At 71.9% G+C, this 45,408-nt stretch carries 46 protein-coding genes and 1 pseudogene; 27 read left to right on the forward strand and 20 right to left on the reverse strand.

What is annotated here, in order from left to right; all coding sequences use genetic code 11:
* From MKK60_RS08235 to rfbA, 3 genes and pseudogenes are all read left to right on the forward strand, one after another.
* A pseudogene (locus tag MKK60_RS08235) lies at positions 1–172 on the forward strand (dTDP-glucose 4,6-dehydratase); the annotation flags it as partial.
* The gene (rfbD, locus tag MKK60_RS08240) at positions 173–1,072 is read left to right on the forward strand and encodes a dTDP-4-dehydrorhamnose reductase (RefSeq protein WP_243985004.1); all 900 of its coding nucleotides are present in this window, start codon (positions 173–175) and stop codon (positions 1,070–1,072) included.
* Entirely contained in the window at positions 1,069–1,947 is an 879-nt protein-coding gene (rfbA, locus tag MKK60_RS08245) for a glucose-1-phosphate thymidylyltransferase RfbA (protein WP_147844431.1), read from the forward strand. Before rfbD ends, rfbA begins: the two co-directional genes overlap by 4 nt.
* Positions 1,948–1,977: 30 nt before the next feature.
* On the opposite strand, the gene MKK60_RS08250 is transcribed toward rfbA, so the two are convergent.
* Positions 1,978–2,250, reverse strand: a complete 273-nt coding sequence (locus tag MKK60_RS08250; protein WP_243985007.1) for a hypothetical protein — start codon at positions 2,248–2,250, stop codon at positions 1,978–1,980.
* Between the two features lie 183 nt (positions 2,251–2,433).
* Between MKK60_RS08250 and MKK60_RS08255 the strand changes: the two genes are divergently transcribed.
* From MKK60_RS08255 to MKK60_RS08270, 4 genes are all read left to right on the forward strand, one after another.
* Positions 2,434–3,525, forward strand: coding sequence for an OpgC family protein (locus MKK60_RS08255; protein ID WP_147729421.1), 1,092 nt, complete (start codon positions 2,434–2,436; stop codon positions 3,523–3,525).
* Positions 3,526–3,536: 11 nt separating this feature from the next.
* Complete coding sequence (locus tag MKK60_RS08260; protein ID WP_243933955.1) at positions 3,537–4,436, forward strand: SGNH/GDSL hydrolase family protein; 900 nt, start codon at positions 3,537–3,539, stop codon at positions 4,434–4,436.
* 95 nt (positions 4,437–4,531) lie between these two features.
* Positions 4,532–5,878, forward strand: a complete 1,347-nt coding sequence (locus MKK60_RS08265; protein WP_147729723.1) for a lipopolysaccharide biosynthesis protein — start codon at positions 4,532–4,534, stop codon at positions 5,876–5,878.
* A complete protein-coding gene (locus tag MKK60_RS08270; RefSeq protein WP_243985009.1) occupies positions 5,875–6,999 on the forward strand; it encodes a GNAT family N-acetyltransferase in 1,125 nt (374 codons plus the stop codon). Before MKK60_RS08265 ends, MKK60_RS08270 begins: the two co-directional genes overlap by 4 nt.
* Positions 7,000–7,062: 63 nt before the next feature.
* Here MKK60_RS08270 and MKK60_RS08275 read toward each other — a convergent pair whose 3' ends face one another.
* The 4 genes from MKK60_RS08275 to MKK60_RS08290 form a co-directional block, all read right to left on the reverse strand.
* A complete protein-coding gene (locus MKK60_RS08275) occupies positions 7,063–7,500 on the reverse strand; it encodes a hypothetical protein (RefSeq protein ID WP_243985011.1) in 438 nt (145 codons plus the stop codon).
* Positions 7,501–7,567: 67 nt separating this feature from the next.
* Positions 7,568–7,888 (reverse strand): c-type cytochrome, encoded by a 321-nt coding sequence (locus MKK60_RS08280; protein ID WP_147728826.1) that lies wholly within the window; start codon positions 7,886–7,888, stop codon positions 7,568–7,570.
* Between the two features lie 131 nt (positions 7,889–8,019).
* Positions 8,020–9,315, reverse strand: a complete 1,296-nt coding sequence (locus MKK60_RS08285) for a PQQ-dependent sugar dehydrogenase (protein ID WP_243985013.1) — start codon at positions 9,313–9,315, stop codon at positions 8,020–8,022.
* Between the two features lie 148 nt (positions 9,316–9,463).
* Positions 9,464–10,966 carry an NAD(P)/FAD-dependent oxidoreductase gene (locus MKK60_RS08290; protein WP_243985016.1) on the reverse strand — a complete coding sequence of 501 codons (1,503 nt, stop codon included), beginning with the start codon at positions 10,964–10,966 and terminating at the stop codon, positions 9,464–9,466.
* Positions 10,967–11,134: 168 nt separating this feature from the next.
* Between MKK60_RS08290 and MKK60_RS08295 the strand changes: the two genes are divergently transcribed.
* On the forward strand, positions 11,135–12,925 hold the full coding sequence (locus MKK60_RS08295; RefSeq protein WP_243985018.1) for a hypothetical protein: 1,791 nt from the start codon (positions 11,135–11,137) through the stop codon (positions 12,923–12,925).
* A 74-nt stretch (positions 12,926–12,999) separates the two neighbouring features.
* Here MKK60_RS08295 and MKK60_RS08300 read toward each other — a convergent pair whose 3' ends face one another.
* The 8 genes from MKK60_RS08300 to secG form a co-directional block, all read right to left on the reverse strand.
* Entirely contained in the window at positions 13,000–13,386 is a 387-nt protein-coding gene (locus MKK60_RS08300) for a hypothetical protein (protein ID WP_409567380.1), read from the reverse strand.
* Complete coding sequence (locus MKK60_RS08305) at positions 13,383–15,083, reverse strand: S10 family peptidase (protein ID WP_243985020.1); 1,701 nt, start codon at positions 15,081–15,083, stop codon at positions 13,383–13,385. Before MKK60_RS08305 ends, MKK60_RS08300 begins: the two co-directional genes overlap by 4 nt.
* Before the next feature lie 32 nt (positions 15,084–15,115).
* The gene (locus MKK60_RS08310) at positions 15,116–15,568 is read right to left on the reverse strand and encodes a DNA polymerase III subunit chi (RefSeq protein ID WP_147728855.1); all 453 of its coding nucleotides are present in this window, start codon (positions 15,566–15,568) and stop codon (positions 15,116–15,118) included.
* Between the two features lie 53 nt (positions 15,569–15,621).
* Positions 15,622–16,788 (reverse strand): glutathionylspermidine synthase family protein, encoded by a 1,167-nt coding sequence (locus MKK60_RS08315; protein ID WP_243985022.1) that lies wholly within the window; start codon positions 16,786–16,788, stop codon positions 15,622–15,624.
* A gap of 194 nt (positions 16,789–16,982) precedes the next feature.
* On the reverse strand, positions 16,983–17,390 hold the full coding sequence (locus MKK60_RS08320; protein ID WP_243985025.1) for a DUF1190 domain-containing protein: 408 nt from the start codon (positions 17,388–17,390) through the stop codon (positions 16,983–16,985).
* 185 nt (positions 17,391–17,575) lie between these two features.
* A complete protein-coding gene (locus MKK60_RS08325; RefSeq protein WP_243985027.1) occupies positions 17,576–17,974 on the reverse strand; it encodes a DUF350 domain-containing protein in 399 nt (132 codons plus the stop codon).
* A gap of 16 nt (positions 17,975–17,990) precedes the next feature.
* A complete protein-coding gene (locus MKK60_RS08330; protein ID WP_147729175.1) occupies positions 17,991–19,619 on the reverse strand; it encodes a CTP synthase in 1,629 nt (542 codons plus the stop codon).
* Between the two features lie 174 nt (positions 19,620–19,793).
* The gene (secG, locus tag MKK60_RS08335; RefSeq protein ID WP_243985029.1) at positions 19,794–20,231 is read right to left on the reverse strand and encodes a preprotein translocase subunit SecG; all 438 of its coding nucleotides are present in this window, start codon (positions 20,229–20,231) and stop codon (positions 19,794–19,796) included.
* A gap of 260 nt (positions 20,232–20,491) precedes the next feature.
* Here secG and MKK60_RS08340 point away from each other — a divergent pair, with 260 nt between their 5' ends.
* Positions 20,492–20,932 (forward strand): nuclear transport factor 2 family protein, encoded by a 441-nt coding sequence (locus MKK60_RS08340; protein ID WP_243985031.1) that lies wholly within the window; start codon positions 20,492–20,494, stop codon positions 20,930–20,932.
* 15 nt (positions 20,933–20,947) lie between these two features.
* Here the strand turns inward: MKK60_RS08340 and tpiA are convergent, their stop codons facing one another.
* On the reverse strand, positions 20,948–21,709 hold the full coding sequence (tpiA, locus tag MKK60_RS08345) for a triose-phosphate isomerase (RefSeq protein WP_147728023.1): 762 nt from the start codon (positions 21,707–21,709) through the stop codon (positions 20,948–20,950).
* A gap of 320 nt (positions 21,710–22,029) precedes the next feature.
* Here tpiA and MKK60_RS08350 point away from each other — a divergent pair, with 320 nt between their 5' ends.
* The 6 genes from MKK60_RS08350 (at position 22,030) to trpE (ending at position 29,143) form a co-directional block, all read left to right on the forward strand.
* Complete coding sequence (locus tag MKK60_RS08350; protein WP_243985033.1) at positions 22,030–22,848, forward strand: IS5 family transposase; 819 nt, start codon at positions 22,030–22,032, stop codon at positions 22,846–22,848.
* 47 nt (positions 22,849–22,895) lie between these two features.
* Positions 22,896–23,432, forward strand: a complete 537-nt coding sequence (locus tag MKK60_RS08355) for a TadE/TadG family type IV pilus assembly protein (RefSeq protein WP_279604032.1) — start codon at positions 22,896–22,898, stop codon at positions 23,430–23,432.
* On the forward strand, positions 23,432–24,145 hold the full coding sequence (locus MKK60_RS08360) for a TadE/TadG family type IV pilus assembly protein (RefSeq protein ID WP_147728021.1): 714 nt from the start codon (positions 23,432–23,434) through the stop codon (positions 24,143–24,145). The genes MKK60_RS08355 and MKK60_RS08360 overlap by 1 nt, the downstream gene beginning before the upstream one ends.
* Positions 24,130–25,596, forward strand: coding sequence for a TadE/TadG family type IV pilus assembly protein (locus tag MKK60_RS08365; protein WP_243985036.1), 1,467 nt, complete (start codon positions 24,130–24,132; stop codon positions 25,594–25,596). Before MKK60_RS08360 ends, MKK60_RS08365 begins: the two co-directional genes overlap by 16 nt.
* A gap of 125 nt (positions 25,597–25,721) precedes the next feature.
* Positions 25,722–27,620 carry a peptidylprolyl isomerase gene (locus tag MKK60_RS08370; RefSeq protein ID WP_243985038.1) on the forward strand — a complete coding sequence of 633 codons (1,899 nt, stop codon included), beginning with the start codon at positions 25,722–25,724 and terminating at the stop codon, positions 27,618–27,620.
* 5 nt (positions 27,621–27,625) lie between these two features.
* Positions 27,626–29,143 carry an anthranilate synthase component I gene (gene trpE / locus MKK60_RS08375; RefSeq protein ID WP_243985040.1) on the forward strand — a complete coding sequence of 506 codons (1,518 nt, stop codon included), beginning with the start codon at positions 27,626–27,628 and terminating at the stop codon, positions 29,141–29,143.
* Between the two features lie 2 nt (positions 29,144–29,145).
* Here the strand turns inward: trpE and MKK60_RS08380 are convergent, their stop codons facing one another.
* Positions 29,146–29,586 (reverse strand): MarR family winged helix-turn-helix transcriptional regulator, encoded by a 441-nt coding sequence (locus MKK60_RS08380; protein ID WP_243937649.1) that lies wholly within the window; start codon positions 29,584–29,586, stop codon positions 29,146–29,148.
* 69 nt (positions 29,587–29,655) lie between these two features.
* Between MKK60_RS08380 and MKK60_RS08385 the strand changes: the two genes are divergently transcribed.
* The 7 genes from MKK60_RS08385 to MKK60_RS08415 all read left to right on the forward strand — a co-directional run bounded on the left by MKK60_RS08385 (position 29,656) and on the right by MKK60_RS08415 (position 35,383).
* Positions 29,656–30,429, forward strand: a complete 774-nt coding sequence (locus MKK60_RS08385) for a VOC family protein (protein WP_243985042.1) — start codon at positions 29,656–29,658, stop codon at positions 30,427–30,429.
* Between the two features lie 67 nt (positions 30,430–30,496).
* Positions 30,497–31,144 (forward strand): anthranilate synthase component II, encoded by a 648-nt coding sequence (locus tag MKK60_RS08390; RefSeq protein ID WP_147729087.1) that lies wholly within the window; start codon positions 30,497–30,499, stop codon positions 31,142–31,144.
* Positions 31,145–31,180: 36 nt separating this feature from the next.
* Positions 31,181–32,194 (forward strand): anthranilate phosphoribosyltransferase, encoded by a 1,014-nt coding sequence (trpD, locus tag MKK60_RS08395; RefSeq protein ID WP_243985044.1) that lies wholly within the window; start codon positions 31,181–31,183, stop codon positions 32,192–32,194.
* Positions 32,195–32,203: 9 nt separating this feature from the next.
* Complete coding sequence (gene trpC, locus MKK60_RS08400; RefSeq protein WP_147729089.1) at positions 32,204–33,079, forward strand: indole-3-glycerol phosphate synthase TrpC; 876 nt, start codon at positions 32,204–32,206, stop codon at positions 33,077–33,079.
* Between the two features lie 2 nt (positions 33,080–33,081).
* Positions 33,082–33,573, forward strand: coding sequence for a cyclic pyranopterin monophosphate synthase MoaC (gene moaC, locus MKK60_RS08405; RefSeq protein ID WP_147729090.1), 492 nt, complete (start codon positions 33,082–33,084; stop codon positions 33,571–33,573).
* 187 nt (positions 33,574–33,760) lie between these two features.
* A complete protein-coding gene (gene glp, locus MKK60_RS08410) occupies positions 33,761–34,987 on the forward strand; it encodes a gephyrin-like molybdotransferase Glp (RefSeq protein ID WP_243985046.1) in 1,227 nt (408 codons plus the stop codon).
* A gap of 15 nt (positions 34,988–35,002) precedes the next feature.
* On the forward strand, positions 35,003–35,383 hold the full coding sequence (locus MKK60_RS08415) for a VOC family protein (protein ID WP_243985048.1): 381 nt from the start codon (positions 35,003–35,005) through the stop codon (positions 35,381–35,383).
* 7 nt (positions 35,384–35,390) lie between these two features.
* Here MKK60_RS08415 and MKK60_RS08420 read toward each other — a convergent pair whose 3' ends face one another.
* On the reverse strand, positions 35,391–35,609 hold the full coding sequence (locus MKK60_RS08420; protein ID WP_147728475.1) for a DUF2093 domain-containing protein: 219 nt from the start codon (positions 35,607–35,609) through the stop codon (positions 35,391–35,393).
* A 137-nt stretch (positions 35,610–35,746) separates the two neighbouring features.
* Here MKK60_RS08420 and cdd point away from each other — a divergent pair, with 137 nt between their 5' ends.
* From cdd to deoA, 4 genes are read left to right on the forward strand one after another with little or no spacing between them, the layout of a single operon-like run.
* Positions 35,747–36,163, forward strand: coding sequence for a cytidine deaminase (gene cdd, locus MKK60_RS08425; protein ID WP_147728476.1), 417 nt, complete (start codon positions 35,747–35,749; stop codon positions 36,161–36,163).
* Complete coding sequence (locus MKK60_RS08430; protein WP_243985050.1) at positions 36,156–36,965, forward strand: purine-nucleoside phosphorylase; 810 nt, start codon at positions 36,156–36,158, stop codon at positions 36,963–36,965. Before cdd ends, MKK60_RS08430 begins: the two co-directional genes overlap by 8 nt.
* Positions 36,966–36,993: 28 nt before the next feature.
* A complete protein-coding gene (deoC, locus tag MKK60_RS08435; protein ID WP_147843270.1) occupies positions 36,994–37,740 on the forward strand; it encodes a deoxyribose-phosphate aldolase in 747 nt (248 codons plus the stop codon).
* A complete protein-coding gene (gene deoA / locus MKK60_RS08440) occupies positions 37,737–39,047 on the forward strand; it encodes a thymidine phosphorylase (protein WP_243985052.1) in 1,311 nt (436 codons plus the stop codon). The genes deoC and deoA overlap by 4 nt, the downstream gene beginning before the upstream one ends.
* Positions 39,048–39,084: 37 nt before the next feature.
* Here the strand turns inward: deoA and MKK60_RS08445 are convergent, their stop codons facing one another.
* From MKK60_RS08445 to dnaK, 4 genes are all read right to left on the reverse strand, one after another.
* On the reverse strand, positions 39,085–39,405 hold the full coding sequence (locus tag MKK60_RS08445; protein ID WP_243985054.1) for a hypothetical protein: 321 nt from the start codon (positions 39,403–39,405) through the stop codon (positions 39,085–39,087).
* Positions 39,406–39,526: 121 nt separating this feature from the next.
* Positions 39,527–40,156, reverse strand: a complete 630-nt coding sequence (locus MKK60_RS08450) for a class I SAM-dependent methyltransferase (protein ID WP_147728271.1) — start codon at positions 40,154–40,156, stop codon at positions 39,527–39,529.
* A gap of 203 nt (positions 40,157–40,359) precedes the next feature.
* Positions 40,360–41,520, reverse strand: coding sequence for a molecular chaperone DnaJ (gene dnaJ / locus MKK60_RS08455; RefSeq protein ID WP_147843274.1), 1,161 nt, complete (start codon positions 41,518–41,520; stop codon positions 40,360–40,362).
* 213 nt (positions 41,521–41,733) lie between these two features.
* Positions 41,734–43,650, reverse strand: a complete 1,917-nt coding sequence (gene dnaK / locus MKK60_RS08460) for a molecular chaperone DnaK (RefSeq protein WP_243985055.1) — start codon at positions 43,648–43,650, stop codon at positions 41,734–41,736.
* Between the two features lie 475 nt (positions 43,651–44,125).
* On the opposite strand from dnaK, the gene MKK60_RS08465 reads away from it, so the two are divergent.
* Positions 44,126–45,118 (forward strand): hypothetical protein, encoded by a 993-nt coding sequence (locus MKK60_RS08465; protein WP_243937622.1) that lies wholly within the window; start codon positions 44,126–44,128, stop codon positions 45,116–45,118.
* Positions 45,119–45,408: the final 290 nt, after the last annotated feature.

A 45,408-nucleotide genomic window follows, 5' to 3' on the forward strand; every position in this document is an offset into this window, starting at 1 on the left:
CGAGGCCGAGATCGGCTGGGCGCCGTCCAAGACCTTCGAGCAGGCGCTGGAGGAGACCGTGCGCTGGTACCTCGACAACGCGGCCTGGTGGCGCCCGATCCGCGAGGGCCGCTACGCCGGCGAGCGCCTCGGCCTCGCCCCGGCCGCGCCCGCCGCGACGGGCGGCGCCTGAATGGACATCCTCGTTCTCGGCGGCGCCGGCCAGGTCGGCACCGAGCTGCAGGCCTACGCCTGGCCGGACGGCGTCCGGGTCCACGCGCCCGACCGCGCCGCCCTCGACATCACCGATGCGGAGGCGGTGGCGGCCCGGATGGCGGAGCGCCCCTGGGGCGCGGTGATCAACACGGCCGCCTACACCGCGGTCGACAGGGCCGAGGCCGAGCCGGTGGCCGCCTGGCGCCTCAACGCGCTGGCGCCGGCGATCCTCGCCGCCGAGACCGCGCGCCACGCCGTCCCGCTGGTGCAGGTCTCGACCGACTACGTCTTCGACGGCACGCGCGACGGCGCCTACCGGCCCGACGCCCCGATCGCGCCGCGCAGCGTCTACGGCGCGAGCAAGGCCGGGGGCGAGCTGGCGGTGCGGGCCGGCAACCCGCGCCACGCGATCCTGCGCACCGCCTGGGTGGTGAGCCCGCACCGGGGCAACTTCGTCAAGACGATGCTGCGGCTGTCCGCCGAGCGCGACCGGCTCACCGTGGTCGACGACCAGCACGGCTGCCCAACCTCGGCGGCCGACCTCGCCGCGGCGCTGGCCGCCGTCGCCCTGCGGATGGCGGGCGACGCGGGGGCGCCGACCGGCACCTTCCACTGCGTCAACGCCGGGACGACCACCTGGCACGGTTTTGCGCAAGCCATCGTCGCCGGCAGCGTCGCCCGCGGCGGGCGCTCCGTGCCGGTCGCGGGCATCCCGACGAACGCCTACCCGACGCCGGCCCGGCGGCCGGCGAACTCGGCGCTGTCGACCGAGAGCCTGAACGCCGCCTACGGCATCGCGATGCGGCCGTGGCAGGCGGCGCTCGACCCGATTCTCGACCGCCTGATCGGGCCGGTCACAACGGAGGCCTTCCGATGAAGGGCATCATCCTGGCCGGCGGCTCCGGCACGCGGCTGCATCCGGCGACGCTGTCGATCAACAAGCAGCTGCTGCCGGTCTACGACAAGCCGATGATCTACTACCCGGTCTCGGTGCTGATGCTGGCCGGCATCCGCGAGATCCTGATCATCTCGAGCCCCGAGCACCTCGACAACTACAAGCGCCTGTTCGGCACCGGCGAGCAGTTCGGGCTGCGCTTCGCCTACGCGGTGCAGCCGAGGCCCGAGGGGCTGGCGCAGGCCTTCCTCATCGGCCGCGAGTTCGTCGGCGACGATTCCGTCGCCTTGATTCTCGGCGACAACCTGTTCTTCGGCGCCGGCATGACCGAGCTGCTGGCGCGCGCCGCCGAGCGCAAGGCGGGGGCGACGGTATTCGCCTACCACGTCGAGAACCCGCAGGCCTACGGCGTGGTCACGCTCGACGCGGCCGGGCGGCCGTTGCGGCTGGTCGAGAAGCCGGCCGAGCCGGAATCGACCTGGGCGGTGACCGGCCTGTACTTCTACGACAATCAGGTGCTCGACATCGCCGCCGCGGTGACGCCCTCGGCGCGGGGCGAGCTCGAGATCACCTCGGTCAACGAGGCCTATCTCGAGCGCGGCCAGCTCCACGTCGAGAAGATGTCCCGCGGCTACGCTTGGCTCGACACCGGCACGCACGACAGCCTGCTCGAGGCCTCCGAGTTCGTGCGCACGATCCAGCACCGCCAGGGGCTGCAGGTCGCCTGCCTGGAGGAGATCGCGTTCGAGCAGGGCTTCATCGGCCACGAGCAGCTCGTCGCCCGCGGCGAGCTGTTCAAGAAGACCGCCTACGGACAGAACCTGTTGCGATTGGCACGCGAGAACCCGGCGGCGTGAACTCGGGTTCAGTGAACCGCCGGGCCGCCGTCACTGCTTGCTGCAGCCGATGCAGATGCCGCGCATGAGCTGATCGTCCTTCTTCTCGTTGGCCGTCCGCGTCTCCCGGTCGCCCAGCCTGCCCTCGCCGGCGGCGCCCGGGCGCGGAACGGTCTGGCCGACGCTCGAGGTGTTCGGCGCGGTGATCGTCGTGGTCGGCCCGCCGCCCGTGCCCGTCTGGGCCTGGGCGAGCGCTTGGCCCGACCATGTCGCGGCCACAGCGGCGGCGAGGGCGAAAGCGGAAATTCCGTGGGTTCTGGACATCGTCGGCTCCTTGTCCCGGCGTAACGCGGGCGACGGCGTGTCGGTTCGACCCGCGGGGCGGGGCGTCTGCGGCGCACCTTTGCAGTCGGGCCTGCGCCGCCGTATCAGGACCGGCCTTCGCCGCGTTGCGACGCGCCGCCGGCGGACGAACCCGCACGCCGAACTTCCGGAGCCGACACCGCGATGCGGGAACCGAACGCGATCGATTTCTGGCGCGGGCTCGCCCTGGTCACGATCTTCATCAATCACGTCCCCGGCAACACCTTCGAGCGCTACACCTACTCGCAGTACGGCATCTCGGACGCGGCCGAGCTGTTCGTGTTCCTGGCCGGCTGGTCGATCGGCATCGCCACCCGCGGTCGCGACGGCACACCCGAGCCGCGCCTGCGCTCGGTGCTGCGCCTCCTGTCGCGCACCATCGAGGTCTACCGGGCGCAGCTCGCCGTGATGGTGATCGCGCTGGCGATGATCGCCGGCACCGCGCTGGTCTTCGACAACCCGCTGATCCTCGAATGGCACAATGCCGGCGGGTTCTTCGCCGACCCGATCCAAACCGTCGTCGGCATGGTGCTGCTCACCCACCAGCTCGGGTTCTTCAACATCCTGCCGCTCTACGTGGTGCTGCTCGGGATCGCCCCGGTCTTCGTGCTGATCGCCCGGGAGAGCCGGCTCCTCGCCCTCGGGCTCTCGGCCGGCCTCTACCTCGCCAGCCTCGTCGAGGAGTGGAACCTGCCGTCCTGGCCCGGGCAGGGCGACTGGTTCTTCGATCCGTGGTGCTGGCAGCTGCTCCTGGTGCTCGGCTTCGTCCTGCAGGACTGGAACCGCACCTCGGGCACGCTGCGGCTGTGGTCGCGCCGCCTGTTCCCCCTCGGGATCGCGATCGTCGTCCTCGGGATCGTGCTCTCGGTGCTGGAGATCCGCCCCGATCCGATGCTGGTCCCGGACCCGCGACTGCTGTTCAGCTTCGACAAGACCTACTTGACGCCGGCGCGCCTGTTACATTTCGTGGGCGTCCTTCTCGCATTCGGCCCGGTCTACGGTATCATCGCGCCCCGCATCCCCTTGATTGTCGGGTATCTTGCGAGCCTGGGCCGGAATTCCCTGGCCGTGTTCTCCATGGGATCGATCTTGAGCCTCGGCGGCCAGCTCCTGCGCTTTCGGACCGGCGGCGGATTGATCGTCGACATGATCGTGCTCGCCGTCGGCATCGTCGGCCTCGGCGCGACCGCGTGGTTCGTGGAATGGCGCGGCCGAAAAGTCCGGGTGGCGTCGTGAGGGCCGCCGCGATGCGCCGGATCGCCGCCGCCCTGCTCCTCGGCCTCATCGCGAGCGCCCCCGCGGATGCGCAGGACGCCCCCCGCGAGGCCGCGCCCCGGTCGAGCGGCGCTCCCATGATCGTGTCCCCGCCCTCCGGCGCCGCGGCCAAGGAGGCGGAGCCCGCCGATCCCAGCCTGTCGCCCGAATGCCGCGTGCCGGGCTCGCAGCTCTACACGCTGGCCCAGCTCGAGGCGGTGAAGGCGGCGATCCTGAAGAAGCGCCCGGTGCGGGTGCTCGCCATCGGCGGCAATGCCGCGCCCGGCGCCTCCGCGACCTACCCGGTCAAGCTCGAGACGGCGCTGGAGCGCGCGATGCCCAACGTCGACGTGGTGATGGAGTATCGCGGCCTCCAGGGCGAGATCGCCTCGGGCGCGGCGGAGCGCCTGCGCAGCATGGTGGCCGACGTCGAGCCGGACCTCGTGATCTGGCAGGTCGGCACCCACGACGCCCTCGCCCGGGTCGAGCTCGACGCCTTCACCGACGCCCTCACAGAGACCGTGAGGTGGATCAAGTCGCACGACATCGACGTGGTCCTGGTCGATCCGCTCTACACCGCCAGCCTCGCCGCCGACGCGTACTACACCAGCATCGTCCAGTCGGTGCGCACCGTGGCGACGAGCGAGAAGGTGCCGCTGGTGCTGCGCTACGACGCGATGCGCTACCTCGCCGGGCGCAGCGACAAGGGCGAGGGCCACATGCTCGGCCAGCAGTTCCGGCTGAACGACCTCGGCCTGCGCTGCATGGCCGAGCATGTCAGCCGGGCGATCACGCTGTCGCTGCAGCAGCCGGACGCCACCGGCAGCGCGGCCGCGCCGCCGCGCGAGACGTCCGGCACCGTGGGCGCGGCGGTCGCGCCCCCCAGGCCGTGACGGCGCCGGCCCATTAACCCCGCCGCAACGGGGCCCGGGTTAGGGCTCGGGTCCGATCCGCGCGGTGCGGAACCGCGCGGTCGAGGGAGGCGGAGATGGCGGCGGCGACCCTCGGCTCGGCCGTCCGCCGCCTGCGCATCGCCGCGACCGGCCCGGCCCGCACCGCCCTCGACGTGTTCGCGATCCGCATCGCCTCGGCCGGTTTCGCCTACGGCGCGCAGGTGCTCACCGCCCGGCTGATGGGCTGGCAGGAATACGGCGTCTTCGCCACGGTCTGGGTCTGGACCGCGATGATCGGCCATTCGGTGACGCTCGGCCTGTCGCAGGGCGCCTGCCGCTTCCTGCCGGTGGACCAGGCCCGCGGCGACCTCGACCACGCCCGCGGCTACCTCGTGGCCGGCGCCGTCGCGATCGGCGGGGCGGCCCTGGCCGTCGCGCTGCTCGGAGCCGCGGTGCTGACGCTGTGGCCGGGCTGGGTCGCCGGGCCCTACCGCGCGCCGCTCCTCGTCGCGGCGCTCGTATTGCCGCTGTTCGCGCTCCAGGATTATCTGGAAGGCCTCGCCCGCAGCCAGAACTGGGCGGTGCTGGCGATCGCGCCGCCCTACCTGCTGCGCCAGACCGTGATGATGGTCGCGATGGTCGCCGCGATCCTGCTCGGCGCGCCGGCCGAGGCCTGGGTGGCGATGGCCTGCATGCTCGCCGCCGCGATCCTCGCCGTCGCGATCCAGGCCGGGCTGGTGCTGGCGCGGATGGCCCGCACGCTGCCCCGGGGCCCGCGCCGCTACCGCTGGCGGCACTGGCTCGGCGCCAGCCTGCCGATCGCGCTGATCGACCTGGCCAATGCCGGCTTCACCTTCGTCGACGTCGTCGTGCTCGGCTTCCTGATGCCGCCCTCCGCCGTCGGCCTGTACTTCGCCGCGACGCGGATCCAGCAGTTCGTCGTGTTCGTCCATTTCGCCGCCGTCGCCGCCACCGCGCAGCGCTTCAGCGCGGCGCACGCGGTCGGCGACCGGGACACGCTCGCCTGGCTGGTGCGCCTGCAGGGCCGCGGCACGTTGGCCGCCACCGCCCTGGTGGCGCTCGGGGTCGTCGCCGCGAGCCCGCTGCTGCTGGCGATGTTCGGGCCGCAATTCTCCGACAGCATCCCGATCCTCGCGGTGCTGGCCGCCGGCAGCGTCGCGGCGAGCCTGTTCGGCCCGGGCGAGGACCTGTTGACCATGCTCGGCGGCGAGCGGCTCTGCGCCGGCATCACGCTGGCGATGCTGGCGGTGGCGGTCGGCGCCTGCCTCGTCCTCGTGCCGCCGCTCGGGGTGATCGGGGCGGCGCTGGGGATGGCGCTGACCACGGTCCTGCGGGCCGGCATCCTGGCGCTGGCGGCGCGGCGCGTGCACGGCCTCGCGACCCCGGTCTGGGCCGGCCTTTTCGCGATGGGCGCCCGATGATCCGGGTCGCATCGCCCGTCCCCGCGATCGAGGCCGGGCCGTCCGACGCGCCGCGTCCCGAAGAATGGGACGACCTGTTCGGCCGCGCCCGGGCGCCGCATCCGCATTACGCGCGCCACGTCGTCGAAGCGCACCAGCGGGCGGGCCTCGCCGCCGAGGCCCTGCGTTTCGTCACCGTCCGCCGCGAGGGACGGCTCGAGGCCGCCCTGCCCTACCGGATGGTGCGCGATCTCAGCGGCCTCGGCGGGCGCGTCGCGCGGCCCTTCCTCTCGCCCTTCGTCACCGCGACGGCGCCCCTCGTCGCCGACGGGCCGGATGCGGTGTTCGACGCCCTCGTCGCGGGCCTCGGCGCGGCCTCGGGCAGGCGCGCCTGGCGCTGGCCGCTGCTGTCCCTCGACAGACCGGCCGGCGCCGGGCTCGTCGCCGCCATGGACCGCGCCGGCTGGCGCCGGGCCACGGTGGCCGCCTTCGAGCGCCCGGTGCTCGACCGGCGCCCGAGCCACGACGCGTTCCTCGCCGGCCACCCGCACAGGGCCCGCCTGAAGGACCTGCGCCGCCGCGCCAAGCGCTTGAGCGAGGCCGGCGCGGTGACGTTCGAGACGGCGGCCTCCGGCCCGGGCCTGGAGCGGGCGGTCGCCGCCTTCCTCGCGCTGGAGCGCGCCGGCTGGAAGGGCGCGGCCGGCTCTGCGATGGCCTCTCGCCCGGAGCACGCGGCCTTCGCGCGCGCGCTGTTCGGGCCGACGCACGGGCCCATCGGGGCGCGCGCCGACATCCTGGCCGTCGACGGCAGGCCGGTCGCGATCAGCCTCGCGCTCACCGGCGGCGGCACCGCGACGCTGCTGAAGACCGCCTACGACGAGGACCGGCGCGCCTGCGCCCCGGGCCTGCTGCTCGAAGCCGAGATCGTGCGCGCCTGCCACGAGACCGCCTTCGCCGACCGGCTCGATTCGGCCACGCTCGCGGGCTCGGCCCTGGAAAGCCTGTATCGCGAGCGCGAGCGCGTCGCCGAGATCATCGCGATGCCGCCGGGCCGCGATGCGCTCTCGCTGGAGCGGCGCGTCCGCCTCGCCCGCTTCGAGCACCGCGCCCGCGACGCGGCGCGGCGGCGCCTCGGCCGCTGAGGCGTCTTCTTTGCAGTCGCGTTTTCTTCACACGATCCCGCCTCCATCGCGCTCGAAAACGCGTCACGTGCGCCGGCGGTGCCGGCCGTCGAAGAAGGCGGGGTCCGTCAGCCCGGCGGCGAGCACGCCGAACAGCCCGAGATGCAGGCCGAGCGCGGCGACGCTTTGCAGCGACCACAGCGCGAGGGCGCCGCCCGCCATCAGCGCCGGGCCCGCGACGTAGGCGCCCCCCCGCCAGCCCGAGGCCGGCTGCCCGAGGCGCAACCAGCACGCGGCGAGCGCCATCGCGGCGAACCCGCCCTTGATCACGGCCATGGCGCGGATCACCCGCACCAGATCGGGATCGATCGCCGTCGTCGGGGCGCGCGCGACGATCAAGCCCGCGGCGGCGAGCGCCAGGACGGTGCCGAGGGCGAGCAGCCCGCGCGGCGCCGGCATGGCCGGCCATGCGCGCTGGCGAAAGGCCGGCGCCTCCGGGCGCGGCATCGTCGACGTCCACATCGGAAACCTCCGCGTCGTTCGATCGGGATAGGGCGACGGGGCGCCGGGCGAAAGCCGCCTTGGGACCTCAGCCCGGCGGGATCACCTCGATCTGCAGGCCGCCGTAATAGGCGGCGAGGTTGGCGATGTCGGCGTCCGACAGGTCCTTCGCCACGACCGACATCACCGGGTTCTGCCGCGTCCCGTCGCGGTACTCGGTCAGCGCCTTCACCAGGTAGATCTCGACCTGGCCGGCGAGGTTGGGGGCCTCGGGCAGCTTCGAGAGCCCGTCCATGCCGTGGCAGGCCTGGCAGGCGGTGGCCCGCTTGCGCCCGGCGGCGGCATCGCCCGCCTGCACGGCGACGGGCGCGAGGGCGAGGATCAGGACGAGGAGGGACGGGCGGAGCATGGGGTGACCGGAAGCATTCAGGGGGACTCAGACAGCGCGTGCAACGCGCTGGGCGACGCCGGCTCGGCGCGTTCTCCCTCCCCCTACGCGGGGGAGGGAAGAGGGTGCACGGCCCTCGACGGCCGATCGCCCTACTTCGCGTCGCCTTCGTACGAGATCCGGTAGATCGCCCCGGCCGCATCGTCGGAGACCAGGAGCGAGCCGTCGAGCAGCACCGCGACGTCCACGGGGCGGCCGAGATACTCGCCGTCGCCGGTCAGCCAGCCCTCGGCGAAGGGCTTGGGCGCGCCGACCTTGCCGTCGGAGACGGGCGCGAACATGATCCGCGCGCCCACCGGCTCGGTGCGGTTCCACGAGCCGTGCTCGGCAATGAAGAGGCCGCCGCGATAGGCCTGGGGGAACTGCTTGCCGTTGTAGAAGGTCAGCCCGAGATCGGCCGCGTGCGGCGGCAGCTCGGCCACCGGCGCGACCGCGTCGGCCGGCGGCGCCTGGTCCTTGTACTCGACGGTGCGGACGGCGCCGCCGCCGAACCACGGGAAGCCGAAGTTCTCGCCGGCTTTCGTCGCGTGGTTGAGCTCGCCCGGCGGCTTGTCGTCGCCCATGCCGTCGACCTGGTTGTCGGTGAACCACAGCGTCTTGTCGGCCGCGAAGTCGATGCCGACGGAGTTGCGGATGCCGGTGGCGTAGACCTCGCGGTTCTTCCCGTCGGCGTCCACGCGCACGATGCCGCCGATGCCGTGCGTCCGGTACAGCTCGAGCTTCTCCGGCGCCGGCACGTTGTAGGGCTGGCCCAGCGCGATGTAGGTCTTGCCGTCGGGCCCGACGCGGCAGACGCGGGCGGTGTGGTTGTAGCTCTCTTCCCCAGCCGGGATCAGCTCGCCCTGCTTGACGACGATGCCGGCGGCGACGTCCGGGTTCTCGTAGAAGAACTCCGCCGCGGGGAAGGACAGCACCCGGTTCTGCTCGACGACCGTCAGCACGCCGTCCTTCGAGAAGCAGACGCCGTTGGGGATCTTGAAGTCGATGCCCGGCGCGAAGGCGCGGACCTCGTCGGCGACCCGGTCCTTGTCGCGGTCGGTGACGGTGTAGACCTTGGTCTTGCGGGTGCCGACGAACAGCACGCCGGCATTGGGGCCGACCGCGATCGAGCGGGCGTCGGGCACGATCGCGTAGAGGTCGATCTTGAAGCCCTCGGGCAGCTTGATCCTGCCGAGCGTCTTGCGGATGGCGTCGGCCTTGCGCCCGGTCTGCGGGATCTCGGGCGCGGGCGCCGTGTTCGTGCTCTTGAAGCCCTGCAGCTTCTCCAGGTCGTCCGCCTTCGCCTTGGTCTCGGCGGGGGACGCGCCCTGCGCCAGGGCGGAGGTCGCGAATCCCGAGGTCGCGACGGCCGCGCTCGACAGGAGCGCGGCGAGAATCACCGATCGCATGGGGACCGATCGCATGGGGCTTGCCTCCCGAAACCGCCCCTGCAACCGGGCGTTGGCGGGGAGTGTATGCCGCGCGCCGGCATCGGCAAGGCCGCGTCGTGACGCGGGCGCATCACTGTCTTGGCAAACGCCCCTCGCTCCCGTCGCCTCAGGCGACCTTGCGCGGCACCAGCCGCTCGCTGCCGAGCGCGGCCTGCGCCCCCGATACGCCGGCCTCGGTGTACTCGGCATCCTCGTTGACCCGCCAGACGTCGTGGCGGCGATGGCCCGCGACGATGTTCTCGACGGTGAGCATCGCCGTCATCATCGCGTGGTCCTGGTTGTTGTACTTGTGCATGCCGTTGCGGCCGACGAGGTGCAGCGTCGGGAAATCCCGCTCCAGCTCCATCCGCACCATTGCGACGTTCTCGGCATAGGTCTCGTCGTAGACCGGGTAGGCCTTGGGCTGGCGCACGACGCAGGCGTCGACCACGTCGGCCGGGTCGATCAGGCCGATCTGCCCGATCTCGCGCTTGGCCAGGGCGACGAGGTCGGCGTCGCTCGCCGTCCAGAGGCCGTCGCCCTCGAAGCAGAAATATTCGAGCCCGAGGCAGGTATGGGCCTCGTCGGGCACCATCTCGGGCGACCACGAGCGGAAGTTCTGCACCCGCCCGACCTGCACCGAGGGATCGTGGATGTAGATCCAGTTGTCGGGGAAGTTCTTCTGCGACTTGGCGATCAGCGCCACCGTGACGAAGTCGCGATACTGCAGCGCGCGCGCCTGGAAGGTGCTGATCGGCCGCGGCGTGATCGCGTCCACGAGCTCGCGCACCGGCGCCGAGGAGATCACGTGGCGCGCGGTGAAGGTCTCGCGCGTGCCGTCGCCGCGGACCGCCGCGACGCGCCACAGGCCGGCGGCGGGGTCGAACGACAGGCCGTCGACGCCGCGGTCGAGCAGAACCCTGCCGCCCTGCGCGGCGATCTTCTCCGCCGCCGCCTCCCACATCATCCCGGGGCCGCGGCGGGGATAGCGGAACGACTCGATCAGCGTCTTGATCACCGGCTCGCCGGCCTTGGGCTTCGCCCGGATCCCGAGCGAGCGCTTCAGCGCGTCGCGGATGGCGGCGCCGAGGTCGAGGCCCTTGATGCGCTGCGCGGCCCAGTCGGCCGAGATCGCGTCGCAGGACATGCCCCAGACCTTCTCGGTGTAGGTCTTGAAGAAGATCGAGAACAGCTTCTCGCCGAACTGGTTGCGGACCCAGCCGTGGAAGTGCTTCGGCGCGGCGATCGGTTGGGCGCGGGCGTAGAGGTAGGACAGCACGCAGGCGGTGCTGGTGAGCAGCCCGAGATTGCGCAGGGCCTCGAAGGCCTTCAGCGGGTAGGCGTAGTACTTGCCCTGGTAGTAGATCCGCGACAGGCGCGGCCGCTCGATGAAGTCGTCGGGCAGGAGCTCGTCCCAGAGGTCGATCACGGCCTTCGACTTCGAAAAGAAGCGGTGGCCGCCGATGTCGAACAGGTAGCCGTTGTGGCTCACCGTGCGCGAGATGCCGCCGACCTGGGTCGAGTCGCGCTCCAGCACGGTGACGTCGCGGCCCTGCTTCGACAGCAGGTAGGCCGCGGTGAGCCCGGCGGGGCCGCCGCCGATCACCAGCGTCTCGGTGTGGTGACTCATCCGCTGCCCCGACCCGTCCTGAACGGGCGGAGCCTGCGCCCGACGTGGTTAAGGAAACCTCCCATGGCGGCGGCCTTGACCGCCCGTTAAGCGCGTTCGCGGCAGGGTCGCTCGAGCGGAACGAGACCCGTCGCGGCCGAAGCGGCCGGCGGGCACCGGAGAGGCGCGATGGCGGCCACAGCTTCGTTTCCGGCCCGGAAGCCGGCACGCCTCGATGCGGGGACGATCCTGTGGCTGCTGGTGCTGTTCTGCGCGGTCACGCTGTATCCGCCGGGCGATGTGATCGAGACGATCCGGCACCTGCGCGTGCCCGACACCGACGACGCGATGCGCCTCGTCGAGGCGCGCGACCTCGCCGCCGGTCAGGGCTGGTACGACAACGTCCAGTACCGATTCCTGCCGCCGGGCGGCGTGCCGAGCCACTGGTCGCGCCTGCTCGACGCGCCGCTGGCCGGCCTGCTCCTCGCACTGACGCCCCTGCTCGGCTCCGGGCTCGCCGAGGGGATCGTCGCGGCGTTCTGGCCGCCGCTGCTGTTCGTGGTCTACGCCGCGGTGCTGTGGACCGGCGTGCGCACGACCTTCGGCAAGCGGGCGGCGGTGCTGGCGCTGCTCGCCGCGACCCAGACCTTCGGCGTCACCGTGCAGTTCGCCGCCGGCCGGATCGATCACCACAACCTCCAGATGATCGCGATCCTCGGGATGGCCATCGGCCTGATCCGTGGCGGCGGCCGGGCCGGAGCCGGAGCCGGGGCGCTGGCGGCCCTGTCGCTGGCGATCGGGCTCGAGGGCCTGCCCTCCGTCGCGCTCGGCGCGCTGTTCGCCGTCGGCGACTGGGTGCTTCGCGGGCGCCCCGCCCTGCCGGCGTTCCTCGGCTTCGGGATCGGCCTCGGGCTGGCGGCGCCGCTGCTGTTCGGGGCGCAGACCGCGCCGCATCTCTGGGGCGCGACCGCCTGCGACGCGCTCTCGCCGCCCTGGCTCTGGCTGGCGGCCGGCGGCGGCGCGGCCGCGCTCGCCTGCGCCGGGCTCGACCGCCGGGTCGGCTCCGTCGGCGGCCGCCTCGCGGTCGTCGCGGCGACCGGCGCCGTCCTCGTCGGCGGCTTCGCCCTCCTGTTCCCGGTCTGCCTCGGCGGCCCGTTCCCGGGGATGACGCCGCTGGTCCGCGACCGCTGGCTGCTCACGGTGAACGAGATGTCCTCGGTGCCGAAATTCCTCGCCGGCCGGCGGTGGGAGGTGCTGGTCTACTATCCGGTGCTGGCGCTGGCGGCGCTCGCGACGACCTGGGCGGCGTTCCGGGGACCGGCGGCGCATCGGCGCGCCTACGGCGTCGCGGCTCTGCTGCTGTGGCCGGGGCTGGTCATCGGCTGGTTCCAGTTCCGCGGAATCTACGTTGCCTCCGGGTTGATCCCGCTGGTGGCGGGTCCGGCGCTCGCCCGCGGCCTGGCGCTGGCGGCCGACCGCGCCGCCGCGCCGCGCCTGCGCCTCGGCCTCGTCGCGCTCGGGGTCGGGCTCGTCAGCACCGCCTGGATGATCCCGGTCGTGCTGGCCGGCCTGATCCGGGACGGCGGCGACACGTCCGCCACGGCCGCGAGCTTCGCCTGCCAGGCCGACGACGCGGTGACGCCGCTGGCGGCCCTCCCCCCCGGCACCGTGCTGGCGCCGATCATCATGGGACCGTCGATCCTGATGCGGACGCCGCACGCGGTGGTCGCGGCGCCCTATCACCGGGCGATCCCGGGGCTTACCGCCGCGATCGAGGGTCTCGGCGGCAGCGAGGCCGACCTGCGCCGGCATGTGGCGGCGCACGGCGTCCGCTACGTCATCGTCTGCCGCACGCGGCCGAGCCAGGGCCTCGACGGCCCTGCCTTCGCCACGCGCCTCGCCCGCGGCGACGTGCAGGCCGACTGGCTCGAGCCGCTGCCCGTCGGCGGCGACGTGCTGAAGGTCTGGCGGGTGCGATAGCCCAGGGTTCGACCGGGTCCCGTCGCCCCCCTGCCTTCATAGCGGTCGTGACACGGAGGCGCGCCTTCGGCGGCCTACTTCACCACGCGGTCGAGCTTGTTGTTGACGAAGAAGTACAGCTCCTTCGCGCCGGGCTCGGTGTAGAGCACCTGGACCTCGCGGCCGGCGCGGCCTTCCCCGACCAGCACGTCCACCGGCGGGCGGCCCTTCAGCCGCACGAGATCGCACTCGCCGATGCCCGGCTCGATCGCGGCGGCGCTCGCCGGGGCCGGACCGGTGCAGGATCCGTCCGGCGCGAGCACCGGGCCGGTGAAGGTCGCCGCCGCGGGCACGCGCGGCGGGATTGGCACGATCTCCGAGGGCGCGGGCGGGGGCGTCCGCTCGGTCACGGTGCAGGCGCCGAGGAGGGCGGCCGCGATCAGGCCGGCGCCGGCGAGGGTCCGCAGATCTGGCAACGTCACGGCGCCTCCTTGCGCTGCGGGTTGGGGGCCGTCGCCTCGCGCGCCTTCAGCGCGGCGGCGTAGAGGGCGGAGACATCGCGCTTGAACGCCGCCCGGGCATCGGGGCGGGAATAGAACATGTGCCCGCCGGGGTACACCGCCAGCGACAGCCGCGGCTCCGCCCCGTAGGACGGGATCTGGTCGATCAGCAGCTTGGAGGCGAAGTACGGCGTCACCAGGTCGGTGAAGCCGTGCGCCACCAGCACGCGGACGTTGCCGTCGAGCGCCAGCACGCCGCGCAAGGCGCCGACCGCCTCCGGCGCGGAGCGGCCGCCGCCCCAGCTCCAGCCTCGGTTCACGGCCGTGTTCAGGAGCTCGTAGCGCAGGTTCGTCACGCGCCAGTTCAGCGTCTTCGCGTAGAGGTCGATCATCGCGCTGGTGAGCGGCGCCTGGAGCGCGGTGAGCAGCGGGTCGTCGAAGCCGGAATGCGCCGCGGTCGGGTCGGGGTCCCATCCCGAGACGCCGGTGTCGTAGGCGCTGGCGACTCGGCCCGACGCGCGGTCGACCTCGCGCTGGACGCTGCTCGAGGACAGCCGGCCGCCCTGCGCCTTGACGAAGGCCGGGTCGAGCCCGGTCAGCGCGGCGACGCGCTCGGTCAGGCGCGCCACCGCCGGCGCGTCGTCGGGCCCCTTGAGCAGGTCGGCGAGGTAGGCACCGGTGGCGTAGCGCTCGGTGTCGGCCAGGGTCTCGCGGGTCGGCACGGTGCCGGCCCGCTCCAGGGCGCCGGCCGCGTAGGAGGGCAGCCGCAGGACGTTGCCCCAGGGGTTGGCGCGCGGGGGCGCCAGGGTGCCGAAATCGAGCACCGGCGACAGCAGCACGAGGCCCGACAGCCCGACGCCGATGTCCTCCTGCAGCTTGGCCGCGATGAGCGGTCCCCGGAAGCCGCCGTAGCTCTCGCCGACGTAGAATTTCGGGTCGCCCATCCGGGTGTTGACGCGCAGGTAGCGGGCGATCGCCGCCGACAGCACCGAGGCGTCCGACTCCACGCTCCAATACGCCTTGCCGTCGCCGTCCGCGGCGCGGCTGTAGCCGGTGCCGACCGGGTCGATGAAGACGAGGTCGGTGAAGTCGAGCCAGGTGCCGTCGTTCGGCACCAGCGCGACCGAGCGCGACGGGCTGATGCTCGCGCCGTCGGCCGGCAGCCGCCACGGCCCGATCGCGCCGATGTTCAGGTAGGCGGAGGCCGCCCCCGGCCCGCCGTTGATCGCGAAGGTGATCGGCCGCACCGTCCCGGCCGCCGCGGGCCGGGTGTAGGCGACGAAGGCGATCTCGGCCTGCAGCTTGCCCGATTCGTCGACCAGCGGCAGGCTGCCCGCGGTCGCGGTGAAATCGAGCTTCTGGCCGTTGGGAAGCGTGACGCTCTGCTCGGTGGTGACGTCGGGCGGGAGCTTCTTTCCCTCCGGCGCGCGCGCCTCGGTGGGCCCGCGCTGCGGCGCCTGCGCCGCCGCCGCAAGCGGAACGATCGCGAAGAGAAGCGCGACGAGTGCCGCGAACCCCCTCCCCCCTCTGCGGGGGAGGGTGGCCCTCGCGTCAGCGAGGGTCGGGAGTGGGGCGCGACCTCTCCGGATACGGCGCTCCCCTCTCCCCCTCTGCTCCGCAGGGTACCCGCCCCCGCAAAGGGGGGAGGGAAGAACGCGCGCCATTTTCATGATCGGCATGGTCGGTCCTGCATTCCAGTCGCGGGGGAGCGTCACGCCTTCTTCAGCCAGCGGCCACCGTCGTCCTGCTGCCAGTAGGCGACCGCGTGGCCGGCGGCCTTGGCGGCCTTCCACTGCTCGCGGGCGCGCAGGAGCGCGTCCTGGTCGGTGCCGTCGAACAGCACGCAGATCCGCTCGTAGTCGCCCGCATCCGGCGGCAGGTCCGCGCCCTCGACGAGGAAGCGGATCGCGGCGGCGTTGGGGTTGGTGTCGCGCAAGGTCAGCACCACCGGCTGGCTCGCCGCGTCGGGCTCGCGATCGGTGCCGTGGGGCAGGAAGCTGTCGTCGCGGAAGGTCCAGAGGTGATCGTCCAGCGCCTGGAGCCGTTCCTCGCTCGCCGCCTGGATCGCCGCCTGCCAGCCGCGCTCGCGCGACTTCTCGACGAGGTTCGGCAGCACCGCTTCGAGCGGCTGGTTCTGGAGGTGGTAGAAGAGGATGTCCGTCACGCCCGCTCAGATAGGCCGGTGGGCGCGCTTTGCACAGCGCGTCATCGGCGCACTCACCCGGGCAGGATGACGTGCGGGACGAACAACGCCGCGTCGGTGGTGATCGGGCCGGCCGCCTCGCGCAGGCCGATCCCGACGCAGGCGTCGCCGACGATCCAGGCGCCGACGAGGGCGTGGCGCCCGTTGAAGCACGGCAGCTCGGCGAGCGCCTGCCGGACATGGCCGCCCGCGCCGTAGGGGCCGTGATCCTGCGCCAGCACCGCGCCGTCGCGCACCATCAGGACGTTGGCGCCCTCGCGCGAGAACAGCGGCTTCTTGACGAACGAGGCGCCGAGCCGCGCCTTCTGCGGGTCGTTCTCGAAATAGGCCGGCAGCAAGGTTCGGTGGCCGGGCTCGCGGGCGTAGAGGTGCGGCAGCAGCCCCTTGTTGGACAGAATAGCCTTCCAGGGCGGTTCGAGGAACCGCGTCGGCGTCGCGGCGAGCGCTGCGCCGAACGCATCCGCGAACGCCCATTCCCACGGGTAGAGCTTGAACAGGGTCGCGATCGGCGCCTCCGTCCGGTCGACGAAGGCGCCGCTCGCGGCAAGGCCGATATCGCCGAGGTCGAGGAAGCGGGTCGCGAGGCCGGCCTGGCGCGCGCAATCCTCCAGGTAGGCGACGGTGCCGCGGTCCTCGGGCGCGTCGGCGTAGGCCGCCAGGGCCAGGGAGGTGCCGTCGACCGCCCGAGACCGCTCGATCAGGCGCTCGTGCACGGCGTTGAACTGGTCCGAGCCCGCCGGCACCCGCCCGAGCCGCAGCAGGTCCTCGAGCCAGAGCCACTGGAACACCGCGGATTCGTAGAGCGCGGTCGGCGTGTCGGCGTTGTATTCGAGGAGCTTGGCCGGGCCGGTGCCTTCGCCGCCGTAGGCGAGGTCGAGCCGCCCGTAGTGCGAGGGGTCGCCGCGGCGCCAGCTGGTGCGCACGACGTCCCACATCGCCTCCGGGATCGCCAGGGAGGCCAGGATGCGCGCGTCCTCGACCGCGTCGGCGACGAAGGCGAGGCACAGCGCGTGGAGCTCGGTGCCCGGCGCCTCGATGTCGCGCTCGATCTCGCCGAGCGTGAAGGCGTAGGCGTGGCTCTCGTCCCAATAGGGCGCGCCGTCGAGGGTGTGGAAGGTGAAGCCGTTGGCCCGCGCGCTCGCACGCCAGCCCGGCCGCTCGCCGATCGCGATGCGGCGCATCAGCCGCCGCTCCCGTGACCCGCCATCCCGTGGGAGGCGAAGCCCCGGCCGGTCGCGCCGAACCCGCCGAAGGCGGCCGGGCGCACCGCGGACGAGGCGACGCGCGCGTGCGACGACGCACCGCCGCTTCCGGTGACGACGCGGCCGCCCCAGCTCGTGCAGTAGCCGCCCGATCCGGAATACGCCGCCCCGGCCTAGCCGAGGCGATGATCGTAGACGGGCTGCGGCTCGAGGGCCTGCTCGATCCGGCGGCCGATGACGTAGCCGGCCAGCATCGGCACGAAGCGGCCGGCCGCGCTCGTCGCAACGGCGGTTCCGTCGACGCAATGCCCGGCGCCGTGATGCCCCTCGCAATCGGCCAGGGAGAGGTAGCGCGGCGCCGCCTCCGGATAGGCCGCCAGCGCCGTGGCGTAGGTGCTCCGGCAATCGGCCTCCGTCCGAATGCCGCCGCGGATGCAGGCGTCGGGACCGCCGTAGACCAGGACGTCCTCCTCGCGCTGCGAGGGATCGTACCGCCCGAGCGCGAGGGCCGTGGCGCCGGCGCCGGCGACGAGCGCGACGGTGGTCGAGCGCTTCGAGGACCGTTCGATGGACGAGGCCATGATCGTTCGGACCGTCTCGGACGGCCCGGCTCCCTGGCGGCAGAACGCCGCGAGGCCCGGATGTAGGAACGCCGGCGGCCCTTGAGAAGATCGTCCAGCTTCGCCGGCCGGCTCCGCCGCGGCGCCCGATGCGCGATCCGCGACGCCTGGCGCCGCTCGCTCGGCGGATCACGATCGCGGGCTCGTCAGTAGGTCATGGCCGCCGCATCGATCACGCCGCCGGCGAGCGACGCCGAGGCGAGCAGGATCGCCGCGGCGCCTTCGCCCGCCGCGATCCGCCGGGACAGGTCGGGCAGGACGAGCCGGACCAGAAAGTAGATCAGGATCTGCGCGACGAGGGCGACGAGGCCCCAGATCACGCAGTCGAGGGCCGATTGCGCGTTGTAGATCGCCACGGCCAGCGGCAGCGCGTAGCCGAGCAGGCTGCCGCCGAGCGCGGTGGCGGCGGCGACGTTGTTCGCCCGCATCAGCGCGATCTCGCGGTGCGCCGTCGCCGTCAGGTAGACGCCGAGGTAGAGCGCCACGAGCCCGCAGGCGATGGCGCCGTAGCCGAGGAAGGCGGGCAGCCCGGAGATCGAGGTCATCGCGGGCGGTCCCGCCTCACACCAGGCGGCTCTGCTCGATCGCGGCGCCGACGAAGCCCTCGAACAGCGGATGCGGCGCGAAGGGACGCGACTTCAGCTCCGGGTGGAACTGCACGCCGATGAACCACGGGTGGCCGACATGCTCGACCGTCTCGGGCAGGAGCCCGTCCGGCGACAGGCCGGAGAAGCGCAGGCCCTTGGCCTCGAGCCGCTCGCGATAGGCCATGTTGACCTCGTAGCGGTGGCGGTGGCGCTCGGAGATGTGGGTGCTGCCGTAGATCCCGGCGATCTTCGTGTCGGGGTGCAGCGTCGCATCGTAGGCGCCGAGCCGCATGGTGCCGCCGAGGTCGCCAGCGGCGGCACGCTGCTCCAGCTCGTTGCCGCGCAGCCACTCGGTGAGCAGGCCGACCACCGGCTCGGCCGTGTCGCCGAACTCGGTCGAGTTCGCGTCCGGCACGCCGGCGAGCGACCGGGCCGCCTCGATCACCGCCATCTGCATGCCGAAGCAGATCCCGAAATACGGGATCTTCCGCTCGCGGGCGAAGCGCGCCGCGCGGATCTTGCCCTCCGCCCCCCGCTGGCCGAAGCCGCCGGGCACCAGGATGCCGTTGATGCCTTCGAGGAACGGGGCCGGGTCCTCGCGCTCGAACACCTCCGCCTCGATCCATTCGAGGTTGACGCGGCAGCGATGGCTGATGCCGCCGTGGATCAGCGCCTCGGTGAGCGACTTGTAGGCGTCCTTCAGGCCCGTGTACTTGCCGACGATGGCGATGGTGACCTCGCCCTCGGGGTTCTTCACCCGCTCGGAGATCGTGCGCCAGCGCGACAGGTCCGGCTCGCCGTCGTGGGCGAGGCCGAAATGCGCGAGCACCTCGCGGTCGAGGCCAGCCTCGCGGTAGGAGAGCGGCACGTCGTAGATCGAGGCGACGTCGCGCGCCTCGATCACCGCGGTCTCGCGCACGTTGCAGAACAGCCCGAGCTTGCGCCGCTCGTCGGCGGGTATCGGCCGGTCGCAGCGGCAGAGCAGGATGTCGGGCTGGATGCCGATCGAGCGCAGCTCCTTCACCGAGTGCTGCGTCGGCTTGGTCTTCAGCTCGCCGGCGGACGGGATGTAGGGCAGCAGCGTCAGGTGCACGAAGGCGGTCGAGCCGCGCGGCAGGTCGTTGCCGAGCTGGCGGATCGCCTCGAAGAACGGCAGGCCCTCGATGTCGCCGACCGTGCCGCCGATCTCGACGAGCACGAAATCGAAGGCGTCGTTGCCGTCGCGGACGAAGTCCTTGATCGCGTTGGTGACGTGCGGGATCACCTGGATCGTCGCGCCGAGGTAGTCGCCGCGGCGCTCCTTGGCGATGATGTCCTGGTAGATCCGGCCGGTGGTGATGTTGTCGGCGCGCGTCGCCGGGACGCCGGTGAAGCGCTCGTAATGCCCGAGGTCGAGGTCGGTCTCGGCGCCGTCGTCGGTGACGAAGACCTCGCCGTGCTGGGTCGGACTCATCGTGCCCGGGTCGACGTTGAGGTAGGGGTCGAGCTTGCGCAGGCGGACCGAGTAGCCGCGCGCCTGGAGCAGCGCCGCGAGCGCCGCCGAGGCCAGACCCTTGCCGAGCGAGGAGACCACGCCGCCGGTGATGAAAACGTACCGCGTCATGGGCCTCGGTCCATAGAGAAGGCTGGGCGATTCGCCAAACGGCATGCCACCCGCACCGCGCGATTCCCACGGAATTCGCACAATGCTGGATTGGGCCGGCCTAGGGCGGGAGCGTTAAGTTTCCTTTGCCCGATCGAACGGCGCGGCTGCGTCGTTCCGATTCGATCGCGGCGTTCAACGCGACTGGGGCGCGTCCGGAACGGCCGGCTGGGTCGGAGTCGGGGCCGGGGCCGCCGGCGCGGCGGGCGCCGCCGGGGTGCCCGCGGCCGGGGTGTTGTTCTGCCGGCGCAACGTGTCGAGCAGGTTGTCGGCGCCCGCGGGCTGGCCGGCCGGCTGCGTCGTGCCGTTGGCGCCGTCGAGGATCGATTTCGGCGCGGCGGAGCGGTGCGACATCACCGCCAGCGTCAGGCTGGTGACGAAGAACAGGGCGGCGAGAATCGCGGTGGCCCGCGTCAGCGCGTTGGCCTGGCCGCGCCCGGTCATGAAGCCCGAGACGCCGCCGCCGCTGCTGCCGGCGCCGAGGCCGAGCCCGCCTTCGGACCGCTGCAGCAGCACCACGCCGATCAGCGACAGCACGATGATGAGATGGACGACGATCAGGACGGTCTGCATCGGAATTCCGGAATCGTTCTTGCGCGCGCCGGTCCCGGGAGCCGCTCGCTGGGACGGGGAGCCGGACACGACGGCCGGAGCTGCATCGCACCGGCTACAAATCTGCCGGGGGCATACACCACAAGCGTGCGGGCGCCAAACGTGACGATCGGCGCGCCGATGTCAGCCGCCCGGCTCCCCGGACGATCGCTCCGCGTGCTCAAAGGCGGGCGCGAAGAGCGGCGCTTCGGATCGACCGCCTCGGACCGGAGGATGACGCCATGCCCATCTCACGCCGCCTCGTGCTCGCCGTGGCGCTCGCCGCCTCCGTCGCCCGGGCCGCCCCGGCGGGCGCGGCGGGACCGGAGGCCGAGGTGGAGGCGGCGGTCGACACCCTGACCGCGGCCCTGCTCGCGCCGGACGCGGCCACCCTCGACGCGCTGGTGCTCGACGGCCTGAGCTACGGTCATTCGAGCGGCGCCGTGCAGGGCAAGGCGGCCTTCGTCGACGCGCTGACGAGTGGGCGCTCCGCCTTCCCGAGCATCGTCCTGTCGGACCGCTCGGTCTCGGTCGTCGGCGAGGACGCCATCGCCCGGCACGTGTTCAGCGGCGAGACGACCTCCGGCGGCAAGACCGCGCCGGTGCGCATCGGCGTGATGCAGGTCTGGCACCGGGACGGCGGCCGCTGGCGGCTGCTCGCCCGGCAGGCCTACAAGATCTGAGCGGGCGCGGATCGCTCAGGCGTAGGCGGCGCAGATTCCCAGAAAATCCTCGGCGACGAGGCTGGCGCCGCCGACGAGCGCGCCGTCGACGTTCTCCACCGAGAGCAGCTCGCGCGCGTTGCCGGGCTTGACCGAGCCGCCGTAGAGGATGCGGATCTTGGCCGCCTCCTCGCCGACGAGCTTGTCGAGCATCTCGCGCAGGGAGGCGTGGACCTCGGCGATCTCGCGCGCCGTCGGCGTGCGGCCCGAGCCGATCGCCCAGACCGGCTCGTAGGCGATCACGGTGTCGGCGCCGGTCGCGCCCTTCGGCGTGCCGATGGCGAGCTGCGCCCGGACGATGTCGAGGGCCCGGCCCTGCTCGCGCTCCTCCATGGTCTCGCCGACGCAGATGATGCCGCACAGGCCGGCGCGCCGGGCGCCCAGGGCCTTGGCGTGGACGCCGTCGTCGGTCTCGTGATGGTAGGCCCGGCGCTCGGAATGTCCGACGATGACGTAGCGCGCGCCGAGGTCGGCCAGCATCTCGGCGGAAATCGAGCCGGTGAAGGCGCCGCTCGGCTTGGCATGAAGGTTCTGGCCGCCGATGGCGATCGACGAGTCGTAGGTCGCGGCGACGCAGGCCGAGATCAGCGTCGAGGGCGGGCAGATCAGCAGGTCGATCGTCTCGGCGAGCGCAGGGGACAGGCCGGTCCGCACCGCGTCGACCACGGGGATCGAGGCCCGGGTGCCGTTCATCTTCCAGTTGCCCGCAACCAGGGGCCGCCGTCCCGAACGCATCATCGATGTCCCTGCCGTCCCAAACGCCTGCCGGCGCACGCGTGGGCCGGGGCTACCAGAGCCCGCATGAGGGCGCAAACCGGATCGGCCGCGCCGGGAGACGATCCGCGACGAAGATCACCCGGCCCCCGCTCCGGGGACGGGCGGCATGCCGAGACGCGATGGATCGAAAGAACCGAGGACACCCGCGCGGGGGATGCCGGCGAGGCGGAGGGGCGATAGGCCGAAAACGGCTACCTTATGTTAGACCCCGTTTCATAATGGGGTGAGCGGCAGGTGTCGCGGGCGTTGGGAGAGTGTCTGACGCTCACCCTGGATCGCCGATGTGGACCCCTACCGCTCGCACCGAGCTTGCGCGCGAAAGCCGCCCCTACGCAACCTGCCTGACCGACGCTGAATGGGCCGTCGTCGGCGCGATGCTGCCTAGTCCCGCATCAAGGGGTCGCCCCTGGCGCTGGCCGATGCGGTCGGTGCTTGATGGCGTCCTGTATGTATTACGGACAGGCTGCGCATGGCGGCACCTGCCGCATGAGTTCCCACCCTGGTCAACCGTGCATCGCTGGTTCTTGCGCCTGTCAGCTTCGGGCGTGTTCGAGCGCCTCGCCCACGTTCTCACGATGGACGACCGCGAGCGAGCCGGGCGTGAGGCCAGCCCGACGGGTGCCGTCATGGATGCGCAGGCGGCGCGCTCGGGCGGCGTCGGCGTCGATGGAGAACGCGGCTACGATCCAGCCCGGCGTGTGGTGGGCCGCAAACGCCACGCGCTGACCGACACGGATGGCCGTCTTCTGATCGCCGCCGTCTCGCCTGCTGACCTCCACGACAGCCATGGGGGAGTTGCGCTTTTGCGTGCCTCGCGCGGTCTCTGGCCGTTCCTGGCGCACTGCTTCGCAGACCGAGCTTATCGAGGCGAGCGCGTCGGAACCGCGACGGCGATCACCATCGAGATCATTGCGCCCGACGAGGGACAGAAGGGCTTTGCGGTTCAACCGCGACGCTGGGTCATCGAGCGAACCTTCGGATGGATCAGTCGATGCCGCAGGCTCGCCCGTGATCACGAGGCGACGGCCTCTTCCGCACTCGCCTTCTTCGTCCTGGCAGCAGCTATGATCCTCGTCAGACGCCTGGCACGAGCGTTATGAAACGGGGTCTTAGATCGGCCTTAATTCCTGACATGCGATCACGGCGCATGCGCGGTCCACGGACATTCCTTCATGCGAGAGGCGGAGCGACGGCGGTCGAATTCGCCCTCGTCGCGCCGATGCTGCTGTTGATGATCGCCTTCGTCATGGCCGTCGCCCTGGTGATGTTCGTCAACCAGCGGCTCGATTACGCGACGAGTCAGGCCGCGCGGCAGGTGATGATCGGCAAAGCCAAGATCAATGGCATCGATCAGGCGACGTTCAAGACCGCGCTCTGCAGCAGGCTGCCGGCCGTGATGTCGTGCGGGAACGTCGTGGTGAACCTCTACAAAGTGCAGCCGACCTTTGGCGCGAAGAGCGGCTACTACGCCTTCGTCAAGCCGGACGTCAGCGGCCTCCTGGTGCCGTCCCAGACGAGCGGATCGGGCCAGTACGATCTCGGCAATGCTGGAGACTATCAGTACCTGCAGGTCATCTACCCGATTTCGGTCCTGCCGAGCGTCTTCGCATCCATGCTCGGCACCGACGGCTCCACGAGCTACCTGGCGATCTCGACGGCGGCATTCCGCAACGAGAAGTTCTGATGGCACCCCGTCGGCCATCCCTCACGCAACGCTTCCGCGACGACCGGCGCGGGCTGTCGGCGGTCGAGTTCGCGCTCGTCCTGCCGGTGCTGCTCGCGCTGATGCTCGGCGGCATCCAGTTGGTCACGTACGTGAACGCGACGCGCAAGGTCGAGCTCGTCGCGCACTCGATCAGCCAGATGATCTCACAGGTGCCGCCGCCGCCGGGGGCCACGATCGCCACGGTCAACGCGACCGACCTTCACTTCAGCTTCGATTCGGCGCTCGTGCTGTTCCCCTACGTCATGAAGGATGCGGCCCGGCAGAACGTGCTTTGGTCGAACGACATCACCATCAAGTACGCCAGCGTCGCCTTCACGCAGAAGTCGACCGCCTGCAACGACCCGGCCGACATGAGCGCCTGCTACACGGCCAACGTCGTGTGGACGAGCACGGGCACGTCCGGCAGCACCCAGCGCTCCTGCGGGACGCCTTTGCTGCCCGCCGACAATACCGCCGCGCCGAACGTCGGAACCTTGCCGCGCTCGGTCTACGGTCCCGGCTCGATCATCGTCATCGACGTGGCATTCACCTTCAAGCCGACCTTCGGCGCCAAGTTCTTTTCAGGCAGCCAGATCGCCCGCTCGGTCTACGTCCAGCCGCGCTACGCCACCCTCGTGAACTACGACACCGCGAACAGCGACGGGATCGCCACGAAATGTTCTGGCTACTGAACCGCCTTCGCCGGGCAGACCGGCACGCCATCTCGCGTCCGAGCTTTGCGGAGGCACGGGGTGGCAACGTCGCGATGATCTTCGGCCTCAGCCTCATCCCGCTGGTCGGGCTCATCGGGCTCGGGGTCGATTACGGCGTCGCGATCACCAACAAGACGAAGCTCGACGGCGCGGCGGACGCGGCCGCGGTCGCGGCCGTGGCGACGGCCAAGGCCTACATCGCCGCCAACCAGGGCCAGCCCAACCTCACCGCCAAGGCGATCGCTGCGGGCATCACCCAGGCCACCAACGTCTTCAACGTCAACGCGGGGAAGGTGCCGTTCACCACCTACACGCTGCAGACGCCGCAGCTGGCCCCGGACGGCCAATCCCTGACGTCGACGGTCGCCTACACCGCCACCGTGACGAACACCTTCGGCCGGATCTTCCGCACGCCGACGACCCCCCTCGCCAACACGGTGACCGCGTCGACCGACCTTGCAAGCTACCTCGACTTCTACGTGATGGTGGACGTGTCGGGATCGATGGGGCTGCCGACCTCGGCCAGCGACATGAACCTGCTCGCCAGCATGAACGTCGAATCGACGCTCACCGATTCCAAACAGGGATGCATGTTCGCTTGCCACTGGCCCGGAGCCAACGGGTGGAACCTGGCAGTCAATTACAAACCGAAACCGATTCAGTTGCGTTCGGATTCTGTCAACAATGCCGTTTGCTCGCTGCTTCAGCGTGCCACGAGCCAAATGATCGTCCCGAACCAGTACCGGGTCGGCATCTATCCGTTCATCAATCAGTTGGCGACGCTTTCTCCGCTCTCCAGCAACCTTGCCACGGCGAACACGGCGGCCGAATGCACGAAGCAACCTCCAATGGCGTTCACCAATCTTCTCGATACCAACACCACCCAGCTCTCCGTCAACGGCGATCCGAGCACCGGCACGGGGAGCGGCGGGACGCATTTCGAGGTCGCCCTGCCTCAGATGAAGTCGACCATCTCGGCTTACGGTGATGGCTCATCCACCAGCAACCCGAAGCCGTTCGTGTTTCTCATCACGGACGGCATGCAGAACGGTCAACACTACTATCTTTGGAAGAACGGAAAGTACACGTATCCTGGAAACCCATCGAAGTTCAACGGCTATGCCAACGCGTGGTGGGACGGCTCCAGCCCCGCCCAGATGGACCCGTCCAATTGCACAGCGCTGAAGAACGCCGGCGCGACAATTTCAGTCCTCTACATCCCCTATATTACGATCAACTCAACCAACGACGGAACCTATACGGCTTGGAAGAACAATCAGGTCAACCAATTCAGCCCGACGCTCTCGACCCCGCTCAAGAGCTGCGCCTCGCCGGGCTTCTTCTTCACGGCCAGTTCGGCGGACGAAATCAACGCTTCGCTGAGCGCGATGCTCGACCGCGCCGTGAAGATGACCCGCCTGACGCAGTAGGCTCGGCGGCGGCCTTTGCCTGCCGGTGCGGACTAGGCTATCGCGGGCGGATCGAAGGACGGCGCCTCGCGGCGCCCGACAGGGCCGGATGCCTCCGGCGATCCGAGCGCGCGTAAGCTAAGAGAATGCTGCAGAACATCCGCAACGCGAGCCAGCACTGGCTCGGCAAGATCGTGCTGACGGTGATCTTCACGTTCCTGATCGCGGGCGTCGCGGTCTTCGGCGTCGAGGAGTTCTTCCGCGGCGGCTCGTCGACCGCGGTGGCCACGGTCGGCAAGACGCCGATCACGGCCGAGGCCGTCCGCACCGCCTACCAGAACCAGCTCCAGCGCTACCAGACGCAGATGCGGCGCACGCTGACCCCGGATCAGGCGCGGGCGCTCGGCGTCGACCGGCAGGTGCTGTCCCAGCTCGTGACCGAGGCGTCGCTCGACCAGAAGACCTCCGATCTCGGCCTCGCGGTGCCCGACGCCTCGGTGATCCGGGCGATCCACGACGAGAAGAGCTTCCAGAACGCGCAAGGCCAGTTCGAGTCGGCGCTGTTCTACCAGACCCTCCAGCGCGCCGGCCTGAACGAGGCGATGTTCGTGCGCGAGCAGCGCGCCGTCATCGCGCGGCTGCAGCTCGCCGAGGCGGTCTCCGCCGACCTGCACGTGCCGGAGGCGATGCGCCTGGCGGTGCATCGGTACGCCACCGAGCGGCGCAAGGCCGCTTACCTGATGCTGCCGCCCTCGGCCGCCGGCGAGGTCGCGGCGCCGAGCGAGGACGCGCTGAAGGCCTATTACGAGGGCAACCGCTCGGCCTACCGTGCCCCGGAATACCGCGCCGCGACCCTGCTGGTGCTCGACCCGGCGGCGATGGCCAAGCCCGACGCCGTCTCGGCCGAGGAGGTGCAGAAGGTCTACGACCAGGAGAAGGCGCGCTTCGGCGCGCCCGAGAAGCGCACGATCCAGCAGATCGTGTTCCCCGATGCCGCGGCCGCCGAGGCGGCACGCAAGGCGATCGCCGACGGCAAGAGCTTCGCCGCGGTGGCGGAGGAGCGCGGCACCGACGGCAAGGACCTGACCCTGGGGACGCTGACGCGGGCCGAGCTGTTCGATCCGGCCGTGGCCGATGCCGCCTTCGGCCTCGACAAGGACGGCACCAGCCAGCCGGTGAAGGGCCGCTTCGGCACGGTGCTCCTCCACGTCACCGCGATCGAGCCGGCGACGGTGAAGACGCTGGCCGAGGTCGAGCCGGAGATCCGCAGGCAGATCGCGCTGGCGCGGGCCCGCGACGGCGTCGACAAGATCCACGACGCGATCGAGGACCAGCGCGCCGGCGCCAAGCCGCTCGCCGACATCGCCAAAGAGCGCGACCTGCCGATCGTGACGATCGCGGGCGTCGACGCGCAGGGCAAGGACCCGGCGGGCCGGACGGTGGCCGGCATCCCCGATTCCGAGACGACGCTGCCGGCGCTGCTGCGCGCCGAGATCGGCGGTGACAACGAGCCGCTGCGGACCAAGGCCGGCGGCTACGTCTGGTACGACGTGACCAAGATCGACGCGGCGCACGACAAGCCCCTCGACGAGGTCCGCGACGCGGTCGCCGCAGGCTGGCGCGAAGCCGAGGTCTCGCGCCTGCTGCAGGCCAAGGGCAAGGCTCTGGCCGAGCGGCTCGACAAGGGCGAGACCCTCGCGGCGCTCGGCACCGAGATCGGCGTCAACCAGCAGGAGGGCGACGATCTGGCCCGCAACCAGGCCAAGGACGCGCTGACGGTCGACGTGGTCAACCGCATCTTCGCGACCGCCGTCGGCAAGGCCGGCTCGGCCGCGTCCGGCGAGGCGCGCGCGGTCTACAAGGTCGAGGCCGCGACGATGCCGGCCTTCGTCGCCGGCAGCCCGGCGGACAAGACCATCGAGGGCAACTTCCGCACCGCGCTGGCCGACGACGTGCTCGGCGAATACATCGCCGAGGTGCAGAAGAACGCCGGCGTCAGCGTCAACCAGGCGGCGCTGCGGCGCGCGATCGGCGGAGAGTACTAGGGCCGATGGCGGACGCGTCCGACTACGCCGCCTACGCGGCGGCCTACGAGGCCGGTCGCCCGGTCCTCCTCGACCTGACGCTGGTGGCCGACCTCGAGACGCCGGTCGCCGCGTTCCTCAAGCTGCGCAGCCGCCATTCCGGCCCGGCCTTCCTGCTCGAATCGGTCGAGGGCGGCGTGGTGCGCGGGCGCTACTCGATGATCGGCCTCGATCCCGACCTCGCCTGGCGCTGCCGCGACGGCCGCGCCGCGCTCGCCCGCGACGACCTCTCCGCCTTCGTCGCCGACGCGCGCGCGCCGCTCGAGTCCCTGCGCGCGCTGATCGCCGAGAGCGCGATCGTGGAGGGCGAGGGCCCCGAGCTTCCGCCGATGGCGGCCGGCCTGTTCGGCTATCTCGGCTACGACATGGTCCGTGCCATGGAACGGCTGCCCGAGCCCAATCCCGACCCGCTGAACGTGCCCGACGCCATCCTCGTGCGCCCGCGGGTGATGGTGGTGTTCGATTCCGTGCGCGACCTGATCACCGTGGTCTGCCCGGTGCGCCCGGCGGCCGGGGTGACGGCGAAGGCCGCCTACGAGGCGGCGCTGGCGCGCCTCGACCGGATCGCCGAGGCGCTGGAAGGCCCGCTGCCGATCGAGGCGCGGGTCGACCTCGCCGCGGTCGCGAGGCCCGAGCCGGTCTCGAACACCTCGCCGGAGGCCTACCTCGCGATGGTGGCCAAGGCGAAGGAATACATCGCCGCCGGCGACGTGTTCCAGGTGGTGCTGTCGCAGCGCTTCGAGGCGCCGTTCACCCTGCCGGCGATCGCGCTCTACCGCTCGCTGCGGCGCACGAACCCGGCGCCGTTCCTATGCTACCTCGACTTCTGCGAGTTCCAGGTCGTCTGCTCGTCGCCCGAGATCCTCGTGCGGGTGCGCGACGGCAAGGTCACGATCCGGCCGATCGCCGGCACGCGCCGCCGCGGCGCGACGCCGGCCGAGGACCGCGCGCTCGCCGACGAGCTGCTGGCCGACCCCAAGGAGCGCTCCGAGCACCTGATGCTGCTCGACCTCGGCCGCAACGACGTCGGCCGCGTCGCCCGGCTCGGCACCGTCACCGTCACCGGCTCGTTCTTCCTCGAATACTACAGCCACGTGATGCACATCGTCTCGAACGTCGAGGGCGACCTCGACCCGAAGCACGACACCCTGGCCGCGCTCGCGGCCGGGTTCCCGGCCGGCACGGTCTCGGGGGCGCCGAAGGTGCGGGCGATGGAGATCATCGACGAGCTCGAGCGCGAGAAGCGCGGGCCCTACGGCGGCTGCATCGGCTATTTCGGCGCGCGCGGCGAGATGGACACCTGCATCGTCCTGCGCACCGCGATCGTGAAGGACGGCCGCATGCACGTGCAGGCCGGCGCCGGCATCGTCTACGATTCCGATCCGCAATCCGAGCAGCAGGAATGCGTGAACAAGGCCCGCGCCCTGTTCCGCGCGGCCGAGGACGCGGTGCGCTTCGCGGCGCAGGCGAAGCGCGGGCAGTAGGCTCAGCCGAGCGCGCGCAACGCGGTCCGCAAGGCATCCGCATCGACCCCGCCGAGCGCCGCATCGACGGCCGCGTGCGTCTCGCGCCAGACCGGCACCGCGGCCGCGAGGCTGGCGCGACCGGCCTCCGTCAAGGCCAGGAGGCGGCCGCGCCGGTCCTTCGGATCGACGGCGACCGTCGCGAGGCCGCGCCGCTCCAGAACCTTCACGGCGGCGGTGAGCGTCGTCCGGTCCATCGCGAGCAGGCGGGCCACCGACGCCATCGGCGCCGGCTCGGGCCGGTTGAGGGACATCAGCAGCGAGAACTGCCCGCTCGTCAGCCCGAGCGGCCGCAGCGCGTCGTCGAAGCGGCGACCGAGGGCGCGGGCCGCGCGCTGGGCATGCAGGCAGAGGCACGTCTCGCGGACGGCGGCGGTGGTCGCGAAGGGGACGACGGTTGACATCCGTCGAATTACGTTGATATCAACGCAAATCGCAATGCGACAAACGTGCCTGTTCCGGGAGCCGAGACCATGGCGGATCACGCGGGCACCTTCGTCTGGTACGAGCTGACGACGCCCGACATCGCGTCGGCGCAGGCCTTCTACGGTGCGGTCGCGGGTTGGAGCATCGTCGATGCGGGGATGCCCGGGGTCGACTACCGCATCGCGCGGGCGGGCGACGTCCGAATCTGCGGGATGATGGCCCCGACCGGATGCGAGCCCCCCGCCGGCGCGCGGCCGGGCTGGCTCGGATACGTCGCGGTCGCCGACGTGGACGCCTCCGCCGCGCGCGTGACGGCGGCCGGCGGGCGCGTGACCTTCGGACCGCGCGACATCCCGGGCGTCGGCCGGTTCTGCATGGCCGCCGACCCGCAGGGCGCCGCCTTCGCGCTGTTTCGCGGCGACGGGACGCCGCCGCCGATGCCGCCGCCGGGCACGCCCGGCCCGTTCGGCTGGCACGAGCTGCACGCCCGCGACGGGGAACCGGCCTTCGCCTTCTATGCCGGCCTGTTCGGCTGGGAAAAGTCCATGGCGGTCGATATGGGGCCGATGGGCACCTACCAGGTCTTCGCCCGCCACGGGGTCGACCTCGGCGGGATGATGAGCTCGCCGATGCCGGCAGCCCCGTGCTGGCTGTTCTACATCGCCGTCGAATCGATCGACGCCGCGGCCGAGCGGGTCGCTGCGGCCGGCGGCACCGTCCTGCAGGGCCCGCACGCGGTGCCGGGGGGCGCCTGGATCGTCCAGGCGCGGGATCCGCAGGGCACGCTGTTCGCCCTGGTGGGGCCGAGGGCGGCGGCCTGACCGGCGTGAAGCGGCAGACGCGCCCGACGCCTTGACCGGCGCCGCCGGCCGGGCCAGATCGTCGGTCATGGAACCCGCGCCGACGCCCTCCGTCCTCGTCATCGACAACTACGATTCCTTCACCTGGAACCTCGTCCACCTGATCGGCCCGCTCAGCGGCGCGATCGACGTGGTGCGCAACGACCAGGTGACGGTCGACGAGATCCGCGCGCGCGCGCCCGACGCCCTGGTGCTGTCGCCCGGGCCCTGCACCCCGAACGAGGCCGGCATCTGCCTCGATGCGGTCAGGGAGCTCTCGGGCGAGATCCCGATCTTCGGGGTCTGCCTCGGCCTCCAGGCGATCGGCCAGGCCTTCGGCGGCGACGTGGTGCGGGCACCCGCGCCGATGCACGGCAAGGTCTCGACCATCCGCCACGGCGCGAAGGGCATCTTCCGCGGGCTCAACGACAGCTTCGACGCGACGCGCTACCATTCGCTGGTGGTCGACCGCGCCGGCTGCCCCGAGGCGCTGACGGTGACCGCCGAGGCCGACGGCCTGATCATGGGCCTGGAGCACGCGCACCTGCCGGTGCACGGCGTGCAGTTCCACCCCGAGAGCATCCTCTCGCATCACGGCACGCGGATCCTGCAGAACTTCCTCGACATCGCGACGGCGTGGAACCGGGCGCGCGGGCGGGACCAGGCACGTGACAAGGCCCGTCCCGGCGTGCATTGACGCGGGATTCCCGCGAACGCGTCGCCCGTCGAGCCGATGGAATCCTTCAAGCCCCATCTCGCCAAGGTCGCCGCCGGGTTCTTCCTCGACCGGGCGGAAGCCCGCGCGGCGTTCGACGACCTGCTGTCGGGCGAGGTCACGCCCGTGCAGGCCGGCGCCTTCCTCGTCGGCCTCAAGGTCCGCGGCGAGACGCCGGACGAGATCGTCGGCGCCGTCGAGGCGATGCGCGCGCGCATGGTCCGGGTCGCGGCGCCGGCCGGCAGCGTCGACGTGGTCGGCACCGGCGGCGACCACTCGGGCAGCTACAACGTCTCGACGCTGGCCGCGATCGTCACCGCCGCCTGCGGCGTGCCGGTGGCCAAGCACGGCAACCGCGCCGCGACCTCGCGCTCGGGCGCGGCCGACGTGCTGGCAGCGCTCGGCGTCAGGCTCGGGCTCGACCCGGCGGGCCTGAGCCGGTGCCTGACGCAGGCCGGCCTGTGCTTCATGTTCGCCCAGACCCACCACGGCGCGATGCGGCACGTGGCGGCGGTGCGCTCGGAATTGCCGGTGCGCACCATCTTCAACCTGCTCGGGCCGCTCTCGAACCCGGCCGGCGTCGAATGCCAGCTGCTCGGCGTGTCGCAGGCGGCCTGGGCCGAGCCGCTGACGCAGGTCCTCGCCGAGCTCGGAAGTCGCCGGGTCTGGACCGTGCACGGCTCGGACGGGCTCGACGAGATCACCGTCACCGGCCCGACCCAGGTGGTGGCGCTGGAGGACGGCCGGATCTCGACCTTCGCGGTCGATCCGCGCGACGTCGACCTGCCGCTGCACGACCTCGAGGCGCTGCGCGGCGGCGATCCCGAGCACAACGCGCGCGCCTTGGCCGACGTCCTGTCGGGCACGCGCAACGCCTACCGGGACATCGCGGTTCTGAATGCGGGCGCCGCGCTCGTGGTCGCAGGCCTGACGCACGCCCTCGCCGACGGCGTCGCGCGGGCGCAGGATGCGATCGATTCGGGGGCGGCCCGCGCGACGCTGGCCCGCCTCGTCGCGGTCTCGAACGGATAGGGTATACCGATGGCCACCGACGCCCTCGCCGAACCGCCGCCTCCGACCGAGCCGCCGGCGACCGATCGCTCGAGCGTGCTCGCCCGCATCGAGGCCTACAAGCGCCGCGAGATCGCCGAGGCGAAGCTGCGCGTGCCGCTCGCCAAGCTGGAGACGCGCGCCGCCAAGGCCTCGCCGCCGCGGGGCTTCGCCGACGCGATCCGGGCGCACGTGGCGGAAGGGCGCCCGGCGCTGATCGCCGAGGTGAAGAAGGCCTCGCCGTCCAAGGGCCTGATCCGGGCGGATTTCGACCCGGCCGCGCTGGCCGCCGCCTACGAGAAGGGGGGCGCCACCTGCCTCTCGGTGCTCACCGACGAGCCCTCGTTCCAGGGCCGGCCCGAATACCTCACCCAGGCGCGCGAGGCCTGTCGGCTTCCGGTGCTGCGCAAGGACTTCCTGTTCGAGCCCTACCAGGTCTACGAGGCGCGGGCCTGGGGCGCCGACTGCATCCTGGCGATCATGGCCTGCCTCGACGACGACGAGGCGGAAGCCCTGGTCGAGACGGCGCACGAGCTCGGCATGGACGTGCTGGTCGAGGTGCACGACGCCGCCGAGCTCGCCCGCGCGATCCCGCTCGGCACCGCGCTGATCGGCGTCAACAACCGCAACCTGAAGACCTTCGAGGTCTCGTTCGAGACTGCGATCACGCTCGGCGCCGAGATCCCGCCCGACCGCATCGCGGTGGCCGAGAGCGGCATCGGCGGCCATGCCGACGTCGCCCGGCTCGGCCGCCACGGCCTCAACGTCGTCCTCGTCGGCGAGAGCCTGATGCGCCAGGACGACGTGACGGCGGCGACGCACGACCTGCTGTTCGGGCCCAAGGCCGCGAAGAAGGCGAAGGGCTGATCGTGGACGAACCCCGCCTCACGCACCTCGACGCCACCGGCGCGGCCAACATGGTCGACGTCGGCGACAAGCCCGCGACCACCCGCACCGCCCGCGCCGAGGGGCGGGTGGTGATGCTGCCCGCCACCCTGGCGCTGATCCGCGAGGGCGATGCCAAGAAGGGCGACGTGGTCGGCACCGCCCGCCTCGCCGGGATCATGGCGGCCAAGCGCACCCACGAGTTGATCCCGCTCTGCCATCCGCTCCTGCTCACCAAGGTCCGGGTCGATTGCGAGATCGACGACGCGCTGCCGGGCCTGCGCCTCACGGCGGAGGTCCGCGTGCAGGGCCCGACCGGCGTCGAGATGGAGGCGCTGACCGCCGTCTCGGTCGCCTGCCTCACGGTCTACGACATGGTGAAGGCCGCCGACCGCGGCATGCGGATCGAGGGCATCCGCCTGCTCGCCAAGGACGGCGGCCGCTCAGGGGCGTACCGCGCGGAGGACGCGGCGTGATGACCCCCGGCGCTCATCCCTCCCCCCTGTGCGGGGGCGGGTGGCCCACGAAGCGGGTCGGGAGAGGGGAACGTCGCATCCGGAGAGGTCGCACCCCTCTCCCGACCTTCGGTGCCGCGAGGCCCACCCTCCCCCGCGGAGGGGGGAGGGAGAAAACCAGAGCGCGTCCGGGACCGGGGGCGCTCGCGTGAGCGGCCTGATCCCCGTCGCCGAAGCGCTCGCGCGCATCCTCGCGAGCGTTCCCGGGCCGGTCGCGGCCGAAGAGGTCGCGATCGCGGAGGCCGCCGGGCGCACGCTGGCGGCCGCGGTCGTCGCCACCCGCACGCAACCGCCCTTCCCGGCTTCCGCCATGGATGGCTACGCCGTGCGCGCCGCCGACGCGACGGCCGGGGCCGCGTTGCGCCTCGTCGGCACCAGCGCCGCCGGCCACGGCTTCTCGGGCACGATCGACCCCGGCGAGACCGTGCGGATCTTCACCGGCGCGCCCGTCCCCGAGGGCGCCGACGGGATCCTGATCCAGGAGAATGCCGAGGCCGACGGCGAGACGATCCGCGCCCTCGAAGCGGTGACCGCCCAAAAATTCGTCCGCCGGGCCGGCCTCGACTTCTCCGAGGGCGACGGGCTGCTGGCGGCCGGTGACACCCTCGATGCGCGCCGCTTGGCGCTGGTCGCCGCCGCCGGCCGCGGACGGGTCTCGGTACGCCGCAAGCCCCGCGTCGCGATCCTCGCCACCGGCGACGAGCTGGTGCAGCCGGGCGAGGTCCCGGCCTGGGACCAGATCGTCGCCTCGAACGCCCTGGCGCTCGCCGCCTTGGTGAACGGCGCCGGCGGCGCGGCGATCGACCTCGGCATCGCCGGCGACACGCTTCCGGCATTGGAGGCGGCCTTCGCGCGGGCACGCGCGGCCGAGGCCGACCTTCTCGTGACGCTGGGCGGCGCCTCGGTCGGCGACCACGACCTTGTCCAGACCGCGCTCGCGGCGGAGGGGCTCGAGCTCGGGTTCTGGCGCGTGGCGCTCCGCCCCGGCAAGCCGCTGATGCACGGGCATCTCGGGGACATGCTGGTGATCGGGCTGCCGGGAAACCCGGTCTCGTCGATCGTGTGCGGGCTGCTCTTCGTCGTGCCGGCCGTGCGTGCGCTGCTCGGCGATCCGCGTGCCGGCGCCGACCGCAGCGAGCCGGCCACCCTCGGCCGCGACCTCGACGCCAACGACGGGCGCCAGGACTACATGCGCGCCGTGCTCGACACCGCACCGGACCGGCTGCCGGTGGCGCATCCGGAATCGCGCCAGGATTCGTCGATGCTGGCGGTGCTCGGCCGGGCCGAGGCGCTGCTGATCCGCGCGCCGCACGCGCCGGCCGCGCGGGCGGGCGACCCGTGCCGGATCATCCGGCTCGACCGGCCCCTCCTCTGAGCCCGCGAGGACCCGATGGACTTCCACATCGACCACGTCCACCTGCGCAGCCCCGACGCGGCGGCCGCGGCCGCCTTCTACGTCGACAAGCTCGCCGCGCGGGAGGTCCGCCGCGAGGGCACGCCGACGAGCCGGATCGTGCTCGACCTCGGCGGCCTCACGGTCTTCATCGAGCAGGCGCCGGCCGACCTGCCGCCGCCGGCGCGGGCGCCGCATCTCGGCATCGAGCATATCGGGCTCGGCGTCGCCGACATCGACGCGACGCTCGCCGACCTGCGGGCGCGCGGCGTCACGGTGCTGATCGAGACCAAGGCGATGCGGCCGGGGCTGCGGATCGCCTTCATCGACGGGCCGGACGGCGTGCGCATCGAGCTGCTGGAACGCCGCGACGCCTGATCGCGGCTTACGGCCGGCCGGTCTGCCGCAGCCGCTCCATCACCGCCTCGGGCGTGGCGTAGGCTTCCTGGCGCACGGCGCTCCAATAGCGCAGGTCGTCGAGCAGGATCGGCACGCCGGTGGTGGCGCAGCGCACGAAGGCGCCGGGCTTGACCACCCGCATCGTGCCGTCGCCATAGGCGACGACCGCCTCGCCCCCCGCTCCGCGCTCGTAACGGCCCAGCATCGTCGTCCCCGGATGATGACAATCGTTCCCAGCGTTCTAGGACGCGCGCTCGGCGAGCGAAAGCCGGCGGCGCGCACGCCCCTGCCGCCTCGCCCGCCCTCTCGACAGCCCGGCACGGCCGGTGCCAATGATCGCGGATGCCGGGCTCCTCCCCTCTCGACCTCGCCGCCCTGTTCGACGCCGCCGCCGCTGCCCGCGCCCGGGCGCACGCGCCGTACTCGCGCTTCGCGGTCGGCGCGGCGCTCCGCGACGAGCACGGCGCGATCCATGCCGGCTGCAACGTCGAGAACGCGGCCTACCCGGTCGGCACCTGCGCCGAGGCCGGGGCGATCGCCGCGATGATCCTGGCCGGCGGCCGGCGCATCCGCGAGATCCTGGTGCTCGGCGACGGCAGCGGCCTCGTCACGCCCTGCGGCGCCTGCCGCCAGCGCATCCGCGAGTTCGCCGCCCCCGAGACGCCGATCCACGCCGCAGGGCCCGGCGGGGTCGCGGAGAGCTTCACGCTCGCGGCGCTGCTGCCGGCCTCCTTCGGACCGGAGACGCTCGGTGGCTGATGCGGTCGAGACCCTGCGCGCGGCGGGCTTTGCCGGGCCCTACGCTTGCGCCATCGTCGCCGGCACCGGTCTCGGCGGGCTCGCGGACGCGCTCGCGGACGCGGTCTCGCTGCCCTATGCCGACATCCCCGGCTTCCCGGGCGCCGGCGTCAGCGGCCATCGCGGGCGGCTGCATCGCGGCGTGATCGCCGGGCGCCCGGTGCTGGTGCTCGAGGGCCGGGCCCACGCCTACGAGCACGGCGACGCGGCCGCGATGCGTATCCCGATCGCCGCGGCGAAGGCGCTCGGCGCCGCCTGCCTGCTGCTCACCAACGCCTCCGGCTCGCTGATGACGGAGGCCGGTCCCGGCAGCCTCGTGCGGCTGTCCGACCACCTCAACCTGTCGGGGATGAACCCGCTGATCGGCGAGCCGAGCGACGCCCGCTTCGTACCGATGGTGCGGGCCTACGACCCCGCCCTCAATGCCCGGCTCGACGCCGCGGCGGCGGCCTGCGGCATCCCCCTTCCCGCGGGCGTCTACGCCTGGTTCTCCGGGCCGTCCTTCGAGACCCCGGCCGAGGTGCGGATGGCCGGCCGGCTCGGCGCCGACCTCGTCGGCATGTCGACGGTGCCGGAGGTGATCCTCGCCCGCTTCCTCGGCCTGCCCGTCGCCGCCGTGTCGGTGGTGACGAACCGCGCCGCCGGCATCGGCGACGGCGACCCGCACCATGCCGAGACCAAGCAGGCCGCGACCGCCGCCGCCGCCGACCTGATCCGCCTGATCCGAAGCTTCGTCGCCGGCCTGCCCGCGGGCGATCCATGAGCCTCGGCCCCTTCGAGAGTCCGCCCGCATGACCGATCCGACCTTCGACCCGGCCCTGGTCGCGCGCCGCGCCCTCGCGCTCCTCGATCTGACGGATCTCGGCGACACCTGCACGGCCACGCAGATCGACGGGCTCTGCCGGGATGCCCGCGCGGGCGGCGTCGCCGCCATCTGCGTCTGGCCGCAATTCGTGCATCAGGCGGCGCGCGTGCTGGCTGGCGGCCCGGTGCGGATCGCCACGGTGATCAACTTTCCCGCGGGCGGCGAGGACGTGGACCGCGCGGTCGACGATACGGCGGAGGCGTTGCGGGACGGCGCGCACGAGATCGACCTCGTCCTGCCCTACGGGGCGCTGCTGCGCGGCGATGCGGAGACCGCCCGCCTGATGGTCGAGGCGGTGCGCGAGGCCTGCCCGAAATCCGGCCTGAAGGTGATCCTCGAGACCGGGGAACTGCGCACCGCGGACGCGATCGCCGCGGCGAGCCGGCTGTCGCTCGCCGCCGGCGCCGACTTCATCAAGACCTCGACCGGCAAGAGCCCGGTCTCGGCGACGCCCGAGGCGGCCGAGACCATGCTGCGCGCGATCCGCGAGGCCGGGCGCGGCGGCCTCAAGGTTTCGGGCGGCCTGAGGACGCTCGCCGACGCCGCTGCCTACCTCGCGCTCGCCGACAAGATCATGGGGCCGGATTGGGCGAGCCCCGCCACGGTCCGGCTCGGCGCCAGCAGCCTGTTCGGCGTGCTGATGGCCGCCGCGACCCCGGAGGGGACGTCATGAGGCTCCCGCAGGAGACCATCCGGGACAAGCGCGACGGGAAGGCGCTCGACGCCGACGAGATCGCCGGCTTCGTCGCCGGCCTGACCGACGGGCGCGTCGGCGAGGGCCAGGCGGCGGCCTTCGCCATGGCGGTGTTCCTGCGCGGGATGTCGGTGGCCGAACGGGTGGCGCTGACGTGGGCGATGACGCGGTCCGGCCACGTGCTCGCCTGGGACCTCCCCGGCCCCGTCCTCGACAAGCACTCCACCGGCGGGATCGGCGACGCGGTCAGCCTCGTGCTCGCGCCGATGGTCGCGGCCTGCGGCGGCTACGTGCCGATGATCTCGGGCCGCGGCCTCGGCCATACCGGCGGCACCCTCGACAAGCTCGCCAGCATTCCCGGCTACGACGCGACGCCCGATCTCGCCCGGTTCCGCCGGGTCGTCTCGGAGGTCGGCTGCGCCATCATCGGCCAGACCGCGGACCTCGCGCCGGCCGACCGGAAGCTCTACGCGATCCGCGACGTGACCGGCACGGTGGAATCGCTCGATCTCATCACCGCCTCGATCCTCGCCAAGAAGCTCGCGGCCGGGCTCGACGGCCTCGTGATGGACGTGAAGGTCGGCTCCGGCGCCTTCATGGCTAGGATCAACGAAGCGCGGGCGCTCGCCGACAGCATCGTCGCGGTGGCGAACGGCGCCGGCCTGCGCACCGTCGCGCTGATCACCGATATGGACGCGCCGCTGGCGCATGCCGCCGGCAACGGGCTGGAGATCGCCTACGCGGTCGACTACCTCACCGGGCATCGCGAGCCGCGCTTCCACGCGGTGACGCTGGCGCTGGCGGCCGAGATGCTGGTGGCCGGCGGGCTCGCACCCGACACGCGCGACGCCGCGGTGCGGCTGGAGGCGAGCCTGTCCTCGGGGCGGGCGGCAGAGCGCTTCTCGCGCATGGTCTCGGCGCTCGGCGGCCCGGCCGACCTGATCGAGAAGCCGGCAAAGCACCTCTCGGCCGCGCCGGTGATCCGCGAGGTGCGCGCGGTCGGCACGGTGGAACGGGTCGCGACCCGCGCGATCGGGCTCGCGGTGATCGGCCTCGGCGGCGGCCGGACCCAGCCGGAGGACGGGATCGACGGGCGCGTGGGTTTCACGCAGCTCGCCCGGCCGGGCGATGCGAGCGGACGGCTCGGGATCGTGCACGCGGCCGACGCGGCGGCGGCGGATCGGGCCGAGGCCGCGTTGCGGGCGGCCTACAGCTTCCGGGCGACGCCGGCCGAGGGGCCGCCCGAGGGACCGGTTGTGCTCGAGCGGATCGCCCCGACGACATGAAAGGGGCCGGTGGTTCTCACCACCGGCCCGGTCTCGCCTACCAGCCGCCGCGGCCGTATCCGTAGCCGCGGCCATAGCCGTAGCCGCGATGATGGTGATGATGGCCGAAGCGCGGGCCGCCCCAGCCGAAGTGGCGGGGGCGCGGCGGGCCGTAGCCGAAGTGGCGCGGGCCCTGGCCGAAATGACGGGGGCCGTGACCGTAGCCGTAGCCATACTGCGCCTGGACCACGTCGGCGGGGGCCCCGGCAAGCGGAGCGGGTGCGAACGGTGCGGCCTGGGCCGGCGCCGCGACGGCGAGGCCGCCGGCGAGCGCAAGGGCCGCGAGGGCGAGGCGGGTTCGGGTCGGCGTCGTGGACATCGGCGGTTCTCCTTCTCGGGCGACCGGCTGCTCGCGCACCGGCCTTGAGAGGAGAAGTAGCAACCAGCACCTGAATGCGACCTGAGGCCTACGCTCAGCTCGCATTGGGGCACCCCGCCGATCAGGGCCGGCGGTAGACCCAGACCCGGGCCGGCGGCAGGTTGAGCCAGACCCGGTTCGAGCCGCTGGCGGTGTAGCTGCCCAGCGCGCAGCGCGCCGGGATCGGCGGCACGACGGCGTAGGTGAACTGCACGAACGGCGCGCCGGGATGCATCAGGTCGTGGGCGGTGTTGAGCAGGTCGAGGCGCTGCTCGAGCGGCTTGGTGAACAGCGGCAGGCTCGAGACCGTCGCGGCCGCCGGCCCGGTCAGCACCGCGCCGACGCTGCCGCGAATGTCGTAGGCATCGCCGCGCACCACGGTGACGCCGGGGAACCGGCGCTTCAGCAGGGTGCAGAAATCGGGGTTGAACTCGATGAGCACCAGCCGCTCGGGCGCGACGCCCCGGCGGATCAGCGCCTCGGTGACGGGGCCGGTGCCGGGTCCGATCTCGATCACCTGGCCGGAGACGGCCGGATCGACGTAGGCCGCCATGGTCCGGGCCAGCATCTTGCCGGACGGGGTGACCGAGCCGGTGACGAGGGGGCGCTCGAGCCAGGACTTGAGGAACCGCGCCTCGTCCTCCAGCGGATCGCGCCGCACCTTCGCGTTCACGGACGAGGCTTTCGCACTGGAACGACGTAGCGGCGGCAAGTCCGATGTTCCTTCAGGTCCGATCGCGACGTCGCGATCCCGGCGGTCAGCGCAGCGGTCGGCACATGTCTTACAGGCAAGGTTGCGCTCGTGCCTAGCGCATTGCGATCACACCAGCCTCGGCGATCGAAGCGACCTCGGCCGAAGGCTCAACCGGGGCCGGCCGGTTTTGATCCGCCCGGCCCCGCATCTTGCGTTTCCCGCTACTGGCGGGCGGTGCCGCCGAAGCCGCCGAGGAAATCGCGCACCTTCGAGAAGAAGCCGGCGGCCTCCGGATGATTGTCGTCGGAGGCGGTCTGGCCGAACTCCTGGAGCAGCTCGCGCTGGCGCTTGGTCAGGTTCTGCGGAGTCTCGACGAAGACCTGGATGTAGAGGTCGCCGACCTCGCGGGTGCGCAGGACCGGCATGCCCTTGCCCTTGATGCGGAATTGCTTGGCGGTCTGGGTCCCGGCCGGGATCCGCACCTGGGTCTGCGAGCCGTCGATCACCGGCACGGTGATCTCGCCGGCCAGCGCCGCCGTCACCATCGAGATCGGGACCCGGCAGAACAGGTCGGCACCGTCGCGCTGGAAGAAGGCGTGCTGCTTGATCGAGAGGAATACGTAGAGGTCGCCGGCCGGCCCGCCGCGCAGGCCGCTCTCGCCCTCGCCGGCGAGCCGGATGCGCAGGCCGTCGTCGACGCCCGCCGGCACGTTGATCGCCAGCGTGCGCTCGCGGTTGACCCGGCCGGCGCCGGCGCAGGCCGTGCAGGGGTCGTCGACGATCTCGCCGCGGCCGTGGCAGTTCGGGCAGGTGCGCTCGATCGCGAAGAACCCCTGCGCCGCCCGCACCCGGCCGTAGCCGGCGCAGGTCTGGCAGGTGCGCGGCTTGGAGCCGGGCTTCGCCCCCGATCCGGCGCAGGTCTCGCAGGTGATCGAGGTCGGGATCTTGATGGTCTCGGCCTTCCCCGTGAAGGCCTCCTCGAGCGAGATCTCCAGGCTGAAGCGCAGGTCGGCCCCGCGCTCGCGGCCCGGTGCGCCGCCGCGCCCGCGGGCCTGCTGCTGGCCGCCGCGGCCGTCGCCGAAGAAGTTGTCGAAGATGTCCGACATGAAGTCGCCGAACTCGTTGCCGAATCCGGGCCCGCCCTGGCCGCCGCCTTGCGTGAAGGCGTCGTGGCCGAAACGGTCGTAGGCGGCGCGCTTCTGCCCGTCGGACAGGCACTGATACGCCTCGTTGATCTCCTTGAACTTGATCTCGGCGTCCTTGTTGCCGGGATTCTTGTCCGGGTGGTAGGTCATGGCGAGCTTGCGGAAGGCGACCTTCATCTCGCCGTCCGACGCGGTCTTGGCGACGCCCAGGATCTCGTAATAGTCCCGCTTCGACATGCCTTGCCTCGATAGTCCCTAACGATTCGTCCGCCTGCCCCAGGCAGTCGGCGATGTCGCTGTTTCCGCGTCTTGAAGGGTCGTGTCGCGCCCGGGCGGCCGCCCGCTCCGCGCGGGCGCCGGAGCGGCCCCCGGAATGACGGCCCGAAGCCGAACCCGCAAGCGAAAACGGGACCGGATCGCTCCGGCCCCGCTTCAGGTTGCGCGCGGAGCTTACGCCCGCTTCTTCTGGTCCTTCTCGTCGACCTCCGAGAAGTCGGCGTCGATGACGTCGTCCTTCTTGGCTTCCTGGCCGGCGGCGGCGTCCGGACCGCCTTCGGGGGTCTGGCTCGCGGCGTACATCGCCTCGCCGAGCTTCATCGAGGCCTGCATCAGGTCGGTGGTGCGGGCCTTGATCGTCTCGACGTCCTCGCCCTCGAGCGCGGTCTTGAGCGCGGTCATCGCCGTCTCGATGCCGCCCTTGTCGGCCTCCGAGACCTTGTCGCCGTACTCCTTGACCGACTTCTCGGTCGCGTGGATCAGGCTTTCGCCCTGGTTCTTCACCTCGACGAGCTCGCGGCGGCGCTTGTCGGCCTCCGCGTTCGCCTCGGCGTCCTTGACCATCTTCTCGATGTCCGCGTCCGAGAGGCCGCCCGAGGCCTGGATGCGGATCTGGTGCTCCTTGTTCGTCGCCTTGTCCTTGGCCGTCACGTTGACGATGCCGTTGGCGTCGATGTCGAAGGTCACCTCGATCTGCGGCATGCCGCGCGGGGCCGGCGGAATGCCCATCAGGTCGAACTGGCCGAGCAGCTTGTTGTCGGCCGCCATCTCGCGCTCGCCCTGGAAGACCCGGATGGTGACCGCGTTCTGGTTGTCCTCGGCCGTCGAGAAGGTCTGGCTCTTCTTGGTCGGGATCGTGGTGTTGCGATCGATGAGCCGGGTGAACACGCCGCCCAGCGTCTCGATGCCGAGCGAGAGCGGGGTCACGTCGAGCAGCAGCACGTCTTTGACGTCGCCCTGGAGCACGCCGGCCTGGACCGCGGCGCCGATGGCCACGACCTCGTCCGGGTTGACGCCCTTGTGCGGCTCCTTGCCGAAGAACGACTTCACGACCTCTTGGATCTTCGGCATGCGGATCATGCCGCCGACGAGCACGACCTCGTCGATCTCGGAGGCCGAGACGCTGGCATCCTTGAGTGCCTTGCGGCACGGCTCGATCGTGCGCTGGACCAGATCGTCGACCAGCGACTCGAACTTGGCGCGGCTGAGCTTGAGCGCGAGATGCTTCGGACCGGTGGCGTCGGCGGTGATGTAGGGCAGGTTGATCTCGGTCTGGGTCGCCGAGGACAGCTCGATCTTGGCCTTCTCGGCGGCCTCCTTGAGGCGCTGGAGGGCGAGCTTGTCCTTGGTCAGGTCGATGCCCTGCTCCTTCTTGAACTCGGCGGTCAGGTACTCGACCACGCGGTTGTCGAAGTCCTCGCCGCCGAGGAAGGTGTCGCCGTTGGTCGACTTCACCTCGAACACGCCGTCGCCGATCTCGAGGATCGACACGTCGAAGGTGCCGCCGCCGAGGTCGTAGACCGCGATGGTGCCGGCCTTCTTCTTGTCGAGGCCGTAGGCGAGCGCCGCCGCCGTCGGCTCGTTGATGATGCGCAGCACCTCGAGGCCGGCGATCCGCCCGGCGTCCTTGGTCGCCTGGCGCTGGGCGTCGTTGAAGTAGGCCGGCACCGTGATGACGGCCTGCGTCACCGGCTGGCCGAGATGCGACTCGGCGGTCTCCTTCATTTTCTGAAGGGTGAAGGCCGAGATCTGGGACGGCGAATACTTTTTGCCGTCGGCCTCGACCCAAGCGTCGCCATTGTCGCCGCGGACGATCTTGTAAGGCACGAGGCCCTTGTCCTTCTGCGTCATCGGATCGTCGTAGGTGCGGCCGACGAGGCGCTTGATGGCGAAGAAGGTGCGCTCGGGATTGGTGACGGCCTGGCGCTTGGCCGGCTGGCCGACGAGGCGCTCGCCGTCGTCGGTGAAGGCGACGATGGACGGCGTGGTGCGGGCGCCTTCCGCGTTCTCGATGACCTTGGGCTGCGAGCCCTCCATCACGGCGACGCACGAATTGGTGGTGCCGAGGTCGATGCCGATGACTTTACCCATGGTGGGATCCCTTTTGTTGGTTGCGATCAAGCAGACCGCCGAGCCCCGAAGCAGCTCGGCCCATGGCGGTGTGGTGTGAGAAGATGTGGAGACGGAACCGGGGCCGGAACAAGGGCCGCGAACGGCTCCAATCCCATGCTTAATCCCGCGTCTCGCCGCATATAAGAAGGGCGATGCGGGCTCGCAAGGCGAAGCCGGGCCCCGAGATGCGCGATCCGTGCAAGTCCTTGCGCCGGCTCGGCGAATGCCGCCGGACGGTCGGTTTCTCCGCGGGCTCGCCCCTGCATTGCATCCCGGTGACCCAAATTCGACCTGTGGGCCCGCGCAGCGGATGTCGTGCCGGCCTGCATTTTGTTGCGCCTCGGCCACGCCCGCGCCATCGAAGGCGTGTTAACGCTTCGTAAAGAGCGTCCGGCAGGGTGCGAGGCCGGCATCGCGCGGGCCACCTGCCGCCGTCCCCGGCCCGAAAGACCCGATGCGTCCGACCCGCAGACCCGTCCTCCCGTTGCTCGCGGCCCCCTGCCTCGCCCTCGCGGCCCTGATGCCCGGCGAAGCCTCGGCCCAGAACTTCTTCGAGGAGCTGTTCGGGATCGGCCGCGCAGCCAAGCCTCCGGTTCCGCCGCGCGGCGTCCCGACCGCCCCGCCGTCGGGACCCATCCCCGGCACGCCGCTTCCCGACGATCCGTCGGCACCGTTGCCCGACGCGCCGCGCCCTGCGGCGCCCGCCCGGCCGGTGGTGCTGAAGGCGCCCTCGGAAGACGGCGTCGTCGGGCAGGAGCTGATGCTCAACGGCCTGACCGGAAGCCTCAAGCTCGAGCGCTCGGGATCCGGGATGGCGGCCAGGATCACGCTGCCCGGCACCAAGGTCTCGCAGCCGACCGAATCCTGCAAGGTGCCGCTCGGCGGCGGCGGGCCCGTGTCGCTGACCTCCGAGGGCAAGCCCGAGGGCGTGCCGCGCTACGAGGCGGCCGCCGCCGAATGCCCGCTGCGCTTCGACGTGACGGAAGGAGGCGTGCTGGTATCGAGCCTCGGCCCGACCCCGCTATGCACGTTCTCGGCGCAGGATTGCGCCACCGCCCCGGTCGGCCTGTGGGGGCCGGCCGCCGCCGGCCTGATCCCGCGCTCGGCCGAGTTCGACTCGGCCCGCGGGGTCGCCGACAAGGCGGTGCGCGAGAACTACAAGCTGATGACGCAGCGCGCCCGACGCGAGGACGTTCGGCCGATCGTCACGGAGCAGGCCGCCTTCTCCTCGGACCGCGAGCAGCTCTGCCGGACCTACGCCCGGGAGGGCGCTCACGGCTTCTGCCATCTCCGGGTCACCGAGAACCGCGCCCTCGCGCTGGCCACCCGCCTCGGCGTCACCGTCACCACGACGGCCACGCCCGCAGCGACGCCCCGTCCCCGTCGCAAGCCGCCGGTGGAAGGCATGAATCCCGACAGCGGAACGCCGGCTCCGCAGGCCGAGTAGACGCGCGACGTCCCTGTGCCGTCATCTGGCCGTGCCCCCTCCCCTGCCGGGGACGCGCAACGGCGGTCATCAGGTGGAATGTCGGACCAGGGCTTTGGCAGAGCCGCAGGCGACCGTTATCGCCTCGGCGTCGCCTGCTGTCCCTAAACGCAAACAGCCGGCCTGCGTGGTGCGCGGGCCGGCTGTTTGCGGTTTTGTGAGGTGTATGTGGTGTGTTTGGTTGCGGGGACAGGATTTGAACCTGTGACCTTCAGGTTATGAGCCTGACGAGCTACCGGGCTGCTCCACCC

The organism is Methylobacterium sp. J-092, assembly GCF_022829325.1.
Classification (GTDB): Bacteria; Pseudomonadota; Alphaproteobacteria; order Rhizobiales; family Beijerinckiaceae; genus Methylobacterium.

Excerpts from the sequence above, each read along its gene's own strand:
- rfbD (WP_243985004.1), top strand. The coding sequence starts at position 173 with ATGGACATCCTCGTTCTCGGCGGCGCCGGCCAGGTCGGCACCGAGCTG.
- rfbA (WP_147844431.1), top strand. The coding sequence starts at position 1,069 with ATGAAGGGCATCATCCTGGCCGGCGGCTCCGGCACGCGGCTGCATCCG.
- MKK60_RS08250 (WP_243985007.1), bottom strand. The coding sequence starts at position 2,250 with ATGTCCAGAACCCACGGAATTTCCGCTTTCGCCCTCGCCGCCGCTGTG.
- MKK60_RS08255 (WP_147729421.1), top strand. The coding sequence starts at position 2,434 with ATGCGGGAACCGAACGCGATCGATTTCTGGCGCGGGCTCGCCCTGGTC.
- MKK60_RS08260 (WP_243933955.1), top strand. The coding sequence starts at position 3,537 with ATGCGCCGGATCGCCGCCGCCCTGCTCCTCGGCCTCATCGCGAGCGCC.
- MKK60_RS08265 (WP_147729723.1), top strand. The coding sequence starts at position 4,532 with ATGGCGGCGGCGACCCTCGGCTCGGCCGTCCGCCGCCTGCGCATCGCC.
- MKK60_RS08270 (WP_243985009.1), top strand. The coding sequence starts at position 5,875 with ATGATCCGGGTCGCATCGCCCGTCCCCGCGATCGAGGCCGGGCCGTCC.
- MKK60_RS08275 (WP_243985011.1), bottom strand. The coding sequence starts at position 7,500 with ATGTGGACGTCGACGATGCCGCGCCCGGAGGCGCCGGCCTTTCGCCAG.
- MKK60_RS08280 (WP_147728826.1), bottom strand. The coding sequence starts at position 7,888 with ATGCTCCGCCCGTCCCTCCTCGTCCTGATCCTCGCCCTCGCGCCCGTC.
- MKK60_RS08285 (WP_243985013.1), bottom strand. The coding sequence starts at position 9,315 with ATGCGATCGGTGATTCTCGCCGCGCTCCTGTCGAGCGCGGCCGTCGCG.
- MKK60_RS08290 (WP_243985016.1), bottom strand. The coding sequence starts at position 10,966 with ATGAGTCACCACACCGAGACGCTGGTGATCGGCGGCGGCCCCGCCGGG.
- MKK60_RS08295 (WP_243985018.1), top strand. The coding sequence starts at position 11,135 with ATGGCGGCCACAGCTTCGTTTCCGGCCCGGAAGCCGGCACGCCTCGAT.
- MKK60_RS08305 (WP_243985020.1), bottom strand. The coding sequence starts at position 15,083 with ATGCCGATCATGAAAATGGCGCGCGTTCTTCCCTCCCCCCTTTGCGGG.
- MKK60_RS08315 (WP_243985022.1), bottom strand. The coding sequence starts at position 16,788 with ATGCGCCGCATCGCGATCGGCGAGCGGCCGGGCTGGCGTGCGAGCGCG.
- MKK60_RS08320 (WP_243985025.1), bottom strand. The coding sequence starts at position 17,390 with ATGGCCTCGTCCATCGAACGGTCCTCGAAGCGCTCGACCACCGTCGCG.
- MKK60_RS08325 (WP_243985027.1), bottom strand. The coding sequence starts at position 17,974 with ATGACCTCGATCTCCGGGCTGCCCGCCTTCCTCGGCTACGGCGCCATC.
- MKK60_RS08330 (WP_147729175.1), bottom strand. The coding sequence starts at position 19,619 with ATGACGCGGTACGTTTTCATCACCGGCGGCGTGGTCTCCTCGCTCGGC.
- secG (WP_243985029.1), bottom strand. The coding sequence starts at position 20,231 with ATGCAGACCGTCCTGATCGTCGTCCATCTCATCATCGTGCTGTCGCTG.
- MKK60_RS08340 (WP_243985031.1), top strand. The coding sequence starts at position 20,492 with ATGCCCATCTCACGCCGCCTCGTGCTCGCCGTGGCGCTCGCCGCCTCC.
- tpiA (WP_147728023.1), bottom strand. The coding sequence starts at position 21,709 with ATGATGCGTTCGGGACGGCGGCCCCTGGTTGCGGGCAACTGGAAGATG.
- MKK60_RS08350 (WP_243985033.1), top strand. The coding sequence starts at position 22,030 with ATGTGGACCCCTACCGCTCGCACCGAGCTTGCGCGCGAAAGCCGCCCC.
- MKK60_RS08355 (WP_279604032.1), top strand. The coding sequence starts at position 22,896 with ATGCGCGGTCCACGGACATTCCTTCATGCGAGAGGCGGAGCGACGGCG.
- MKK60_RS08360 (WP_147728021.1), top strand. The coding sequence starts at position 23,432 with ATGGCACCCCGTCGGCCATCCCTCACGCAACGCTTCCGCGACGACCGG.
- MKK60_RS08365 (WP_243985036.1), top strand. The coding sequence starts at position 24,130 with ATGTTCTGGCTACTGAACCGCCTTCGCCGGGCAGACCGGCACGCCATC.
- MKK60_RS08370 (WP_243985038.1), top strand. The coding sequence starts at position 25,722 with ATGCTGCAGAACATCCGCAACGCGAGCCAGCACTGGCTCGGCAAGATC.
- trpE (WP_243985040.1), top strand. The coding sequence starts at position 27,626 with ATGGCGGACGCGTCCGACTACGCCGCCTACGCGGCGGCCTACGAGGCC.
- MKK60_RS08380 (WP_243937649.1), bottom strand. The coding sequence starts at position 29,586 with ATGTCAACCGTCGTCCCCTTCGCGACCACCGCCGCCGTCCGCGAGACG.
- MKK60_RS08385 (WP_243985042.1), top strand. The coding sequence starts at position 29,656 with ATGGCGGATCACGCGGGCACCTTCGTCTGGTACGAGCTGACGACGCCC.
- MKK60_RS08390 (WP_147729087.1), top strand. The coding sequence starts at position 30,497 with ATGGAACCCGCGCCGACGCCCTCCGTCCTCGTCATCGACAACTACGAT.
- trpD (WP_243985044.1), top strand. The coding sequence starts at position 31,181 with ATGGAATCCTTCAAGCCCCATCTCGCCAAGGTCGCCGCCGGGTTCTTC.
- trpC (WP_147729089.1), top strand. The coding sequence starts at position 32,204 with ATGGCCACCGACGCCCTCGCCGAACCGCCGCCTCCGACCGAGCCGCCG.
- MKK60_RS08415 (WP_243985048.1), top strand. The coding sequence starts at position 35,003 with ATGGACTTCCACATCGACCACGTCCACCTGCGCAGCCCCGACGCGGCG.
- MKK60_RS08420 (WP_147728475.1), bottom strand. The coding sequence starts at position 35,609 with ATGCTGGGCCGTTACGAGCGCGGAGCGGGGGGCGAGGCGGTCGTCGCC.
- cdd (WP_147728476.1), top strand. The coding sequence starts at position 35,747 with ATGCCGGGCTCCTCCCCTCTCGACCTCGCCGCCCTGTTCGACGCCGCC.
- deoC (WP_147843270.1), top strand. The coding sequence starts at position 36,994 with ATGACCGATCCGACCTTCGACCCGGCCCTGGTCGCGCGCCGCGCCCTC.
- deoA (WP_243985052.1), top strand. The coding sequence starts at position 37,737 with ATGAGGCTCCCGCAGGAGACCATCCGGGACAAGCGCGACGGGAAGGCG.
- MKK60_RS08445 (WP_243985054.1), bottom strand. The coding sequence starts at position 39,405 with ATGTCCACGACGCCGACCCGAACCCGCCTCGCCCTCGCGGCCCTTGCG.
- dnaJ (WP_147843274.1), bottom strand. The coding sequence starts at position 41,520 with ATGTCGAAGCGGGACTATTACGAGATCCTGGGCGTCGCCAAGACCGCG.
- dnaK (WP_243985055.1), bottom strand. The coding sequence starts at position 43,650 with ATGGGTAAAGTCATCGGCATCGACCTCGGCACCACCAATTCGTGCGTC.
- MKK60_RS08465 (WP_243937622.1), top strand. The coding sequence starts at position 44,126 with ATGCGTCCGACCCGCAGACCCGTCCTCCCGTTGCTCGCGGCCCCCTGC.